This is a genomic window from Paracoccus wurundjeri (assembly GCF_030678915.1).
Taxonomy (GTDB): domain Bacteria; phylum Pseudomonadota; class Alphaproteobacteria; order Rhodobacterales; family Rhodobacteraceae; genus Paracoccus; species Paracoccus onubensis_A.
Genome location: NZ_JAUUTZ010000010.1, coordinates 1 through 55,950, shown reverse-complemented (window position 1 = coordinate 55,950; position 55,950 = coordinate 1). Strand labels below are relative to the sequence as shown.

General features: G+C 62.6%; 55 protein-coding genes and 1 pseudogene (1 of these 56 only partly in view). 21 read left to right on the top strand and 35 right to left on the bottom strand.

The window, feature by feature from the left end; all coding sequences use genetic code 11:
* From Q0601_RS11750 to fepB, 5 genes are all read right to left on the bottom strand, one after another.
* Positions 1-388: the 5' portion of an NtaA/DmoA family FMN-dependent monooxygenase gene (locus tag Q0601_RS11750; protein WP_305290019.1), read on the bottom strand. It extends 902 nt beyond the left edge of the window; only the first 388 of its 1,290 coding nucleotides appear in the window; it begins with the start codon at positions 386-388; its stop codon lies off the left edge, out of view.
* 7 nt (positions 389-395) lie between these two features.
* A complete protein-coding gene (locus Q0601_RS11745; RefSeq protein ID WP_305290018.1) occupies positions 396-2,483 on the bottom strand; it encodes a TonB-dependent receptor in 2,088 nt (695 codons plus the stop codon).
* A gap of 276 nt (positions 2,484-2,759) precedes the next feature.
* Positions 2,760-3,815, bottom strand: coding sequence for a FecCD family ABC transporter permease (locus Q0601_RS11740; protein ID WP_305290017.1), 1,056 nt, complete (start codon positions 3,813-3,815; stop codon positions 2,760-2,762).
* Positions 3,812-4,825, bottom strand: a complete 1,014-nt coding sequence (locus Q0601_RS11735) for a FecCD family ABC transporter permease (protein WP_305290016.1) — start codon at positions 4,823-4,825, stop codon at positions 3,812-3,814. Before Q0601_RS11735 ends, Q0601_RS11740 begins: the two co-directional genes overlap by 4 nt.
* A gap of 8 nt (positions 4,826-4,833) precedes the next feature.
* On the bottom strand, positions 4,834-5,856 hold the full coding sequence (gene fepB / locus Q0601_RS11730) for a Fe2+-enterobactin ABC transporter substrate-binding protein (protein ID WP_305290015.1): 1,023 nt from the start codon (positions 5,854-5,856) through the stop codon (positions 4,834-4,836).
* A gap of 155 nt (positions 5,857-6,011) precedes the next feature.
* Between fepB and Q0601_RS11725 the strand changes: the two genes are divergently transcribed.
* Together Q0601_RS11725 and Q0601_RS11720 are read left to right on the top strand one after the other, a co-directional pair.
* Positions 6,012-6,797 (top strand): ABC transporter ATP-binding protein, encoded by a 786-nt coding sequence (locus Q0601_RS11725; RefSeq protein ID WP_305290014.1) that lies wholly within the window; start codon positions 6,012-6,014, stop codon positions 6,795-6,797.
* A 98-nt stretch (positions 6,798-6,895) separates the two neighbouring features.
* Positions 6,896-8,182: an O-acetylhomoserine aminocarboxypropyltransferase/cysteine synthase family protein gene (locus Q0601_RS11720; protein WP_305290013.1), complete on the top strand. Its 1,287-nt coding sequence runs from the start codon at positions 6,896-6,898 to the stop codon at positions 8,180-8,182.
* 190 nt (positions 8,183-8,372) lie between these two features.
* On the opposite strand, the pseudogene Q0601_RS11715 reads toward Q0601_RS11720, so the two are convergent.
* From Q0601_RS11715 to Q0601_RS11685, 7 genes and pseudogenes are all read right to left on the bottom strand, one after another.
* Positions 8,373-8,786 (bottom strand): annotated as a pseudogene (locus Q0601_RS11715) (SRPBCC family protein); the annotation flags it as partial.
* Between the two features lie 302 nt (positions 8,787-9,088).
* Positions 9,089-9,409: a phage holin family protein gene (locus Q0601_RS11710; RefSeq protein WP_305290012.1), complete on the bottom strand. Its 321-nt coding sequence runs from the start codon at positions 9,407-9,409 to the stop codon at positions 9,089-9,091.
* Positions 9,410-9,439: 30 nt separating this feature from the next.
* Complete coding sequence (locus Q0601_RS11705) at positions 9,440-9,766, bottom strand: ElaB/YgaM/YqjD family protein (RefSeq protein WP_119751762.1); 327 nt, start codon at positions 9,764-9,766, stop codon at positions 9,440-9,442.
* Between the two features lie 155 nt (positions 9,767-9,921).
* Complete coding sequence (locus tag Q0601_RS11700; protein ID WP_305290011.1) at positions 9,922-11,637, bottom strand: OFA family MFS transporter; 1,716 nt, start codon at positions 11,635-11,637, stop codon at positions 9,922-9,924.
* 226 nt (positions 11,638-11,863) lie between these two features.
* Positions 11,864-13,831, bottom strand: a complete 1,968-nt coding sequence (locus Q0601_RS11695; RefSeq protein ID WP_305290010.1) for a sensor histidine kinase — start codon at positions 13,829-13,831, stop codon at positions 11,864-11,866.
* 3 nt (positions 13,832-13,834) lie between these two features.
* Complete coding sequence (locus Q0601_RS11690) at positions 13,835-15,202, bottom strand: sigma-54-dependent transcriptional regulator (RefSeq protein ID WP_370656127.1); 1,368 nt, start codon at positions 15,200-15,202, stop codon at positions 13,835-13,837.
* Positions 15,203-15,310: 108 nt separating this feature from the next.
* Complete coding sequence (locus Q0601_RS11685) at positions 15,311-16,453, bottom strand: alpha-D-ribose 1-methylphosphonate 5-triphosphate diphosphatase (RefSeq protein ID WP_305290009.1); 1,143 nt, start codon at positions 16,451-16,453, stop codon at positions 15,311-15,313.
* Positions 16,454-16,502: 49 nt separating this feature from the next.
* Between Q0601_RS11685 and Q0601_RS11680 the strand changes: the two genes are divergently transcribed.
* Positions 16,503-17,177 (top strand): DUF1045 domain-containing protein, encoded by a 675-nt coding sequence (locus tag Q0601_RS11680; RefSeq protein WP_305290008.1) that lies wholly within the window; start codon positions 16,503-16,505, stop codon positions 17,175-17,177.
* On the opposite strand, the gene phnN is transcribed toward Q0601_RS11680, so the two are convergent.
* Genes phnN through phnG form a run of 7 tightly spaced genes read right to left on the bottom strand, consistent with a single transcriptional unit; the run spans position 17,159 to position 22,128 of the window.
* Positions 17,159-17,701, bottom strand: a complete 543-nt coding sequence (gene phnN / locus Q0601_RS11675) for a phosphonate metabolism protein/1,5-bisphosphokinase (PRPP-forming) PhnN (RefSeq protein WP_305290007.1) — start codon at positions 17,699-17,701, stop codon at positions 17,159-17,161. The genes Q0601_RS11680 and phnN overlap by 19 nt on opposite strands.
* On the bottom strand, positions 17,701-18,384 hold the full coding sequence (gene phnL / locus Q0601_RS11670) for a phosphonate C-P lyase system protein PhnL (protein WP_305290006.1): 684 nt from the start codon (positions 18,382-18,384) through the stop codon (positions 17,701-17,703). The genes phnN and phnL overlap by 1 nt, the downstream gene beginning before the upstream one ends.
* A gap of 1 nt (position 18,385) precedes the next feature.
* Entirely contained in the window at positions 18,386-19,156 is a 771-nt protein-coding gene (gene phnK, locus Q0601_RS11665) for a phosphonate C-P lyase system protein PhnK (protein ID WP_305290005.1), read from the bottom strand.
* A complete protein-coding gene (locus Q0601_RS11660) occupies positions 19,153-20,013 on the bottom strand; it encodes an alpha-D-ribose 1-methylphosphonate 5-phosphate C-P-lyase PhnJ (RefSeq protein WP_305290004.1) in 861 nt (286 codons plus the stop codon). Before Q0601_RS11660 ends, phnK begins: the two co-directional genes overlap by 4 nt.
* Positions 20,010-21,107, bottom strand: a complete 1,098-nt coding sequence (locus Q0601_RS11655) for a carbon-phosphorus lyase complex subunit (RefSeq protein WP_305290003.1) — start codon at positions 21,105-21,107, stop codon at positions 20,010-20,012. Before Q0601_RS11655 ends, Q0601_RS11660 begins: the two co-directional genes overlap by 4 nt.
* Positions 21,107-21,670, bottom strand: coding sequence for a phosphonate C-P lyase system protein PhnH (phnH, locus tag Q0601_RS11650; protein WP_305290002.1), 564 nt, complete (start codon positions 21,668-21,670; stop codon positions 21,107-21,109). The genes Q0601_RS11655 and phnH overlap by 1 nt, the downstream gene beginning before the upstream one ends.
* Before the next feature lie 2 nt (positions 21,671-21,672).
* Positions 21,673-22,128: a phosphonate C-P lyase system protein PhnG gene (gene phnG / locus Q0601_RS11645; protein WP_305290001.1), complete on the bottom strand. Its 456-nt coding sequence runs from the start codon at positions 22,126-22,128 to the stop codon at positions 21,673-21,675.
* Positions 22,129-22,211: 83 nt separating this feature from the next.
* Here phnG and phnF point away from each other — a divergent pair, with 83 nt between their 5' ends.
* The gene (gene phnF, locus Q0601_RS11640; protein WP_305290000.1) at positions 22,212-22,943 is read left to right on the top strand and encodes a phosphonate metabolism transcriptional regulator PhnF; all 732 of its coding nucleotides are present in this window, start codon (positions 22,212-22,214) and stop codon (positions 22,941-22,943) included.
* Between the two features lie 77 nt (positions 22,944-23,020).
* Here phnF and Q0601_RS11635 read toward each other — a convergent pair whose 3' ends face one another.
* Positions 23,021-23,608: a hypothetical protein gene (locus Q0601_RS11635; protein WP_305289999.1), complete on the bottom strand. Its 588-nt coding sequence runs from the start codon at positions 23,606-23,608 to the stop codon at positions 23,021-23,023.
* Between the two features lie 200 nt (positions 23,609-23,808).
* On the opposite strand from Q0601_RS11635, the gene Q0601_RS11630 reads away from it, so the two are divergent.
* The 3 genes from Q0601_RS11630 to Q0601_RS11620 all read left to right on the top strand — a co-directional run bounded on the left by Q0601_RS11630 (position 23,809) and on the right by Q0601_RS11620 (position 26,390).
* Positions 23,809-24,561, top strand: a complete 753-nt coding sequence (locus Q0601_RS11630; protein ID WP_305289998.1) for a response regulator — start codon at positions 23,809-23,811, stop codon at positions 24,559-24,561.
* Entirely contained in the window at positions 24,558-25,919 is a 1,362-nt protein-coding gene (locus Q0601_RS11625; protein ID WP_305289997.1) for an ATP-binding protein, read from the top strand. The genes Q0601_RS11630 and Q0601_RS11625 overlap by 4 nt, the downstream gene beginning before the upstream one ends.
* 84 nt (positions 25,920-26,003) lie before the next feature.
* Entirely contained in the window at positions 26,004-26,390 is a 387-nt protein-coding gene (locus Q0601_RS11620) for a DUF6157 family protein (RefSeq protein WP_305289996.1), read from the top strand.
* A gap of 144 nt (positions 26,391-26,534) precedes the next feature.
* Here the strand turns inward: Q0601_RS11620 and Q0601_RS11615 are convergent, their stop codons facing one another.
* Positions 26,535-27,134, bottom strand: a complete 600-nt coding sequence (locus tag Q0601_RS11615) for a superoxide dismutase (RefSeq protein ID WP_305289995.1) — start codon at positions 27,132-27,134, stop codon at positions 26,535-26,537.
* Positions 27,135-27,663: 529 nt separating this feature from the next.
* Between Q0601_RS11615 and paaI the strand changes: the two genes are divergently transcribed.
* The 3 genes from paaI to Q0601_RS11600 all read left to right on the top strand — a co-directional run bounded on the left by paaI (position 27,664) and on the right by Q0601_RS11600 (position 30,133).
* Positions 27,664-28,104, top strand: a complete 441-nt coding sequence (gene paaI, locus Q0601_RS11610) for a hydroxyphenylacetyl-CoA thioesterase PaaI (protein ID WP_305289994.1) — start codon at positions 27,664-27,666, stop codon at positions 28,102-28,104.
* Positions 28,105-28,128: 24 nt separating this feature from the next.
* Positions 28,129-29,436, top strand: a complete 1,308-nt coding sequence (paaK, locus tag Q0601_RS11605; protein ID WP_305289993.1) for a phenylacetate--CoA ligase PaaK — start codon at positions 28,129-28,131, stop codon at positions 29,434-29,436.
* 97 nt (positions 29,437-29,533) lie between these two features.
* The gene (locus Q0601_RS11600; RefSeq protein WP_305289992.1) at positions 29,534-30,133 is read left to right on the top strand and encodes a TetR/AcrR family transcriptional regulator; all 600 of its coding nucleotides are present in this window, start codon (positions 29,534-29,536) and stop codon (positions 30,131-30,133) included.
* Positions 30,134-30,266: 133 nt separating this feature from the next.
* On the opposite strand, the gene Q0601_RS11595 is transcribed toward Q0601_RS11600, so the two are convergent.
* The 5 genes from Q0601_RS11595 to Q0601_RS11575 all read right to left on the bottom strand — a co-directional run bounded on the left by Q0601_RS11595 (position 30,267) and on the right by Q0601_RS11575 (position 36,018).
* Positions 30,267-32,261 carry a PhoX family protein gene (locus Q0601_RS11595; protein WP_305289991.1) on the bottom strand — a complete coding sequence of 665 codons (1,995 nt, stop codon included), beginning with the start codon at positions 32,259-32,261 and terminating at the stop codon, positions 30,267-30,269.
* A gap of 112 nt (positions 32,262-32,373) precedes the next feature.
* On the bottom strand, positions 32,374-33,300 hold the full coding sequence (argF, locus tag Q0601_RS11590; RefSeq protein WP_305289990.1) for an ornithine carbamoyltransferase: 927 nt from the start codon (positions 33,298-33,300) through the stop codon (positions 32,374-32,376).
* A 125-nt stretch (positions 33,301-33,425) separates the two neighbouring features.
* Positions 33,426-33,902 (bottom strand): GNAT family N-acetyltransferase, encoded by a 477-nt coding sequence (locus tag Q0601_RS11585; protein WP_305289989.1) that lies wholly within the window; start codon positions 33,900-33,902, stop codon positions 33,426-33,428.
* A complete protein-coding gene (locus Q0601_RS11580; protein ID WP_305289988.1) occupies positions 33,895-35,067 on the bottom strand; it encodes an aspartate aminotransferase family protein in 1,173 nt (390 codons plus the stop codon). Before Q0601_RS11580 ends, Q0601_RS11585 begins: the two co-directional genes overlap by 8 nt.
* A 141-nt stretch (positions 35,068-35,208) precedes the next feature.
* A complete protein-coding gene (locus tag Q0601_RS11575; protein WP_305289987.1) occupies positions 35,209-36,018 on the bottom strand; it encodes an ABC transporter permease in 810 nt (269 codons plus the stop codon).
* Between the two features lie 117 nt (positions 36,019-36,135).
* Between Q0601_RS11575 and Q0601_RS11570 the strand changes: the two genes are divergently transcribed.
* From Q0601_RS11570 to Q0601_RS11560, 3 genes are all read left to right on the top strand, one after another.
* Positions 36,136-36,729 carry a GcrA family cell cycle regulator gene (locus Q0601_RS11570; protein ID WP_305289986.1) on the top strand — a complete coding sequence of 198 codons (594 nt, stop codon included), beginning with the start codon at positions 36,136-36,138 and terminating at the stop codon, positions 36,727-36,729.
* Positions 36,729-37,148 (top strand): NUDIX hydrolase, encoded by a 420-nt coding sequence (locus tag Q0601_RS11565; protein WP_305289985.1) that lies wholly within the window; start codon positions 36,729-36,731, stop codon positions 37,146-37,148. Before Q0601_RS11570 ends, Q0601_RS11565 begins: the two co-directional genes overlap by 1 nt.
* Positions 37,149-37,336: 188 nt before the next feature.
* Positions 37,337-37,468: a hypothetical protein gene (locus Q0601_RS11560; RefSeq protein WP_305289984.1), complete on the top strand. Its 132-nt coding sequence runs from the start codon at positions 37,337-37,339 to the stop codon at positions 37,466-37,468.
* A gap of 49 nt (positions 37,469-37,517) precedes the next feature.
* Here the strand turns inward: Q0601_RS11560 and truB are convergent, their stop codons facing one another.
* The 3 genes from truB to rbfA form a co-directional block, all read right to left on the bottom strand.
* Positions 37,518-38,411 (bottom strand): tRNA pseudouridine(55) synthase TruB, encoded by an 894-nt coding sequence (gene truB / locus Q0601_RS11555; protein ID WP_305289983.1) that lies wholly within the window; start codon positions 38,409-38,411, stop codon positions 37,518-37,520.
* Positions 38,412-38,614: 203 nt separating this feature from the next.
* Positions 38,615-39,385 carry a phosphodiester glycosidase family protein gene (locus Q0601_RS11550; protein ID WP_370656126.1) on the bottom strand — a complete coding sequence of 257 codons (771 nt, stop codon included), beginning with the start codon at positions 39,383-39,385 and terminating at the stop codon, positions 38,615-38,617.
* Positions 39,369-39,782: a 30S ribosome-binding factor RbfA gene (rbfA, locus tag Q0601_RS11545; protein ID WP_305290117.1), complete on the bottom strand. Its 414-nt coding sequence runs from the start codon at positions 39,780-39,782 to the stop codon at positions 39,369-39,371. Before rbfA ends, Q0601_RS11550 begins: the two co-directional genes overlap by 17 nt.
* A 70-nt stretch (positions 39,783-39,852) precedes the next feature.
* Here rbfA and dapB point away from each other — a divergent pair, with 70 nt between their 5' ends.
* The 3 genes from dapB to pheS all read left to right on the top strand — a co-directional run bounded on the left by dapB (position 39,853) and on the right by pheS (position 43,349).
* Entirely contained in the window at positions 39,853-40,671 is an 819-nt protein-coding gene (gene dapB / locus Q0601_RS11540; RefSeq protein ID WP_305289982.1) for a 4-hydroxy-tetrahydrodipicolinate reductase, read from the top strand.
* A gap of 101 nt (positions 40,672-40,772) precedes the next feature.
* A complete protein-coding gene (locus Q0601_RS11535; protein WP_370656125.1) occupies positions 40,773-42,083 on the top strand; it encodes a cytochrome P450 in 1,311 nt (436 codons plus the stop codon).
* 186 nt (positions 42,084-42,269) lie between these two features.
* Positions 42,270-43,349 (top strand): phenylalanine--tRNA ligase subunit alpha, encoded by a 1,080-nt coding sequence (gene pheS / locus Q0601_RS11530; RefSeq protein WP_305289980.1) that lies wholly within the window; start codon positions 42,270-42,272, stop codon positions 43,347-43,349.
* Positions 43,350-43,679: 330 nt separating this feature from the next.
* On the opposite strand, the gene Q0601_RS11525 is transcribed toward pheS, so the two are convergent.
* Complete coding sequence (locus Q0601_RS11525) at positions 43,680-44,546, bottom strand: NAD(P)-dependent oxidoreductase (RefSeq protein WP_305289979.1); 867 nt, start codon at positions 44,544-44,546, stop codon at positions 43,680-43,682.
* Between the two features lie 168 nt (positions 44,547-44,714).
* Here Q0601_RS11525 and Q0601_RS11520 point away from each other — a divergent pair, with 168 nt between their 5' ends.
* Entirely contained in the window at positions 44,715-47,129 is a 2,415-nt protein-coding gene (locus tag Q0601_RS11520) for a penicillin acylase family protein (RefSeq protein ID WP_305289978.1), read from the top strand.
* A gap of 220 nt (positions 47,130-47,349) precedes the next feature.
* Here the strand turns inward: Q0601_RS11520 and Q0601_RS11515 are convergent, their stop codons facing one another.
* The 3 genes from Q0601_RS11515 to Q0601_RS11505 are packed head-to-tail and all read right to left on the bottom strand — an operon-like array spanning position 47,350 to position 50,440.
* Positions 47,350-48,180 carry an HTD2 family dehydratase gene (locus tag Q0601_RS11515; protein WP_305289977.1) on the bottom strand — a complete coding sequence of 277 codons (831 nt, stop codon included), beginning with the start codon at positions 48,178-48,180 and terminating at the stop codon, positions 47,350-47,352.
* Entirely contained in the window at positions 48,177-49,277 is a 1,101-nt protein-coding gene (locus Q0601_RS11510) for a CaiB/BaiF CoA transferase family protein (RefSeq protein WP_305289976.1), read from the bottom strand. Before Q0601_RS11510 ends, Q0601_RS11515 begins: the two co-directional genes overlap by 4 nt.
* Complete coding sequence (locus Q0601_RS11505) at positions 49,277-50,440, bottom strand: acyl-CoA dehydrogenase family protein (protein WP_305289975.1); 1,164 nt, start codon at positions 50,438-50,440, stop codon at positions 49,277-49,279. Before Q0601_RS11505 ends, Q0601_RS11510 begins: the two co-directional genes overlap by 1 nt.
* A 105-nt stretch (positions 50,441-50,545) precedes the next feature.
* On the opposite strand from Q0601_RS11505, the gene Q0601_RS11500 reads away from it, so the two are divergent.
* A complete protein-coding gene (locus Q0601_RS11500; protein ID WP_305289974.1) occupies positions 50,546-51,466 on the top strand; it encodes a LysR family transcriptional regulator in 921 nt (306 codons plus the stop codon).
* A gap of 46 nt (positions 51,467-51,512) precedes the next feature.
* On the opposite strand, the gene Q0601_RS11495 is transcribed toward Q0601_RS11500, so the two are convergent.
* Positions 51,513-51,695 carry a hypothetical protein gene (locus Q0601_RS11495; RefSeq protein ID WP_370656124.1) on the bottom strand — a complete coding sequence of 61 codons (183 nt, stop codon included), beginning with the start codon at positions 51,693-51,695 and terminating at the stop codon, positions 51,513-51,515.
* A 46-nt stretch (positions 51,696-51,741) separates the two neighbouring features.
* Positions 51,742-52,620, bottom strand: coding sequence for a LysR family transcriptional regulator (locus Q0601_RS11490; protein WP_305289972.1), 879 nt, complete (start codon positions 52,618-52,620; stop codon positions 51,742-51,744).
* A gap of 98 nt (positions 52,621-52,718) precedes the next feature.
* Here Q0601_RS11490 and Q0601_RS11485 point away from each other — a divergent pair, with 98 nt between their 5' ends.
* From Q0601_RS11485 to Q0601_RS11475, 3 genes are all read left to right on the top strand, one after another.
* Positions 52,719-53,306 (top strand): FMN-dependent NADH-azoreductase, encoded by a 588-nt coding sequence (locus tag Q0601_RS11485; protein WP_305289971.1) that lies wholly within the window; start codon positions 52,719-52,721, stop codon positions 53,304-53,306.
* 424 nt (positions 53,307-53,730) lie between these two features.
* Positions 53,731-55,227 (top strand): signal recognition particle protein, encoded by a 1,497-nt coding sequence (gene ffh, locus Q0601_RS11480; RefSeq protein WP_305289970.1) that lies wholly within the window; start codon positions 53,731-53,733, stop codon positions 55,225-55,227.
* A gap of 97 nt (positions 55,228-55,324) precedes the next feature.
* A complete protein-coding gene (locus Q0601_RS11475) occupies positions 55,325-55,846 on the top strand; it encodes a GNAT family N-acetyltransferase (RefSeq protein ID WP_305289969.1) in 522 nt (173 codons plus the stop codon).
* Positions 55,847-55,950: the final 104 nt, after the last annotated feature.

Below are 55,950 nucleotides of genomic sequence, written 5' to 3'. Positions count from 1 at the left end.
TATTCCAGCCGGCGCGGCCATTGCTGACCCAATGCAACGATTGCAATTGCCTTGCGGTCACAAAAGGCGGATTGAAGCTGGTCGATACTGTCGTCACCAACCCGATCCGTTCGGTTTGCAGCGCGACCGCCGTCAGGGCGATGGTCGGATCAAGCTGGGCCATGCCTCCGGCCTGCGCGCCAGAAGGTACCGACAGCGTATCCGGCTTGAATACGAAATCCAGCCCTGCACGCTCGGCCATCTGCGACAAACCGACATCGAAACTCACCGGGTCCGCCGCGACATCGCGCGCCCGGGGCCTGCCCTTCAGCCATGTCGCCGTCAGGCTGAGCCCGATGACCAGATGACGCTTCGGCGGCGCATCGGCATCTGCTTCTTCCACCGCCATGATCGTCTCAGAACGTCATCTTCATGCCGACGCCGATCTCGCGCGGTTCGACCACGGTGGCTTCATATCCGCCGACCGAGGCCGAGGGCCGTACGAAAGTTACGGAATCGTCGTCGAAGATATTGTTCACATAGGCGAATATCTCCATATCGTCGCGCGGCGCGTAAGCGGCCCGGGCATTCACGATCGTATAGCTGCCCACCCTGCGATCGCCGGAATTCGCATCATCCGAATAATAGCCATCCGTATGACGCACATCACCGCTCAGCCGGAGTTTCGGGGTCACATCCCAATCCGCGCCCAATGTCAGCGTGTGGCTGGGCGCGCGGGCGAAATCGGTGCCTTCATAATCGCCAAGCGCGTCCGAGAATTCGGTGATCTCGGTGCGCAGCAAACCTGCGCCGGCTTTCAACCGCAGATTATCTGTGACGCGATAATCCATCGCCAGTTCCAGCCCATAGGATTTCGCCTTTTCCGCATTGATCGTATAGGATGACCAGTCGCCGCTGCCCGCGATCTCGGCGAAGACATAACGCTGCGCATCGCGGAAATCGCTGTAGAACAGATTGCCCGACAGGAACAGCCGGTCATCCATCAGATGGGTCCGGGCGAACAGCTCGTAATTCCAGACTTTCTCGGCGTCATAGGTCTTGTATTCGCCGGTATTGAGATTCAGGGAAACACCGCCGGGATTATAACCCTTGCTGACCAATGCGCCGATGGTGGTATCCGGCGTGACTTCATAGGCCAGCGACAGCTTGGGCAGCCATTCATCGAATTCCTCGTCGTAATCCAGTGGCGTCGGAGACAGGTTCGACTCGCCCTGCCGCTGAATATGATCACGCTGATAACGCAAACCCGCCGACAGGGTCCAGCGATCCGCGAAACGCCAGTTGACCTCCGAGAAGATGCCAAGGCTGTCCTTCTCGTCGTCATAAGTGGTGATGCCACGCTGATACAGGATCTCGTCGGATTTCGTGTGCGACGCATATATCCCAACGACACCGCTGACCGGGTCGCCCTCTTCGCCGAATGTCGCGCGGGTCTCGTTCGACAGGTTCTCCTGATCCAGTATGGCGGTGCCCAAATCTGCGGGGTTCGTATCGCGGAATGTATGCATGTCGGAATATTGAAGCTGATTGCTCAGCACGACACCATTACCCATGTCATAGCGCAGATCGGCCACCGCGACATTGCTGCGCTGCGACCATGCCGGGTTCGACATCGTCATGCTTTCCATATCGTCGAACGGCTTGGTCGTCGCTTCCCAGGTGGGGCGGTTCGTGTTCAGATGGGAATAGGTCAGCTTGGCCGAAAAACCCGGCAGGTCAGCGGGTTCCCATAACAGCTTGAACCGGGCGTTCCTGCTTTCATAATCCTCGCCGGTCGCGGTCGGGGCGAATGCCGGATTGGTGTAGTCGATGAACGTATCCCGGGCGGAATAATCCAGCGCCACCCGCGCCGCCAGATCCGTGGCCACCGGGCCAGAGGCCATCAGCGAGACCCGCCGTTTCGACCGGCTGCCATATTCAAGCTGCACCGCGCCTTCGGGCTGAAAGGTCGGATCCTTGGTGTTCACGATGATTGCGCCCGCAATCGAATTGGCGCCCTGCGTCACGGTCTGGGGACCGCGGAACACCTCGATACTATCGACATCCCAAAGCGAAGAGGCACTGAAGACCAACTCGTTATAGCTCAGGTAATGGCCATCCAGATTGATCGAGGTTCGCGGTTGCGTGCCGCCGAAAAATGCGGTTGCGCCGGAATTCGGGCCTTCGCTGTCCTGCCCCCGGATCGTCGGCGCGCCGCCCAGCCCGCCCTGATTGGCATAGCTGATATTAGGCACGTTCGAGATGGCTTCCGAAATGGTTTCCGTCTGCGGATTGTCCTCGATATCGCTTGTGGTGACGACCGCGGCGGATGACGCCGTCTGGTCAAGGCTGCGCGCGGTCTTTTCCCCGGTCAGAATGATTTCCTTCAGCAGGGTGGTTTCCTGAGCCCCGGCATCCTGCGCCGCCGCTGGAATGGCCCCGGTGACCGTGAAGGCCGCAAGAGCGACGCCGCCCAGTAGATATCCCTTAAAACGCCCGTTCATATGCATCTTCCTGACCATGCTGATGGTTGGCGCTGGCGGAAGTGCTGGCGGTTGAGATCAATGCTGCATCGCCACGATCCGGATGCAGTCAGTTTGACCCGCTATTACAGCATACGGCTTGTTTTTCAAGGGGCAGGAAGGGGAAACCCGCTTTGTTGCCCAATTGTATTATGAACGAACGACTTAAAAATGATCATACGAACGAACGTAGCCGGGCACTGCCCGGCCGGTCTGTGGTACTTGATTCCGGGTGGGGAGGATAGATGAGAAGGGTGATCAGATTGCAGTCGTTCCACTATGCCGTCTGGTCAGCGGCCACAGCATATACAGCCCGCCCAGCATGCCGGTGGTCAGACCGATGGGCATGTTCAGCCTGAAGGGCGCATTCTGGCTGATCAGGTCGGCGGCCAGCAGCAGCACCCCGCCCATCAGGGCGCCCGACAATAGCGGTAACGCGGGCGCGCGCGTCAGGCGACGCGCCAGTTGCGGCGCGGCCAGGGCGATGAACGCGATCGGACCGGCGGCAGCCGTGGCAATCGAGGTCAGCCCGACGGCTGCCAGAACCGTAAGCAGCCGCGTCATCTCGACCCGGACGCCAAGCTGCCGGGCGATATCGTCGCCCATCTCCATCAGCGAAAGGCGGCGGGCATGCCAGAATGCAACCGGTGCGATCACAGCCAGACCGCAGGCGGCGGGCAGGACGTGCCACCATGTCCTTGTATTCAACGACCCCGCCAGCCAGACCTGCGCCGACATGGCCTGATCCAGATCGCCCTTGACCAGCAGAACGGTGTTTACCCCCGACATGATCGCTCCGAAACCGATCCCCACCAGAATCAGCCGGTATCCCCCTCCGGCCCCGCGTTTGCGCGACAACAGGAACACCGCAGCCGCCGTTCCCATGCCGGCGATCACCGCGCCAAGCGCGGTCTCCAGCGGTCCGGCATTGAACAGCACGATCTGCGCGATCGCCCCGGCCGCGGCGCCGGTGGTGAAGCCGATCACATCGGGCGAGCCAAGCGGATTGCGCGAAATCGACTGGAAGATCGCGCCCGCCATCCCCAGCGACGCGCCTACCAGCAGGGCCGTCAGCACCCTTGGCAAACGTATCCGCCAGATCACCTGACCGGCCGGCGAAGCATCGCCCGTTCCCGCCCGGGTCAACGCGCCCAGAACCTCGGCCGGGGAATAGTGAAGCGTGCCGGTCCCCAGCAGCACGATCCCGAACCCGAAAGCGCATAGCAGCAGGATCACGCAGATCACCGCCTCTCGCGGGCGCCACAGAACCGAGCGGCTGCCGATACGCAGGACCTTGCTGCTGATCGCGCTCATATCCGGGCCAATCGGAAACGCCGGACCAGAAGGATAAAGAATGGCCCGCCCAGAATCGCGGCAACGATCCCGGCGGCCACCTCGTCCGGCGCGATGACGATCCGGCCAAGGATATCCGCAAGCAGCAGCAGGATCGCCGCGAAGACTCCCGACACCGGCAGGATCCAGCGGTAATCCGGCCCGCAGACCATCCGCGCCGCATGAGGAGCGACAAGCCCGACAAAACCGATCGGCCCCGCCCCTGCCGTCGCGCCCCCCGCCAGCAGCATGACCGCGATACAGGTCAGGCCCCAGACCCGGCCCGGCCTGACCCCAAGCGCCTGCCCCATCTCCTGCCCAAGCGACAGGATGTTCAGGCTTCCCGCCAGTGACAGCGCCAATAACCCCGCGGGCAGCAGCACCATCGCCAGAATCACGGCGATCTCTGCCTCCCGGCCCGAAACGGATCCCGCGGACCAGTTCCGGAACGTGTCGAATTCCTGCAAAGGCGCATTCAGGATGACGATCCCGGTCATCGCGCCCAGCACCACGGCGATACCGGCCCCCGCCAGCACAAGGCGCACCGGATCCGTCCCCGTCTCATGCGCGCGCCCCAGCGTAAAGACCGCCACACCGGCCAGACCGGCGCCCAGAAACCCGAACCAGACATATTGCGCCATGCTTGTCAGGCCCAGAACCATGATGGCCAGCACCACGGCCACTGCGGCCCCGGCATTGATCCCCAGAATCCCCGGCTCTGCCAGCGGATTGCGCGTCACCGCCTGCATCATCGCCCCGGCGATTCCCAATGCGGCCCCGGCCATGACGGCCAGCAGGGTCCGGGGAACCCGCAAGACCCGAACGATCAGATGCAAATCATTGCGGGGATCGGGGGCCCATAAGGCCGCCATCGCCTCGGACCACGGGATCGCACGGGATCCGGTGCCAAGGCTCAGCACCATTATCAGGAGCAGCAGGACAAGCGCGCCACACAGAATCCGAAGCCTCTGCCCCCTTCCGTGCAGGTCCATGCCGTCGCTCATGGCGTTCCGAACTGCCCGGCCACCTTGTCGATCATCTGGAGGCCGGAATAATAATCGATCCGGAACGAGCTTTCGCCCAGCGGATAGACCCGCCCGGCCTTCACCGCCGGATGGTTCGCCAGCACCGGGTCATCCATGAATGCCCGCACATCCTCGTCCGAGCCGGACATCAGGAACACCGTCTCGCCGGTGATCGCCGCCGAAAGGTTTTCGCGCGAGACGAAATCGAAATTCGACGACCGCGTGATCTCGCCCTGCATATCGTCGGGTATCGGCACAATGTCGAAGCCAAGCGCGGCCAAGACCTGCGCCTGCGGGCTTTCGGGTCGCCCGACGGAATAGCTTCCGGCGATATTGTAGCCGACGATGGTGGCCTTGCCCTTCGGCAGGGTCATGGTCGCCGCGACCTCGGCGGCATGGCTGTCGAACCGTTTGATCGCAGCCTCTGCCTCGGCTTCATGCCCGGTGGCCCGACCCAGTTGCCGCGCGATGTCCTGCCAGCTGTGGGTTGAATAATCCAAAACCAGCGCAGGAAGCCCCAGCGCCTCGATCTCGGGATAGAATTGCATCACGCTGTCCCCGCCATTCGCGGATGCGATCAACAGGTCCGGCTCAGCGCCGATGATCGCCTCGATATCGAATTGCAGATCCGCATAAAGCGGCTGAACCCCACGCTGATCCGCGACCTCGGCCCATTGCGAAAAGAAGCCCTTGTCATCGGTCAGCGGGCCCTGCGCCGTCGCGGCACTGGCAATCACCGGAGCATCGATGGCCAGAAGAATCCCGGTGACGCTGGGCGTGGTCGAAACGATACGCTCCGGCGCCTGCTCAAGCGTCAGTTCGCCGGCCTCGTGCGGGACAGAGCGTGGCCAGCCGTCGGCCCCTGCCACAAGGGGCAGCGCCGACAGGGCCGCGCAGATCACCGCCCGTTTCCAGACACGCGATATCCCGAAGCTGCGCGAGGTTCCGCGATATTGATCAGGATGGCTTCGGTCTTTTGCCATTTCGGTGACGGTCATGGTCTGCTCGTATCGAAAGCCGTTTCACTTTGCCCGCATCCCTGCGGTTGATATTGGCTTTCGCGCCCGGCATGACCGGGCCGCATGGCTGCGACCATATTGCAGAACACGCCCTGCAATGCAACACAGCGGAAAGAACCAAGCCGGAGAGACCGATGAGGCACCGCCTGAAAGCTGATGCCGTCACGCTGCGCTATGACGACCGGACCATCTCGGAGAACCTGTCGATCGAGATCCCGGACGGCTCTCTGACCGTCATCGTCGGGCCGAACGCATGCGGGAAATCGACGCTGCTCCGGGCGCTGTCCCGGCTGATGACACCTGCCAGGGGGCAGGTCGTGCTGGACGGCAAGCTGATCGGCAGCTACCCCGCGCGCGAAGTCGCCCGCAGGCTTGGCCTGCTGCCGCAAAGCCCGACCACCCCTGACGGGATCACCGTGGCCGATCTTGTCGCGCGGGGCAGATATCCGCATCAATCCTTTCTGCGCCAATGGTCCCCGGAAGACAGGCAGGCGGTGACCCAGGCTTTGACGGCAACGAAAATGCTGCCATATGCGCGGCGTCTGCTTGGCGAATTGTCTGGCGGGCAGCGGCAAAGGGTGTGGATCGCCATGGTGCTGGCGCAGGAAACGCCGCTTCTGCTGCTGGACGAACCGACGACCTTTCTGGATATCGCCCATCAGGTGGAACTGATGGAATTGCTGTCCGAACTGAATGCGCAGGGCCGTACGATCATCGCCGTGCTGCACGATCTCAATCAGGCCAGCCGCTATGCCTCACATCTGATCGCCATGCGCAGCGGCGCGATCGTCGCGAAAGGCGCGCCGGCGCAAATCCTGACGGCAGAACTGGTGCAGGAGGTCTTCGGGCTGAATGCGGTCGTCATCCCCGATCCGGTTTCAGGCACGCCGATGGTCGTGCCCGGAAAGATCACCGCCTGAGCCCGTCAGGGCGGCCGTCCACCGCATGAGACCTATTCGGGATTGCCGTTCTTGCCATGCAACGCTTAGGTTGTATCCGAACCGATCAGGAGGAAACCATGTCCAGGGACCAATCGCTTGATACGCTCGTGATCCATGCCGGCACCGGGCCCGATCCGGCAACCGGCGCGCGGCAGGTGCCGATCTATCAGACGACTTCGTATCAGTTTCGTGATGCCGAACATGCGGCCCGGCTCTTTAATCTGGAAGAGGTGGGCTACATCTATTCGCGCCTGACCAACCCGACCGTAGCCGCCCTGCAGAACCGGGTTGCCGCGCTCGAGGGCGGCGCAGGCGCAGTCTGCTGCTCGTCCGGTCATGCCGCGCAGATCCTCGCGCTGTTTCCGCTGATGGGGCCGGGCAGGAATATCGTCGCCTCGACCCGGCTTTACGGCGGCACCGTCACTCAGTTCACCCATGCGATCAAACGCTTCGGCTGGTCGGCGAAATTCGTCGATCTCGACGATCCGGATGCCCTGCGGGACGCCATCGACGACGATACCCGCGCGATATTCTGCGAATCGATCAGTAATCCGGGGGGTTATGTCACCGATATCCCGTCAGTCGCAGAAGTCGCCGACGCGGCGGGCATTCCGCTGATCGTGGACAACACGCTTGCCACGCCCTGTCTGTGCCGCCCCATCGAGATGGGCGCGACGCTTGTCGTCCACTCACTGACCAAATTCATGACCGGCAATGGCACGGTCACCGGCGGCGTGGTGGTCGACAGCGGCAAGTTCGACTGGTCGGCCAGCGACAAGTTCCCCTCGCTTTCGGAACCCGAGCCCGCCTATCACGGCCTGAAATTCCACGAGACCTTCGGCGCGCTTGCCTTTACCTTCCACGGCATCGCCATCGGCCTGCGCGATCTGGGCATGACCATGAACCCGCAGGGCGCACATTACACGCTGATGGGAATAGAGACGCTGGCGCTGCGCGTGCCGCGCCATGTCGAAAACGCCGTGAAAGTGGCCGAATGGCTGGAAAATGATCCGCGGGTCACCTCGGTCACCTATGCGGGGCTGCCGTCATCGCCGTGGAACAAGACGGCGAAACGGCTTTATCCCAAGGGGGCCGGTTCACTGTTCAACTTCGCGATCAGGGGCGGCTATGACGCGGCGGTCAAGCTGGTCGATGCGCTTGAACTGTTCAGCCATGTCGCCAATCTGGGCGATGCGCGGTCGCTGGTGATCCATTCGGCCTCGACCACCCACCGGCAGCTGACCGAAGAACAGCAGCGCGCCGCAGGTGCCGCGCCCGAACTGGTGCGCCTGTCCATCGGGATCGAGAATCCCGACGATCTGATCGCCGATCTGGATCAGGCACTGGCGAAAGCCACCAGCTAGGAATTTTCACGGCAGGAGGGGCGTCCCCGCGCCCGCCCGGCTCCCCTCCCTTTGCTTCTTCTTTGTCCAAATACCTCGGGGGTCCCGGGGCGGCGCCCCCCGCGGTCGCGGAACGCAAAAAAACCCCCTTTCCAGTTAAACGCCCCACCCCCAGGCGCGGCTTATCGTTGATTTCGGGCTCAACCAGCTTTGCAAGCTTGCGCAGGGATTCCTGCCAGCCCAGATAGCAGGCCTCGGCCGGGATCACATCGGGCACACCGGCCTGTTCTATATTGACCTCAGTGCCGACCGATACCGCCTTCAGCACTATGGTAGTCTTCATCTCGCCGGGCAGGTTCGAATCCTCGAAACTGTCGGAATAGACAATTCGCTTGCCGGGGACGAGTTCCAGATAGGTGCCACCGAATGCATGGCTGCGCCCATTAGTGAAATTGCGGAACGACATCCGGTGCTTTCCCCCCTCTTTCGCGTCCAGTTCATGGACGGTGCAGACGAAGCCGAATGGCGGAAGCCAGCTTGCAACGGCATCCGGCTCAAGGAATGCACGGTAAAGTTTCTCTGGCCGGGTGGCGAATACGCGGTGAAGTCGGATCGTATTAGGCATGTTTTCCTCCCTGAAAACGGATGTCAGCCGGGATGTCCAGCCCTTGGCGGAGAGCAATCGGAATTAAGGCCGGATGGTCGGTGGCGGAATAATCGAAAACGCCTTCGACCTGACCGTTGACCTGTCTTTCCGGGCATGTGACGCCTCCTTGTAAGTACATACCGACCGGTTGGTATTTTATCAAGAAAAAAATTCCCCAAAGAAAAACCGGCGAATGAAGAGCACTTCATTCGCCGGCGTGAAACCTTGGTAACGAATTGGAAAGACGCTTGAATCTTACCTCAATCGTCTTAAAGCGCATGCTATCTCCGGGGGCCTCTTTTGCGCCGCGCGGCCTCGAATCCGCTGAAGAATGCTTCGACCAGCGCCAGCGGATCGCTTGCGGGACGGGGCGGAGGCGCGGGCGGCCGGGATGCAGGACGGCGGCTGCCGCGCATGGCAAGTATGGCCAACAGCACGGCGGACAACGCAACATAGACGCAGCCAAGGACCAATGCCGCGACAAGCGTATCATACCGGTCCGCAAGCGCGATCCATGCCGCGGCTGTCAGAAAGGCAAGCCCGATGATCAGGGAGATTCCCCCGATCATGCCAAGCATTGCCGCCCCGACAATCCTTTTCATTTGTCTTTCAAGAAAACCGGCCATCCCCGATCAGCGCCGCGAACTCACAAGACCGACAAGGAATCCCAGAGCAACCGCCAATCCAATTGTCGTCGCCGGACGCTCATGCATGAAATTTTCCGCATCATGAGCGATGTCACCGGCACGGGCGCGCAGACGCTCTACATCCTGTCCGGCCCGCGCACGCAGTTCCGCAGCGCGTTGCATGGTGCTTTGACCAACCTGCTCTGCCCGGTCGCGACCGTAATCCGCCAATAATTCAGTTAATTGGGACATATCGCCGCGCAGCGTATCAAGCTGGGCTGCCAGATCGTCAACTGTCGGAGTATCTTTTTTGCTGGTTGTAGTCGTCGCCATACCAGTATCTCCTTTAAAGCATATCCAATTACATCATGGTTGATAACAAACGCATTTGACAGAAAATTGTTCCCGTGCCGGGATTCGCAAAAAGGCGGTCACGACCGGATCGTGACCGCCCTGGCTTGAGTTCGGCAAATGTCCCGTGCCGGTAATTATTCGGCGGGTTGCGCCGCTTCGCGGTAATGATGACGCGCATTGACCGGGCGCAGCAACAGATTGGCGAAAAAGGCGATGACCAGAAGTCCGGCCATGGCATACATGGTCGTATTGTAAAGGCTCGGCGTCGGGTCGATCGTGCCTTCCGGCGCGATCTCCATCAACCGCGCCACGGTCACGGTCTTTGCCGCCACCAATTGATCAAGCTGATCCATCGGCGCACCGAATTTCTGCGCGAAAGTCTCGGGATCGACCCTGCCGGCCAGATCGGAGATCGCGCGCCCTACCGACATGTCGCGCAGCGAGGTGATGGCAAGCGGTCCCAGCACGCCCGCCGCCGACCATGCCGTCAGGATCCGGCCATGGATGCCGCCGACATGCATGGTGCCGAACATATCCGCCAAATAGGCGGGAATGGTCGAAAAGCCGCCGCCATACATGGAAAAGATGATCATCGTGGCAAGATAGAACCCGGCCAGATAAATGACGTTGGGGCTTCCTGCCCCGGCCGATGCGAAGAACGGAATGGACAGATACAGCAAGGTGCCCAGCACGAAGAAACAGTGATAGGTGTTCTTGCGCCCGATATAATCCGAGGTCGAGGCCCAGAAGAACCGTCCGCACATGTTGAAAACCGAGATCATCAGCACATAGGTCGAGGCGAAGGCGGCCGTCACAATGGTCGGCATGGTGGTGCCGAAGACGTCGGTCATCATGGTCTTGGCCACCGCAAGCACCCCGATCCCGGCGGTGACGTTCAGGCACAGCATAAGCCACATCTGCCAGAATTGCGGCGTTTTCAAAGCCTGATCGATATCCACATGTTCGCTTGTGACCATGCTTCTGGTCTGCTCTTTCGGCTGCCATCCCTCGGGCTTCCAGACAGCCGGGGGAACACGGTACAGGAAAGCGGCGATAATCATGACGCAGAAATACACGATACCCAGCGTCAGGAAGGTCGCCGACGCCCCGGTATCGCCCGTGCCGACGACATAGACGCCCGCTTCACCGCCATATGAGGCGGCCTGCGAGGCAGAGGCGACGACAACCTCTGCCTTGCCCGTCGCGGTTTCGGCAAAGCGGCGACCGCCTTCGGTGATGATATTGACCGCATTGTCCGCACCCAGATATTCAGGCGCCCTGGCATAGACCGACAGCAGCCAATCCTTGACCGGCGCGGCGATCATTGCGCCGCCGCCGAAGCCCATGATGGCCATGCCCGTCGCCATGCCGCGGCGATCGGGGAACCAGCGGAGCAAGGTCGAGACCGGCGAGACATAGCCAAGGCCAAGCCCACAGCCGCCCAGAACCCCATAGCCCAGATAGATCAGCCAAAGCTGATGCAGCGCGATCCCGGCCGATCCGATGACGAAACCGCCGCCCCACAGAAAGGCGGCGACAACGCCGACCATCCGCGGGCCGACCTCTTCCAGCCATTTCCCGGCGAAAGCCGCCGAAAGGCCAAGGAAGACGATCGCCACCGAGAAGATCCAGACGATTCCGGACAGGCTCCAGTCATCCGCGGCAGCACTGACCACGCCCAGTTCCCGCGAGAGCGCCGGATTGAACACCGACCACGCATAGACCGAGCCGATGCACAGATGGATGGCGATTGACGCTGGCGGCACCAGCCAGCGATTGAAACCGGGCTTGGCGACGATGTTCTCTTTGCGCAGGAATGCGAAAGCGCCGCCGGGCTTGGCGTTATCCATAATTTCTCCTCCCATGGTCGCGGCTGGCACCGAAAACGCTTGACGCCGCCGCATGTTACTGCGGGGATTGTGGTTAGGAGAACCTTATGGGTCAATTGATTTTTTTAATTAATTTCAATATCTTATGCGCATTTTGTCCATCACGAAGGAATAGCTTTCGGATAATCGGGACATTCCGTCCGCAGCCATTGCAGGACGGTCACCAAACCGGGACATTTTGTCCATTTCACTGATCGGAGGCGATAGGCAGAACAATTTCGAAACAGCTTCCCTCACCCGGGCTGGAACTGGCCGAAATGCGCCCACCGATTCGGCTCACAAGCTGCTGACTGATCGACAGACCCAGCCCGGTGCCCTGCGCCAGCTTGGTAGTGAAGAACGGATCGAAGATGCGTTTCAGCGTATCTGCCGGGATACCGGTGCCGGTATCCTCGACACGGATGACGACCTGCTCATCCTCATCCACCACGCTCAGGGTCAGGATTCCGCCCTCGGGCATGGCATGAACCGCATTCAGCAGCAGGTTGACGATCACCTGCTGAAGCTCGGTCCTTTCCATCAGCACCGGGCATAATGACGAAAAATCCGTGCGCACCTCGATCTGCGCGTTCTCGATCTGCCTGCGGGTCAGCACCAGACAGTCGCGCGCGACTTCCGAAGGCAGGATCACATTGGCCGCCCCCGAATACTCGGCCGGGCGGGCAAATTGCAGCAGTTTCGAAACGATCACACCGACGCGGTAAACCTGATCGTCGATCAGCCGGAACTCGGTTTCGACCTTCCTGACATCCTCGCCCAGCAAATCCCGCGCGACGTCCAGATTGCCCTGAATGACCGCGATGGGATTATTGATCTCATGCGCGACCCCGGCGGTGATCTCGCCCACGGCGGCCAGTTTTTCCGACATGATAAGCCGCTCGGTCGCGCGCTCGAGCTTGGTATTGGCCTCTTGCAAATCCCTTGTGCGTTCCTCGACCTTCTGTTCCAGGCTTTCGCCCCAGCCGCGCAATTGCCGATCGCGCTCCTGCACCGCATCCAGCAAACCGTCGAGATGCTGCGCCACCTGCGCAATCTCGCCACTGCCATCTGACAGCCCGTTGCGGGCGTTCAGGTCGCCCTCTTCGACCCGGGTGATGGTCTGGGTCATCCGTTCGAGCGGCAGGAAAATCCGGCCTGCCCAACGCAGGAAGATCGGCACCGAAAGCCCCGCGACCAGCAGGAAAACCAGCGTCAGCACGACAATCGTATTGGTTTTCTGGCGCTGGAAAGGCGCTTCCAGAAAACCGACATACAGCATCCCGACCTTCTGGCCCTTGCTGTCGATGATTGGCTGATAGGCCGAGATATACCAGTCATTGACCACAAAGGCGCTATCGAGCCATGTCGCGCCCTCACCCAGCACCTGTTGGCGCACCTCGGCCGAAACCCGGGTGCCAAGAGCGCGAAGGTTTTCGAACAGGCGCACATTGGTCGAGATACGGACATCGTCCAGAAACAGTGTCGCGGTGCCCTGGCTGCCCTGCGGCAGCGACCGTTCGCGATAAACAAGCGCGTTGATCGTATCGATGAAATCAAGGTTGCGGTTCAGCAGCAGCCCACCGACAAGCGCGCGGCGCGATCCGTCGGGCATGATCACCGGCGCGGCGGAATGAATAACCATGCCGCGATCCTCGGTGCTGCGATCCGTCGGCACGGCGGCACGGGTCGGCACAAGCCGGACAGTAGCGCGTTCCGACAGCCCTTGCGACAATGCATCAAGCTGATCGGGCAGGAATATGTCTATGGCGCTGTGCGGCTCGCCGGCAAGCGCGTCCTGCACAACCGGCCAGTCGCCCGGAACGAAACCGCCGGGCGTCCTGCCGCCATCCGAAAGGTAAAGAAAATCCAGCCCAAGCCGTTTTTGTTGTTCCGCAATGAAATCGTCCTGCTCACCTGAACTCAGTGCTGTCTGAAAGGCAACCGAATGCGCCACGGCATCCAGCCGCTCCCCCGAATTTTCAAGCAGATGCTGCAGATACTGATCCGCAATCGTCAGATCGCTGTTGACCTTGACGATCAGCAGATTGTCCATCTTTCCCGACCAGCGCAGCATCGCGCCGCCAAGAATCACCGGGAACAGCACCAGCATGGGCAGCAACGCGATCACCAGAAGCCGTACCCGGACCGAGCGAAACAGACGGCCAAGCCCCGACATGGGTCACAATCCCCAGGAGGCGCATTTGCGGTCGATGGTCTTGCGGGACACCCCAAGCCGCCGCGCCGCCTCCGAGCGGTTGCCATCGGTCGCATCAAGCGCCCGCAGGATCTCGCGCCGCTCGACCTGTGCCAGCGGCGCGATCGCATCCTGTTCGCCCCCCGGCGACAGGGTTTCCAGCGGGAAGCGCCCGAAAATCAGCGATCTTTCGATGAAATTGCGCAATTCCCGGATATTGCCCGGCCAGTCATGCCTTAGCAGCGCCGCGCGTGTCGCGTGGTCGATCTCTAGCGGCGGCAGCGCCAGCCTCGAGGCAATTTCGCGCAGGAACAGTTCGGCCAGTTCGATGATATCCGTTTCACGTTCGGCCAGAGTTGGCATCCGCAATTCGACGACATTGATGCGGAAGAACAGATCTTCGCGGAAACGGCCTTCGGCGACCTCACGCTCCAATGCCCGGCTGGTGGCAAGCACGAAGCGCAGATCAAGCCTTATCTCGCGCTCTGCCCCGACCGGGCGAACCGTGCCATCCTCGATCACGCGCCGCAGCGCCGATTGCGCCGATGGGCTAAGGCCCGTGACATCATCCAGAAACACCGTGCCGCCCTGCGCCGATGGCAAAAGCCCTTCGCGCGCATGGCTTGCGCCGGGAAACGCCCCCGCGACATGGCCAAACAATTCGCTTTCGATCAGTTCCGCCGGAATGGCCGAGCAGTTGATCGGCACGAATGGCGCCTCGGCCCGCTTCGAGGTGGAATGCATATGCCGCGCCGCCACCTCTTTGCCTGTCCCCGACGCCCCGGTCAGCAGGACCGGAGTAGAGACATCGCGGATCCGGGCCAGCATCGCGCGGGTGGCAGAAACCGCGGCAGAGGATCCGATCAGTTCGCGGCGCTGCTGACCGATATCCTGACCTTCCAGCTCGCGTTTCAGCAACATGTTCTCGCGCCGCAACTGCGCCATCTGGATACAGCGGCCCACGGCGTTCAGAAGCTGGTTCGAGCGGAACGGTTTCAGCACGAAATCCGTGGCCCCCGCCCGCATCGCCTCGATAGCGGTTTCCAGATCGGCATAGGCGGTGACCATGATCGTATCGGTGAAGCCGCCGCTGTCCCGCTGCTCGGCCAACCAGTCGATGCCCTTTTTCCCGGGCATCATGTTGTCCAGGATCATCACGTCGAAATGCCGCTGCGCCAGAAGCGCGGCGGCCTGATCGGCATTCCCGGCCTCGGCCACATGCAGGCAATAGGGCGTCAGCGTCTTGACCAGGAAATTGCGCATTCCCGGCTCATCATCGACGACCAGCACGCTGGCCCGCTCGAGCCGCCGGACGAGTTGTATATTGCCGCTATCCATTTCCGATTCCGTCACTCCGCCCCGGCTCATCGTGGCGCGAGATCGACAGAAATGCCAGAAATTCCCGCATAAGGTCAATGCAGGCCGGGATGGCTACTTGCAATAGCGACGGTTCACGGCAACCTATGCGATCCGTTTCCCCTGACTCCAGCCGGCCCGTACGATCGGGTTGCCGTTATACGTCGCGACCCGCGCAAGATCGGCGCGTTTTCCCTCGGCCAGCGTTCCGCGATCGTCCAGCCCGCTGACCTGCGCCGGCGCCAGCGTGACGGTGCGGATGGCACGGGGCAGATCACCCCATATCTCTGCCAGACGGAAAGCCGCCAGCAACAGCGCGGCAGGCACGTAATCCGATGACAGAATATCCAGCAGATCGTGATCGGCCAGTTCCCGCGCCGAGACATTGCCGGAATGCGACCCGCCGCGCACGATATTCGGGGCGCCCATCATCACGGCGATTCCGGCCTCGCGGCAGGCTTCGGCAGCTTCCAGCGTGGTGGGAAACTCCGCCAGCCGCACGCCATGCCGTGCGGATACCGCGACCTGCGCCGCAGTCGTATCGTCATGGCTGGCCAACAGCACGCCCAGTTTATGCGCAGTCTCGACCGCGGCGGCTTCGTGCCGCGTTCCATTGCGGTCATGCAACTCCTTCAGCATGGCGATATGGTGCTGAAACTCTTCCTCGCTCATGCCGCGTTTGCCCTGCATATATTCGCGCAGCTTGTCGATATCCCGGAACTGCCGCTGTCCTGGCGTGTGATCCATCAGGCTGATCAGGCCGATGCGGTCCTGCGGCGTGAATTCGGCAAGCTCCTCAAGCAGCGTTTCCGAGCAGATCTCGGCCCGCAGATGGATGAAATGCCCGATCCGCAGCGCCCCCGCCTCGCGCAGCGTGATCAGTTCCGAGGCGAGTTGCCTTGCATAACGGCGGTCACGCCCCTTGCCCGATGCGGTCGACCCGATCCGCAGCGCGTCGAACACCGTGGTGATGCCGCAGGATGCAAGTTCGGCGTCATGGGCGATCAGTGCCGCCTCATGCGGCCACGAGACTTCGGGGCGGGGCTCGAGATGCTGTTCAAGGTTGTCGGTATGCAATTCGATCAGGCCGGGGATCAGGTAATCGCCCTCAAGATCGACTGCGCCACGCGGCACGGCGGCGGTTTCAACGATCCGGGCGATATGGTTGCCGCTGATGATCAGCTGCCCGGTAATCTCGCGATCTTCCAGCACGATCCGGGCATTGGCAAGGCAGGTCTCTTCTGTCATGTGATCATCATGCTGAACAGGTAATTCGGGGGAAACAAGGGGCTTGTCCATGTCATCTCATATCCGGTTTGCAATCTATTATCTGCCGCCCGAAGGCGCATTGGCGCAGTTTGGCGCCCAGTGGCTTGGCTGGGATTGTCTGACGGGCGAATCCGCTCTGCAACCCGATCTGCCGAAAATCGCCGATGCGACCGAGGCGCCGCGCAAATATGGCTTCCACGCGACGCTGAAACCGCCCTTCCGGCTGGCGGCAGGGGCGACGACCGACGCATTGCAAAGCGCGCTTGCGCAACTGACCGCCAGCCAATCCCCGGTGGTTCTGGAGGGGTTGACCCTTGATCGGCTGGGCAATTTTCTGGCGCTTCGTCCGGTCGGCGACACGACCGCCCTGAACGCGCTTGCCGGGGAATGCGTGACGGCGCTGGACGGGTTCCGCACCCCACCCGAACCCGCCGAACTGGCGCGCCGCCGCAAATCCGGCCTCAGCCCCCGGCAGGACGAGTTGCTGCGCGACTGGGGTTATCCTTATGTGCTGGAGGAATTCCGCTTTCACATGACCCTGACCGGCAATCTGGACGATGGCGATCTGACCCGGTTCCAGGGTGAAATCGCCCGCCGCCTGCCCGCGCTGCCGCGCCCCTATATCATCGACAATATCGCATTGGTGGGGCAACGTCCGGACGGGATGTTTCAGTTGATCCAACGCTACGCCCTCACCGGATAAAGCGCCAGAAGCGCCTGCTGCACGGCCTCATCAAACGAGCCGTCATTGTCGATCTGCGCCAGTTGCAGCCCCGGCGGAAACGCCCCGGCATCGCGCGACAGGCGAAGCGCGATCTGCGCCTCATCCTCGCGCCCCCGGCCGCGCAGACGCGCCGCCAGCGTCTCGGGGCGGGCGGTGATGTTCAGGACCAGAAGATCGGGGAATTGCGCCTGCGCCGCGTTCAGTACCCCGCGCGACAGGTTCACCAGCATTTCCGCGCCTGCGGCGATCCGCTGCGAAATATCGGCGGGGATGCCGTAATGCAGCCCATGCGCCTGCCATTGCAGGCAGAATTCGCCCGCATCCGCACGGCGACGGAATTCGGCCTCACTGACCGGTTCGTAATCCTCGCCGCCGCTTTCCGGCGCGCGGGTGATTACGCGGCGAACAAGTGCCAATTCGGGTTGCGCCCGCACAAGCGCCCGCATCACGCTGTCCTTGCCCACACCCGAGGGGCCAACAACGCCGATCAGCCGCCCCGCCATCACGCGGCCTTCGCGGGGGTGAAACCCGAAACATCAATCTCGCGGTCGCAAACCCTGTTCCGCGCCGCCTCATCGTGGAAAATTCCGACAATGGCGGCCCCGCGCGCCTTGGCCTCTTCGATCAGCGACAGCACGGTTTCACGATTGGCGGCATCAAGGCTGGCGGTGGGTTCATCCAGCAAAAGGGCCGGATATTCGTGGCAGAAGCCGCGGGCGATATTCACCCGCTGCTGCTCGCCGCCCGAAAAGGTCGTGGGCGACAACGGCCACAGGTTTTCCGGAATACGCAGCCGCCGCAACAGGCTGGCGGCACGGTCGCGGGCCTCATCCGGACCCGCGCCCAGCATCAGCAACGGCTCGGCCACGACATCCAGCGTCGGCACACGGGGCACCACGCGCAGGAACTGACTGACATAGCCCAGCACCTCGCGCCGCATGGCAAGGATCTTGCGCGGTTCGGCCCGTGTCACATCGGTATCGCCGACATGGATCGCCCCGCCAGCCGCCAGATAATTGCCATAGATCATCCGCATCAGCGTGGATTTTCCGGCACCCGAACTGCCGGTCAGTGCAACGCATTCGCCGGGGGCGACCTGCAATGCCGCGCCCGCCATCACGGCGATTTCGGCACCGCCCTGATTATGCAGGGTAAATGTCTTGGAAACGTCTGATATCCGTATCATCTCACACCTGCAAAACCGAAGAGACCAAAAGCTGCGTATAGCCATGCTGCGGATCGTCCAGCACCTGATCGGTCAACCCGCTTTCCACGACATGACCGTCTTTCATCACCATCAGCCGATGCGCCAGCAGACGCACCACCGCCAGATCATGGGTCACGACGATAGCCGACAATCCCATATCCCGCACCAGCCCGCGCAGCAGATCCAGAAGCCGCGCCTGAACCGAAACATCCAGCCCGCCGGTCGGCTCGTCCATGAAGATCAGGCGCGGGCCGGTGACCAGATTGCGGGCAATCTGCAAACGCTGCTGCATTCCCCCGGAAAAGGTCGAGGGGCGGTCATCGATGCGGCTTTCGCTGATCTCGACCCGGCCCAGCCAGTCGCCCGCCGCTGCGCGGATCGTGCCATAGTTGCGCCCACCGACCGCCATCAGCCGCTCTCCGATATTGCCGCCGGCACTGACGCCCATGCGCAACCCGTCGCGGGCATGCTGATGCACAAAGGCCCAGTCGGTGCGCGACAGCATCCGGCGCGCGGCCTCGGGCATCCGCAGCACGTCGCGGGGGCCATCCGCACGGGTATCGAAGATCACCTGACCGCTATCCGCCGGGATATGCGTGGCAAGGCAATTGAGCAGCGTGGATTTCCCCGAACCGGATTCGCCGACGATACCCATCACCTCGCCGGGATACAGATCGAACGAGATATCGCCGCAGCCCAGATGCGGGCCATAGCGCTTCGTGATATTCCTGACACTCAGCAAGGGCGTCATGCCGCATCCTCCGCCAATTCGCCGCGATGTCCCGCCGCGCGGCGGCTTTCGCAGTAATCCGTATCCGAGCAGACGAACATCCGCCCGCCCTGATCGTCGGTGATCACCTCGTCCAGATAGGAATCCGCCGCCCCGCACAGGGCGCACGGATGCTCGGCCTTCGAAGGATCGAAAGGATGATCCTCGAAATCAAGCGAGACAACGCGGGTCCAGGGCGGCAGCGCATAGATTCGCTGTTCCCGTCCGGCGCCGAAAAGCTGGATCGCGGCCATCTCCATCTTGGGATTGTCGAATTTCGGGATGGGGGAAGGATCCATCACGTAACGCCCCTCGACCTTGACCGGATAGGCGTAGGCAGTGGCGATATGACCGTGGCGGGCGATATCCTCGTACAGTTTGACATGCATCAGCCCGTATTCCTCAAGCGCGTGCATCTTGCGCGTCTCACTTTCGCGCGGTTCCAGAAAGCGCAGCGGCTCGGGGATCGGCACCTGATAGACAAGGATCTGATCGTCGCTCAGCGGTTCCTCGGGGATGCGGTGGCGGGTCTGGATGATGCTGGCCTCGCTGGTAGAGGTCACGACCTCGACCCCTGCCGTCCGCTCGAAGAACTTGCGGATCGAGACGGCATTGGTGGTGTCGTCCGCCCCCTGATCGATCACTTTCAGCCGGTCATCGGGCGTCAGGGTTGCGGCAGTGACCTGTACGCCACCAGTGCCCCAGCCATAAGGCATCGGCATCTCGCGACTGGCAAAGGGCACCTGATAGCCGGGAACCGCAAGCGCCTTGAGGATCGCGCGGCGGATCATCCGCTTGGTCTGCTCATCCAGATAGGCGAAATTGTAATCGTCGCTCATTCCGCGGCCTCCATCTGTTCGGGGGTGTCGCCCGCCCCGGCCTCGCGCCGCAGCTTGCGCACCAGTTCCAGTTCGGACTGGAAATCGACGTAATGCGGCAGCTTGATATGTTCGAGAAAGCCGGTCGCCTGAATATTATCGGCGTGATACAGGACGAATTCGGTATCCTGCGCCGGTGCGCCGGTGAAATCCTCGCCCAGTTCCTCCCATCGCAGCGCCCGGTCGACCAGCGCCATCGAGATCGACTTGCGCTCGGACTGGCCAAAGACCAGACCATATCCGCGGGTGAATTGCGGCGGCTCGGTCTTCGAGCCCTTGAACTGGTTCACCGTCTCGCATTCGGTCAGGGTCACCTCGCCGATCTCGATCGCAAAGCCAAGCTCGGGGATATCCATCTCGACGGCGACCGCCCCGATCCGCAACTCGCCCACGAAAGCATGGTTGCGGGCATAGCCGCGTTGCGTCGAATAGGCGAGCGCAAGGGTAAAGCCTTCATCCGCGCGGGTCAGGGATTGCAGGCGCAGCGGGCGGCTGGCGGGCATCTCCAGCGGCTCGCGCGTCAGATCGGGGGGCGGTGTATCATCCGGCGCGGCCTCTTCGATCAGCCCCTCACGGTTAAGGAATCCGGTGACATGGGGAACCGGCTGCGACTCGGCGGGCGGCGCGGGCATCCGGGGCGCTTCGCCGTCGGCGGCCAGTTTGAAGTCAAGCAGCCGATGCGTGTAATCGAAGGTCGGCCCCAGCACCTGTCCGCCCGGCAAATCCTTGAACGTCGCCGAGATCCGCCGCTCGCAGCGCATGGCAGCGGTATCGACGGGCCGGGCATGGCCGAACCGGGGTAACGTCGTGCGATAGGCGCGGATCAGGAAAACCGCCTCGATCAGATCGCCACGCGCCTGCTTGATCGCCAGCGCTGCAAGATCGGGATCGTAAAGCGAGCCCTCGGCCATCACCCGATTGACGGCAAGCGCCAGTTGTTCGCGGATCTGTTCCGTCGAAAGCTCTGTCACCCCGGCATCGCCGCGCCGTTCCTCGGCCAGCCAGGCATGGGCATTGTCGATGGCGCGTTCACCACCCTTGACGGCAACATACATCAGGCAACCTCCGTACTGCGCGGCAGGGCGGCAAGCCGGTCCCCGCAGGTGAAAATGAAATCGAGACCCAAGGGAAAGGCCCGGGCATTCCGCTGGAACGCGACAATCTCGGGCAGCGACAATTCGGCGGTGTCGCGAATGCCGGGACCTCGCAGCGTCGCGCCCCTTGCCTCCAGCAGCGGGGTTTCGACGATCAGGGTGGCCGAACGGTCGGGATATTCCGACGTCCCCTGGGGGAAACGATCCAGCGGCAACAACTCGTCCCAAGGGCCAATCGCAAAGCTGCATTCATCGGCCCCGGCAATCGGCGCACCCGCATGAAAGCCGATCCATTGACGCAGCGATGGCAGATCAAACGAAGGCGTCAGGTGGATCGGCGTCTCGGGATCGCACAGGGTCAGCAGCACCACGCCCGCCGCCGGCGACAGCGGTGCGGGGGGTTCCGCGCCCCGCACCGCCTCGATCCTGCCGGGCCGGGCCAGCGCCGACATCACCGCGCGGAACGCTTGCGCGGATTGCTGGGCCGGATCGGAAAAGCCTCCGGCAAGGGTCAGGTCATCCATGCTCAATCCTCCCCGCGCACCATGGTGAAAAACTCCACTTTCGTCTGCGCCGCCTTCCCGGCCCGCGCCGCGCGACGGGTCTGTTCCTCGGCGTAAAGCGGGTCCAGAACCTTGTGCCGGATCTCGGTCGCCATTCCGGTCTGCATCAGTGCATCGACCAAGGCGGCAGCCTGCGCGTCGTCCCGGCGCCGCCCCTGCACATAGCCATGCCCGACCTCGCCCGTGGCCAGCTTCAGCGAACAGCGCGTCACCGTCATCTCGCCCAGATTGAAGGGGCCACCGCTGCCCCCCATACGCCCGCGCAGCATGACGCTGCCGATCTCGGGCGGGCGCAGATATTCGAATTCAGGCGCAAGACCGGCCGAGGTCAGCAATTGCGCAGCCCGGCCTTCGGGCGCACGGGCAAGGCAACCCAGCCAGTCGCGGCGCGCGCCATTCTCGGGAGTGTTCAGAGGCATCTCGACAACTTCCAGATAATTCTATACAACTATACATATTTTGCCATAACCGCGCCGAAACCGCCACCGGAGTTTTGTGAATTTTGGGTAACAACACAGGAAAAACCCCGCTCTGGCAGGCAATCGCCGCCAGTCTGCGTGACGATATCGCCGAGGGCCGCTATGGCCCCGGCGATAAAATGCCGGGTGAACTGGCGCTGGCCGAGCGGTTCGGGGTCAACCGTCATACGGTCCGCCACGCATTGACCCTGCTGAAGGAAGAAGGGCTGGTGCATAGCAGGCGCGGCTCGGGCGTCTATGTGCTGGCACGGCCGATGGATTATCCGCTGGGACGCCGGGTCCGGTTTCGCCGGAATCTGCTTGCCGCAGGACGCCTGCCCGAACTGCGGATCCTTGGCATTGAAAGCAGGGAAGCAACGGCCGAGGAGGCCGCACCGCTGGCGCTTGCACAAGGCGATATGATCTGTGTTTCCCACGGTTATTCATTGGCCGATGCACAGCCGGTCTCGCTAAGCGAAAGCCTGTTCCCACAAACCCGCCTGCCCGGAATCGCCGAGGCCCTGCGCGAGGGCAAGGGCGTGACCCATGCGTTGCAGCAGGCGGGCGTGGCCGATTACACCCGCGCCTCGACCCGCATCAGTGCAAGACTGGCCACCGCGACCCAGGCGCTGCATCTGCGGCTTCGCGAAGGCGCGCCGCTGATCTATGCGACCTCGATCAATGTCGATCCGGACGGCAAACCGGTGGAATTCGGCCGTACTTGGTTCGCGGGCGACCGCATCACTCTGACATTGGAAAATGACGGCCTCGCATAAGCCGTCATCACCTTTGCGCAAGGAATCGGGGGCAAGGCGTTCCGGGGTCGAAACACCCCGCCCCTCTGCGACCGGGCCTATCTGCCCTTGGGGCCGGGTTTCAGGGACAGCGCGCCGTCGCCGTCATGGTCAAGACGCTCGACCATGCGGTTAACCCGCTTGTCCATTTCCTCGGCACTGATCACGCCATCGCCGTCATGATCCAGCGACTGGAACGCATCGACCATGCGCGAACGGGTAAGTTCACGGTAAAGCGTGTCGAATTCCTCGATCGACAATGCGCCGTCGCCATCCGCATCGACCGCAGAGACACGGTCCGCGCGATAGGCGTCAAGCTCTTCCCGCGTGACCGTGCCGTCCTTGTCGGCATCGGCCGCCTCGAACACGTCGCGGAAGATTTCACCGCCCTTGCCGGGGCCAAACCGGTGGTGTTTCCCGTGATCCGGACGGAAATGCGCCCGGTGAAACCGTTTACCCTCCATCGGTCCATGCGCCTTATCCGCACCGGGCTGGCGCGGGGCAGCTTGTTCAGGGGCCGATTGCTCTGGTGCGGCCTGATCCGGGGCCGGCTGGTCCGGGGCCGATTGCGCAGTGGCGACCATTGCCCCTGCACCGATCATGACAAGCGCAGCGAAACCGGCAGGGAGAAATTTCGAGGTTTTCATGTAATCATCCTTTGATCTTGAATTTCCGAAGGCCGCGCCTCCGATATCCCTGATCTAGCCGGATCGTGGCCGAAATGTTTGTCAGCCCCGGCGCTGTATTGTCGTGGATTGTCGCAATGCGCCGCACTGATACAAATTGCGACAAAAAACGCCGGCCACGGCTTGGCCTGCTATGGGAATTGCGGCGAAACTGGCAATAAATGAACCCATCCGACCCCAGAACCGAAAGGCCCGGAAAATTGGAGGCTGCCGAACCCCAGATCCTGATCGTCGACGACGCCCGCGATATCCGGGAATCGCTGGGCCAGTATCTGCGCAAGCAGGGATATCGCACACAGTTGGCCGCGAATGGCATCGAGGCGCGGCGCATCATCGAGGAAGCCAGTCTCGCATTGATCGTGCTGGATGTGATGATGCCGGGGGAGGACGGGCTGAGCATCTGCCGGTGGCTGACGGCACGCGGCGGCCCTCCGGTCATCCTGCTGACGGCGATGGCGGATGAAACCGACCGGATCGTCGGGCTGGAGCTTGGCGCCGACGATTACGTGGTCAAGCCCTTCAACCCGCGCGAATTGCTGGCCCGGATCCGTGCCGTGCTGCGCCGCGCGCCGATGCCTGCACCCACCATAACCGCGGCGCGGCGCCGCTTTGCCGGATGGGAGCACGCGCCCGCCACGCAAGAGCTGCGCCACGCGGATGGGCGGCATGTGGTACTGACCTCGGGCGAGAACCGGCTGCTGACGGTTTTGCTGGACCACGCGCAGACGGTTCTTTCGCGGGACCGCCTGCTTGACCTGACCGCCGGGCGGGATGCCAAAGCCTATGACCGCGCCATCGACAACACCGTCAGCCGCCTGCGCCGCAAGATCGAGGACGATCCCAAATCCCCCCGCCTGATCGTCACGGAATGGGGCGGCGGCTATATGCTTGCCGCTCCGGTGGAAACGCTGTGAGAACCGTACCGCGCATCCTGCCCGACGGTCTGGCGGGTCGTTTCGCGGTGCTGCTGATTACTGTCCTGCTGGCGGCAGGCATCGTGGCCAGCGCGCTTCTGTTTGTCCAGCGCGGACAATCCGAGCGAAACCTTCGCGAGGCGCGCGAGATCGAACGGATCGCCTCGATCGTTCCCGCGCTTGAATCCGCCGCGCCGCCGCTTCGCAGGCAAATCGCCCATGACGCATCCAACAGGCTCACGCGATACGTGATCGGCCCCCGGCCGATCGTTCAGGACAGACGGGAGGCACCGCGCCCTTTGCGCAATCTGACCGCATCCCTTGCCGAAGCCCTGCCCGGCCGCGAAATCCGCGGCGCCGTCCTGTCGCATCGCATGAGCGGGCCACCTCCGATGGGGCCGCGTTTCGAAACACTTGCCGTCTCGGTCCAGCTTGCACATGCCGATGGACAGCCGCCGCTATGGCTCAACGTGATTTCACGTGGAAACTGGTTTCGTCCGCCCGGCGCGCGCGGCACGGTTCTACCGGTTTTCCTTGGCCTGTCGCTTTTATCCGTGCTGGGCGTGGGGCTGATCTTCGTCAGGCGCCTGACCCGGCCACTGACCGAACTGGCCCGGGCCGCGCGTGCTGCCGGGCATGGGAACCGCGAAATCCGGGTCAGCGAATCCGGCGCAGGTGAGTTGCGCGAGGCCGCGCGAGCCTTCAACGAGATGCAGGACCGCATCGGCCGTTTCGACGCCGATCGCATGCGCATGCTTGCCGCGGTCGGGCACGATCTTCGCACGCCGATCACCTCCTTGCGGATTCGCGCGGAAATGCTGGACGAAGAAGAGGCCATCCCGATGATCCGGACACTTGAGGATATGACGGTCATGGTGAACGGCCTCGTCGCCTATGCCCGTGGCGCGGGAGACGGCGAGGAAAGCGAAATGCTTGACCTTGGCGCCCTCCTTTCCCGGCTGTGCGATGAGCGCGGCGTGAGTTTCCTGTGCCGGCGAAACGCATATGTCACGGGCCGCCCGGTCGCGCTGGGCCGGGCCATCGGGAATGTGGTGGATAATGCGCGGCGTTTCGGCACATCGGCGCAGGTCGCGCTTTTGCGCGATGCGGAGGCAGCGATCATCACGGTCGAGGATGACGGACCCGGAATACCGCCCGACCGGCTGGACGCGATGTTCGAGCCCTTCGTGCGCGGCGACGAAAGCAGGAATCAGGAAACCGGAGGCGCGGGGCTGGGCCTTGCCATCGCCAGAAACATCATCGCGGCCCATGGTGGCATGATCACGCTTGAGAACATGCCGGAATGCGGATTGCGGGCGACGATCAGGCTGCCGCTATCCACCAGGCCGCATAACTGAGACAGTGGTACGCGCGAAACCAACGATATATCTGCCCGCCAGCGGCATCCCGTGTTACCTTCTTTCTCGCAGAGGAAAGAAAGCATGATGCATACTACAAATTACCACAATACGCTGATCACCGTCTCACCCGATTGCCCGGCCGCAACCGCAGCCCCACCGGCCAGACAGGACACGATCGCGGGGCGGCAATATGCGATGCTGAATGACAGCCCCTATGGGCTGACTTCGGACGAGTTGCTTCTTGCCGTCGAGAATGAACGCAAAGGGCCGATCGATGCTGTCAGCTTCTTCTCGACACCCAAAGCCTGCTTGCGCGCCTCGCCCCTGGTGAAAAGGCATGGTTATGGGCTGTATCACGATGCCAGGGGCAAGATCGCCCTGATTCCCGTGGAAAGCGTGGAATACGCGCGACTTCTGGCCGCGCCCGATGTGGAAAAACGCCCCGGCATGCGCAATTCACGTCGTTGATGCGCATCCACGCGATATGGAATGGCAAACGGTTTATCGTTCCCCAAGACCCGCAGGATTGCCATGAAAAAGGGCCGGATCGGCATCCGGCCCCTGATCTTGCTGATACCTGGCGGTTTCACATGGAAGCCGCGCGGATCCGGGTTACAGACGCGATGCGACGTTTTCCCAGTTCACCAGATTGTCGAGGAAGTTCGACAGGTATTTCGGGCGCGCATTGCGGAAATCGATGTAATAGGAATGTTCCCAGACATCGCAGCCCAGCAGCGCAATCTGATCGAAGCATAGCGGGTTGACGCCGTTCTCGGTCTTGGTCACGGCAAGCGAGCCGTCGGCATTCTTGACCAGCCAGACCCAGCCCGAGCCGAACTGACCCACACCGTTTTCGCTGAACGATTTCTTGAACTCATCGACCGAGCCGAAGGATTCGGTCAACGCCTTTTCGAGTTCCGAAGGAATGGCACCCGGATTCGGAGCCATCATTTCCCAGAACTGGGTGTGGTTCCAGTGCTGGCTGGCATTATTGAAGATACCGTTCTGAGCCACGGCGCCCTTGCTGTAGGTGCCCTTGACGATGTCTTCCAGCGACTTGCCTTCCCACTCGGTGCCGGCGACCAGTTCGTTCAGCTTGTCGACATAGGCGTTGTGGTGCTTGTCGTGGTGAAATTCCAGCGTCTCTTTCGACATGCCCGCACCGGCCAGCGCATCATGGGCATAGGGAAGATCGGGAAGGGTGAAAGCCATAGTCCTCTCCTTTTCATACAAGGCCGAAGCCGTCGTTCCGGACGCACAGTCACGTATTTGAATGGTTAACGCAAGGGGCTGCCGCTGCAATCTGCCGGTCTGCGGCCAGTTCATGCTTGCAATCATGGAGATGTGAGATCGGGCCCGTTCACGGCTCATTGCCGGGTGCCATTCCCGCGATCATGTTGGCGTCCCACCGCATCAGGCCCGGCGTGGCCGCTGCGCCCAGGGTTTCGTCCGGCTGGTGCATCGCCGCCTTCAGCCGGACAATGCATCCATGCCGGACAGCATTGCGAATGCGGTCATTGTCGCGGTCTTCATTGTTTTCTTCTCTCTCAGGAGCGTTTCCCTCCGCTCTCTTTCTGTATCATTGACCGACCGGACGGTTTATGCAAAAAATAACCTCATCGCCCGGCGGAGGAGGGCGCGGAGGAGCGGATGACATTACCAGATATAGTCGAATTTCCGAGAATTGATCGCACTATCTACCCGGCTGGCCTGCGGTCATTGATTCCGGACGGGGGCTGACATGACACCGCAGGAACTGGCCGAAGCCTGCGCCCGCCAGATGTGGTCCGATGACTGCGCTTCGCAGCAAATGGGCATGGAAATCACCCATATCGCCCCCGGCGAGGCCACCCTCCAGATGACCCTGACCGAGCGGATGACCAATGGCCACGGCAATGCGCATGGTGGTTTCCTGTTCACGCTGGCGGATAGTGCCTTCGCATTCGCCTGCAACAGCTATAATCAGGTCACCGTCGCGCAGCATTGCACGATCACCTATATCGCGCCCGGCATGCTTGGCGACCGGCTAACGGCCACGGCGCAGGAGGTATCACGCAGGGGCCGCTCTGGCATCTACGATATCCGGATCACACGCGAAGACGGCACCGTGATCGCCGAATTTCGCGGCCATTCGCGCAGTCTCGGCAAGGCAATGCTGCCGAATGACAACGCTGCCGGTTAACCGGTATCCCGAGGGAGAAACCCGATGAACGACCTGAGGCCCAGCCCCGACATCCTCGACCCGATCGAGATGGCCAGCCGAGACGAGATCACCGCCCTGCAGGAAAAGCGGATGGCCTGGTCGCTGCGACATGCCTATGAAAACTCGCCCTTCTATCGCAAGCGCTTCGACGATCACGGCGCGCATCCCGGTGATTTCACGACATTGGCCGATCTTGCCCGTTTCCCCTTCACCCTGAAGCAGGATCTGCGCGATACCTATCCTTTCGGCATGTTCGCGGTCCCGCGCGAAAAACTGGTGCGCATCCATGCGTCATCGGGCACGACCGGCAAGCCGACCGTGGTCGGATACACGAAGAACGATATCGACATCTGGGCCGACATGATGGCCCGCTCGATCCGGGCCAGCGGCGGCCGTAGCGGCGATATCGCGCATATCGCCTATGGCTACGGTCTGTTCACCGGCGGGCTTGGCGCGCATTACGGCGCCGAACGGCTGGGCTGCACCGTGGTCCCGATCTCGGGCGGCATGACCGCGCGGCAGGTCACGCTGATACAGGATTTCAAACCGCGCATCATCATGGTGACGCCATCCTACATGCTGTCTATCCTTGACGAATTTCACCGTCAGGGGCTGGACCCGCGTGAAAGCTCACTTGAGGTCGGCATCTTCGGGGCGGAGCCCTGGACCAATGCCATGCGCCAAGAGATCGAACGGGCCTTCAACATGCATGCGGTCGATATCTACGGCCTCAGCGAGGTGATGGGGCCGGGCGTGGCGAATGAATGCGTAGAGTCCAAGGACGGGCTGCATGTCTGGGAGGATCATTTCTATCCCGAGATCATCGACCCGCAGACCGGCACGGTGCTGCCCGATGGTGAAATGGGCGAACTGGTTTTCACCACACTGACCAAGGAAGGTCTGCCGATCATCCGCTACCGCACCCGCGATCTGACACGGATATTGCCGGGCACCGCGCGCTCGATGCGGCGGGTCGAGAAGATTACCGGCCGTAGCGACGACATGATCATCCTGCGCGGCGTGAATGTCTTTCCGACCCAGATCGAAGAGCAGATCCTGAAATGCAGGGGTCTTGCCCCGCATTTCCAGATCGAACTGACCCGCAAGGATCGGATGGACGTCATGACGGTTCATGTGGAATGCACCGCCAACCGGGGCACCGGCGAAGCGCGGCAGGCATCCGCGCATGAGCTTACGCATCACATCAAATCGGTCATAGGGATCTCGACGAAGATCGAGGTCCATGATCCCGACGGCGTCGCCCGTTCCGAAGGCAAGGCCAGGCGGGTGGTGGACAACCGGCCAGATTAGGCACAGGCCCCCTGCGCGCTGGCAAAATCCGTAACCCGGGGGTATGGGTGCTCATTTTCCCGCCCCGGACCCGACATGTGAAGGAGCCCTGTCGCCGATGGCACGGACGCGAGCAGAGGATTTCGAGGAAAAGCAGCATCAATTGCTGCTGACCGCCGCGCATGTCTTTGCGACACAGGGCATGGACAAGGCATCGATGTCGCAGATCGCCTTGGAAGCGGGCGTCTCGAAGTCATTGCTGTATCATTATTATCCGTCCAAGGACGCGTTGATATTCGCAATCATCCACACCCATCTGAAAGAGCTGGAGACGGCCTTGCAGCAGGCAACGGATCCCGATCTTCCGCCCGGTCAAAGGCTGGAGAAACTGGTTCTGACGATGCTCGAGGAATATCGGGGCGCGGATGACCAGCATATCGTGCAGCTGAATGCCGGATCGGCCCTATCCGACGATCAGCGGGCCCGGCTTTTGCAACTGGAGCGGCGGATCGTCAGGCATTTCTCGGCCGTCATCTGCGAGATCCATCCCATACTCGACCGGCCCGAACGCCCGCTTTTGATGCCGGTCACCATGTCGCTTTTCGGTATGCTGAACTGGGTCTATATGTGGTTCCGCGACGAAGGTCCGGTCAGCCGCGAGGATTACGCCAAACTTGCGACGACATTGATTCTGGAAGGCGTCAAGGCGGTTCGCTGAAAGGACTGCGTCCCGCGACGGCAGGGGGCTTCCCGCCCCCCGCGCCCCCGCAGGATATTTGAGTGAAGAAGACGCAACCGGCGATTCCGCGTTTTTCGGGCAGAGCCGGCGCTGTTTCCCCGGCATCGTCCCCTCAAGCGCCGATCTTGCCGCCATCCTGTTTCGTGATTGCGACGACCGCGGGACGCACCGGCATATCGTCGCTGAAATCCGGCCAGCGGGTCGAAAGATCTTCGTAATAGGACGGGCGGCCATGGCCTTCCCAGTCATCACCCCCGTCGCCCGGATGCTGGACCGCGACGAAGAAGGTCGTCAGGTCGGGGGTCGGACATGGGCCGCACATTTCGGCGCCGACCGGCACCCGGTAGAAAAGCCGCGAGGTGCCGCGCGCCGATCCTTCGGTATCCAAAGCCCAAAGGCCGTCGGTACGGCCGGTATCGGCCGGCGTATTGCCGTCGGTCGTAACCCACAGCCGGCCATCGCTGTCGACCGCGCAATTATCGGGCATGCCGAACCAGCCATCCTCGGTGGTCGCGGTCGAGAATGTGGCGCCGACCTCGGCGATCGAGGGATCGCCGCATTGCACCAGAATTTCCCAGCGTCCGCTGGTCGCAGCCAGATCGCCGCCGTCTTCGGAAATCTCGATGATGTGACCGAAAGCGTTTTCGACCCGCGGGTTGGCGGCATTCGCTTCTTCCCGATTGGTGTTGTTGGTCAGCATGACATAGGCCTTGCCCTTCGCGGCATCGGGCTCGATATCTTCCGGGCGGTCCATCGGCGTGGCTTCCAGCAGATCGGCGGCGCGGCGTGTCTCGATCAGAATATCGGCCTGCGATTCAAAGCCGTTTTCGGCAGTCAGCACGCCTTCGCCATGGGTCATCGGCAGCCATTCCATCGTTCCGTCCTCGTCGAAACGGGCGACGTAAAGCGTGCCGGCATCCAGCAGATCCATATTCGCGGCGCGATCGTCGGGATTATATTTGCCCGCGGTCACGAATTTGTAGACGTAATCGAAACGCTCGTCATCGCCCAGGTAGAAGACAACACGGCCATCGGCCGCAACCGCGCTTTCCGCGCCTTCATGCTTGAAGCGGCCCAGAGCCGTGCGTTTCTTCGGCCTGGATTCCGGATCCATCACATCGACCTCGACGACCCAGCCGAAACGGTTCGGCTCGTTGGGTTCCTTCGAGATATCGAAGCGGTCCTCGAATTCGCCCCAGGCATAGCTTTCTTCGGGAATGCCCATCCGCTCGTAATTCGCGGTCTCGGGATGGTCTTCGGGCAATGTGCCCATGAAATAACCGTGGATATTTTCCTCGGCCATGATGTAGGTGCCCCAGGGCGTCACACCACCGGCACAGTTATTGATCGTACCCAGCACTTCCTTGCCGGTCGGATCGGCATTGGTTTGCAGACGGGCATGGCCAGCAGCCGGACCGCTGATCTCCATCGGGGTCCTGGCGGTGATGCGGCGGTTCAGCTTGCCATCCAGAACCGGCTGCCATTTGCCGTCCGTCTTGCGGATCTCGATCACCGTGCCGCCATGTGCCGCCATTTCGATATTCACCCGATCCTCGGTCGCGGCGGCAAGCTCGATCTCGCCATCCTTGATCGTGACGATTCCGGGAAACATCAAATGCTCATTGGTATATTCGTGGTTCACCACCAGCAATCCGTGATCATCGGCCCCTTCCAGCGGGATGAAACCGACGAAATCGTTATTATAGCCGAACTGACGCTCTTGCGCGGCCTGGGATTGGTTCGCCGGATCGAATTCCGGCGCATCTGCGAAAACCTTGTCACCCCAGCGAAGCAGCACATCGGCGTCATAGCCTTCGGCCACGTGATGATCGGCATCGACGCCCGCCTTGACCTCGGGGAAATTGAAGGCCGAGCCTTCGACTGCCTCTTGCGCATGTGCATCATCCGCCGCCAGCAGCGCGATCGGGCTGACCGTGGCCGAGATCGCCGTGGCCGCCATCGAGCCACGAAGAAAGCCCCGGCGCGAGAAACGGGCGGCAATGATCTCGCCCATGGTACGGTTATTCGTGGGGTTCAGACCGGGACCGTCGGCATTTTCAAGCTGGCTGGTCCGGAAGACATGACGCGAATGGTTCTGATCGTTCATGGCGCTCTCCTGGCGAATGCTGGGAAGGCCCGGAAACGAGCCTTTCGCCGAAGAGTTAAGAGCGCCGTGTAACGCGACCGCAACGATTATGCGAAGGGTTTATGACAGCGGGTTACACACCCAGACAATAACGCAGAACCGCCTTCTGGGCATGCAGCCGGTTCTCTGCCTCGTCCCAGATAACGGAATGCGGGCCGTCCATGACGGCGCTGGTCACCTCGTCCTCGCGATGGGCGGGCAGGCAATGCATGAACAGCGAATCGGGCTTTGCCTTCGCCATCAGTTCTTCATTCACCTGATAGCCGCGCAGCTGATTATGCCGCCGTTCCTTGGCCGATTGCGGATCATGCATGCTGACCCATGTATCGGCAAAGACCAGATCGGCGCCCTCGACCGCCTTGTGGGGGTCGCGCTCGATGGTGACACCGACACCCTGCGAACGGGCGAAATCAAGCGCCTCGGCCTCGGGATCGAGCGGCGGAGGCCCGGTAAAGGTGAAATCGAAGCCGAACTGCCCGGCGGCATGGATCACGCTGGCGCAGACATTGTTGCCGTCACCCACCCAGACCGCCTTCTTGCCCCGGATCGGGCCGCGATGTTCCTCGAAGGTCATCACATCGGCCATGATCTGGCAGGGATGGGTGCGGTTGGTCAGCCCGTTGATGACTGGCACGCTGGCATATTCGGCCATTTCCTGAAGCGTGGCTTCCTCGAATGTGCGGATCATGATCAGATCGACATAGCGCGACAGAACCCGCGCGGTATCGGCAATCGTCTCGCCATGGCCAAGCTGCATTTCACTGCCCGACAGCACCATGGTCTGCCCGCCCATCTGCCGCACACCGACATCAAAGCTGACGCGGGTACGGGTCGAGGGCTTTTCGAAGATCAATGCGACCATATGGCCGGCGAGCGGCTGTTCATCGTCAAAGCTGCCCTTGGGGCGGCCATTGCGGGCCGATTTCATCGCCAGAGCCTGATCGATGATCAGGCGCAGGTCGCTTTTCGAGGTCGTGTGGATGTCTAGAAAATGTTTCATCTGGATGTCTTTCACGTATTTGGGTCAGCAAGCCCGCTTGCGACGGCGGGGTCAAGGGGGCGCTGCCCCCGCCCGGCCTCAAAATTGAGGCCGGACTCCCCCGAGGTATTTCGGCAAAGAAGAAGTCATCGGAGGCGGGTCATGATCCGGGCGAGTTGCCCCTCGCCGTCCTTGCGGATCGTTTCGCCGTGGAATCCGGCCTTTTCATAGGCGCGAATGGCGCGGGCGTTTTCAGGCGCGGGGTCAATGACCAGAGCCGATACTTCGCGCAGAAGCAGATCGCCAAGCGCGCGCAACCAGGCGCCGCCGTAGCCCCAGCCTTCCGGCGCGTTGAAGACATCGATCGCAATGGCGTCTTGCGGAAGATCGTAAAGATGCGGGGCGTCCCATTCATGCGCCGGGAAGTGCTGCGCGTATCCGACAGGGGTTTCGCCATGCAGAGCAATCAGCTGTCGCATGGCGGGCTGGTCGAGGTCCTCGGTAATCAGTGCCAGTTGATGCTTCGGATCCGGCCACCATTCCGCGACCGCCGGAGCCTTCAGCCATTCGGCCAGCATCGGCAGGTCGTCCCGGGTGACCGGTCTGAAGCTGTAGTCAGGCATCCAGACTTTCAGCGGCGCGGTCCAGCCTTGCCACCGCCTCGGCGATCTCTTCCTCGGTGATGTTCAGCGGCGGCAGCAGGCGCAGGGTGTTGTCGGCGGCGGGCACGGTCAGGATTTGCTGCTCGTAACCGGCCTTGACCAGATCGGCGGGCGGCAATTTGCATTTCAACCCCAGCATCAGCCCCTGCCCGCGCACGCCCTCGAATACCGAAGGATGCGCGGCGACCAGACCTTCCAGCTTTTGCCGGAACAGCGAGGATTTGCGGTTCACCTCGGCAAGGAAGGCGTCATCGGCGACGATCTCCATCACCTTCGCCCCCACCGCGCAGGCCAATGGATTGCCGCCATAGGTAGAACCATGGGTGCCCGCGACCATGCCCGCCGCCGCCTTTTCCGTGGCCAGCACCGCGCCCAGTGGGAAACCGCCGCCGATACCCTTGGCGACCATCATTATATCGGGCGCAATCCCGGCATATTCATGCGCGAACAGCCGACCGGTCCGGCCCATACCGCATTGCACCTCATCCAGGATCAGCAACGCGCCGGTTTCGTCGCAAAGCGCCCGGATCTCGCGCAGATCGGCATCCTCCAGCGGGCGGATGCCGCCCTCGCCCTGAATCGGTTCCAGCATGACGGCGGCAGTGCGGTCGGTAATCGCGGCCTTCAACGCCTCGATATCGTCCCAGGGCAGTTGCCGGAAGCCGGGCAGAAGCGGGCCGAACCCCTTGACCATCTTTTCCGAACCGGCGGCGGCGATGGCCCCGGTCGAGCGGCCATGAAAAGCGCCTTCGAAGGTCAGGATTTCGATGCGCTCGGGATCACCCGCATCGCTCCAGTATTTCCGGGCCATCTTGATGGCAAGCTCGGCCGCCTCGGTACCGGAATTGGTGAAGAAAACCGTATCGGCGAAGGTCTTTTCGACCAGCATCCCGGCCAGTTTTTCCTGTTCGGGGATCTGGTACAGGTTGGACACATGCCAGATTTTCCCGGCCTGCCCGGTCAATGCCGCCACCAGATCGGGATTGGCATGACCCAGCACATTCACCGCGATCCCCGCGCCCAGATCCAGATATCGGGTACCATCCGTGGCGATGGCCCAGACACCCTCTCCCCGCTCGAACGCGACAGGAGCACGGTTATAAGTCGGCAGAACATGCGAAATCATGGCGGATTCCCCAAATGGAATGATAAATTGTGAAGGCAGGCGTGATCGGACGGTGACGAAGCGTCAACGTCGGGAGCGGGCGATTATGGCGGTCCAGGCGATCATGACATCGCCCATAGCGCGGTTTTGCGAGACGCGCAATCACGGTTTCATCCGATAGCCCGTTTTCAGCCAGTGACGGCACAGATACAACACCGCCGCGACCACCGCGATACAGATCAGCAACCCGCGCCAGACCGGAGCATCGCTGACCCCGGTGATCCCGAATCGCGCACCGTCGATCAGGTAGAAGATCGGGTTCCAGTGCGACAGGCTGCGAAACGGCTCGGGCAATGCCTCGACCGAATAGAAGGTACCGGACAGAAAGGACAGCGGCGTGATCACGAAATTGGTGATCGCCGCCATCTGGTCGAATTTCTGTGCCATGATCCCGGCAAGGATTCCCAGCCCGCCAAGCAGCAGCGCCGCCAGCAGGATGAAGACCGCCGCCCAGAAAGGATGCGCGATACCCGCGCCCGTGACGATGACCATCCCCGTCCCGATCACCGCCGCGACCAGAGCCGCGCGGGCGACCGAACCGGCAAGATAACCGCTTAGCAGCTCGCCCGCGGAAAGCGGCGGCATCAGCGTATCGACGATATTTCCCTGAACCTTGGCCGAGGTGATCGAGGACGAGGTATTGGCGAAGGCGTTCTGGATCACCGTCATCATCAGGATGCCGGGGCCAAGGAATTCGAGATAGGGCAGACCCATCACTTCCCCCCGGTTCCGTCCCAAAGCAAGCGCGAAGACCAGAACGAACAGCCCCGCCGTCATCAGCGGCGCAAAGACCGTCTGCTGCCAGACCGCAAGGAAGCGCATCACCTCGCGCCGGGCCAGGGTCTGCAGCCCCAGCCAATTGACCCGACCGAAGCGGCGCACGCCCATTGCCGTCTGATTCTCTGGAGTCATCTCGCTGTCCTTGAATTTTCCTCGCACGAGGGCTAAATCTCGGCATCCCGTTTGTGACGGGGTCAATCGCGGGTTTCAAGATGGGGCGGCGGACAAATCCCGCCCGGAAAGGCAGTCATGTCCTGGACGGACGAACGAGTCGAGACGCTGAAACGTATGTGGGCCGAGGGTCAGTCGGCCAGCGCCATCGCCAAGGAATTGGGCGGGGTGACGCGCAATGCCGTGATCGGCAAGGTGCATCGGCTTGGCTTGTCCAATCGCAATGACGAAGCCGAACCCGCGCCCGCCCCCGCCCCGGCAGCTGAAAAGAAGGCCGGGAAGAAGCCGCCCAAACCCGCAGCTTCGTCTGCGCCAGAGCCCGCGGCAGTCAAGCCGGCGCCCGCTCCGGCCCAGGAGACCGCAGCGCAACCGTCTTTCGTCCCCGTTCCGCGCCGCCCCATCGTTCCCGCTGGTCAGCCATTGCCGCCGCAGCCTTCGGCCAATGAGATCAGCCCCGAGGCGCTGGCGACCGTGCGCGAGGTCGAGAAGAAGGCGCGCAAACTGTCTCTGATGGAATTGACCGAACGGACCTGCAAATGGCCGATCGGCGACCCGGCGACCGACAAGTTCTGGTTCTGCGGCCTGCCCAGCCAGCCCGGCAAACCCTATTGCGAAGCCCATGTCGGAGTGGCCTTCCAGCCGATGAGCTCGCGCCGCGACCGCCGCCGGTAATGCCTCTCTGTCCCCGGTTGGCTGCCCTTGCCGTCACGATTCGGGACGGTGAGGTTCTTCTTGTGCGCCGCCGCAACCCACCCGATGCCGGTCTTTGGGGATTTCCCGGCGGTCATGTGGAACTGGGGGAAACGGCATTGCAGGCCGCCGCCCGCGAACTGGCCGAGGAAACCGGCGTGATCGCCGCGCCGCGCCGTTATATCGAGAATGTCGACATGATCCGGCACGGCTCCGATGGCGTGTTACAGCATCATTTCCTGCTGGCCGCGGTTCTGTGCGATTATCTTGACGGGAAGCCTGCGGCCGCCGATGACGCGCTTGAGGCTGGCTGGTACCCGATTGAACATGTCCTTGCCGGAAATCTGCCGCTCAGCGATCAGGTTACGGCGGTTCTGCGGCGCGCTCTTGAAGTGATTTAGCAGGAGGCATGACCTCCTCTCCGAAGGATCGCGCCTGTGGCAGGCCATAAAATGGCGGCAAGCCTAGCGCTACAGCGTTCCGGCATTTCATCAAAGCGTTTCACGATCCGACGAGCCGCCTCCGACCTTACCTGCCCCGGCCTCCGTCCCTTCTTCTTTGCTCAAATACCTTGCCGGGGGTCCGGGGGATGCCAAAACCCCCCCCCCCCCCCCGCCCCCCCCCCCCCCCCCCCCCCCCCCCCCCCCCCCCCCCCCCCCCCCCCCCCATCGCGGGACGCAAAAGGCACCTCACCCATAATCGAATGAAACCATCATGCTGATGCTGTTTCTGCTGAACCTGCTGACGCAAGCCCGGCATCCTGAGATGTCTTACAGGTTGAACACCCGCTCGGGCTGGACGGTGCCGCCCTGATAGCGGCCGATGCAGACCGGGCCTTCACCATCGCTGACCCAGACGGCCTCGCCCCATTCCGCCGTGCCGGTCACCTCGCCCGGATTTCCGTTGCGGATCCGCTGCGCGCCCTGCGGCGTGGCCCGCAGCACCGGCATATCCTCCAGCGCGGCCTCAAGCGGCAGAAGCTGTTCTTCCAGCCAGCCCTGCGTCTCGCGGTCGATCTTTTCGAACCCCACGCCGTCCTTGGCGTCGAACGGCCCGGACCAGATCCGGCGCAGCCCGGCCACATGGCCAAGGCATCCCAAATCCCGCCCCAGATCCCGCGCGATAGAGCGGACATAACCGCCCTTGCCGCAAACCATCTCGAACCGCGCCGAATCCCGGTCCGTCGCGATCAGTGTCAGGCTTTCGACCCAAAGCGGACGGGCGGCGAGTTCGACCGCCTCCCCTTCGCGGGCCAGATCATAGGCGCGTTCGCCCTGCACCTTGACCGCCGAATAAGCCGGGGGAACCTGCATGATCTCGCCCAGATATCCGGGAATGACCTTTTCGATGGTATCGCCATCCGGGCGGATATCGGAACGCCGCAGCACCTCACCCGAAGCGTCGTCGGTGCTGGTTTCGGCGCCCCAGTTCACAGTGAAATCATAGCATTTCAACGCATCTGTGATATAGCTGACGGTCTTGGTCGCCTCGCCCAGCGCCACGGCCAGAACCCCGGTCGCGTCCGGATCCAGAGTGCCCGCGTGGCCCGCCTTCTTCGCGTCAAGCGCCCAGCGGACCTTGTTCACCACCGAGGTCGAGGTCATGCCCGCGGGCTTGTCCACGATCAGCCAGCCATTGATATCCCGGCCCTTCTTGCGTGCCATCCGTTACCCCTGAGTTTCCGGAAGATCGGCGGAATAGCGGCAGCGGCACGGGGCGTCAAGCCGCGACAGCATGGGCTCTGCCCGTCGCCGGCTTGTTCTCGAACCGGTGGCACGACCCGCCGGCCACCCCCGGGGTATTTGGACAAAGAAGAAGCAAAGGGCGTGGCCCGGTAGCCGGGCCGGATCGATCCGGGCTTCGCCCTTCAGCCTGTCTGATCCACCAGCCCGATCATCGGCCCAAGGCTTCGCCCGAAATCGGCGCGGTTCACGCCGGGCGCGTAGAGCCGCGAGATCGAGCCGTCGAAATACAGCGCATCGCGGACGCCCAGCCCGTCGCGGAACAGCCGTCCGAATTCGTGGAACGTCACGGGCCGGTCGGAAATGGCGAACCATGCCTGTTGCCCATCGGGTGAAACGCCCACGCCATTGCGGATATAACGGCTGTCCGAATCGACCAGAAAGCGCGGGTGCAGATCGCCATCGATCACCAGCATCGGCCCGGATTGCGTGGCCAACCGGCATTCGGGCCGGACATTGGCGAAGGCACGGCTTTCGATCACCTGAAAGGGCCGCTGGCCGCCGGTGCAGAATACCCCGTTCGGCAGCATCCCGAAATTCCCGCCGCCCGCCGCCGTGGTCAGCGGCGACAATTCCTCGCCATCGACGATCAGCAACCCTACGGGCCGGTAATCGGAATGGAACATCCCGGCATTCATGGCGAAATTCAGGCTTTGGCCCTGATCCAGCAATTTGCGGACATTCGCGAAATTCCGCAGCGGTTTTCCATCCGCGCCGTCCTGCCACAGCCGCAGCGCGGGCTCTTGCGCGGCATCGACCTGACAGATGACATAGCCCTGCCCGTCATGGCTCATCTTGCCACAGCCGCCCGCACCCGCAACTGCGGGCACCGTCATCGCCAGAATCATCCCCGCCGCAACGCCAAGCCGGCGGCGCAGATCAAGCCTCGTCTTCATCCGGAGCCTCGACATCCCGGCGCACCTGTTCATCCAGAAACATCCGCCGGGTATCGTCCATCCTGTCGAAAGTCTCGTCCAGCCGGAAACGCAGTTCAGGGGCGTATTTCAGCGACATCCCCCTGGCCACCAGATGCCGCAGCTCCGACGCGTTCTGGCGCAGGGCGGCAAGCGCCTCTTGCGCCTCTCGTCCGCCAAGTGGCAGCACATAGGCCGTCGCCACCTTGAGATCGGGCGAGCAGCTTACCTCGCCGACCGTGATCGAATGCCGGTTCAGGGCCGGGTCATGCACATCCCCGCGCAAAAGCACGTCGGAAAGTGTGCGGCGGATCAACTCGCCCACGCGCAGCTGCCGCTGCGAGGGGCCGTTGCCATGAGAAAAGCGGTTCTGTGCCATGCGTTCCGACATAGGGGCTCGCGGCGCGCATCGCAACGGGATAAAAGGGCCGAAATCATGGGGGTGACAGATGAGTGATCGGGAATTGCCGGGAATCGTGGTGACGGGCGCATCGGGCCGGATGGGACAGATGCTGGCCCGGCTGCTGCTGGAAAGCGAAACCGCCCGGCTGGTCGGCGTATTGGAACGCCCCGGCCATGACTGGATCGGGAAGGATATCGGCGAGGCCATGGGCGGCACGGCGGTCGGCGTGACGGTCAGCGACGACGCCGTGACCACGATCGCGCAGGCGCAGGCGGTGATCGATTTCACCACTCCGGCCGCCTCGGTCGCCTTCGCGGAACTGACCGCGCAGGCCCGCGCCGTGCATGTGATCGGCACGACCGGTTTCGAGGACGCCGATCTGGTGCCGCTGAAGGCCGCCGCCCGCCACGCGCCGATCATCCGGGCAGGGAACATGAGCCTTGGGGTCAATCTGCTGCTGGGGCTGACCCGCAAGGTCGCCGCCGCACTGGGCGAGGACTGGGATATCGAGGTGGTCGAGGCCCATCACCGCCATAAGGTCGACGCCCCGTCCGGCACCGCCCTGATGCTGGGTGAAGCCGCCGCCGAGGGTCGCGGCGCTTCGCTGGCCGACCTTCGCACCCCTGCCCGCGAGGGAATCACCGGCCCCCGCGAAACGGGCAGCATCGGCTTTTCCGCCATTCGCGGCGGCAATGTCGTTGGCGAGCATGACGTGATCTTCGCCGCCGATGGCGAACGCATCGTCCTGCGTCATCTGGCGACCGACCGGGCCATCTTCGCCCGGGGCGCGATTCGCGCCGCGCTTTGGGGGCAGGACAAGGGGCCGGGCGAATATGACATGGCGGATGTGCTGGGACTTGGCTGAACCCGGGGTAGCCCGGACAGAAAACCGCACTCCACTTTTCCCGAGAATGCTTTAATCTTGCACGCATGGCCCCGCGTGAACCCGTCAAAGTCCCCCTCTCCATGCGTCCGACGGGAATCCTTGGCACCGTTGCGATCGCGCGGCGCAATGTGCTGGAACTGATTCCCGGCATCGCGCTGCGCCAGCCCATCGTCTCGGGCCGCACGGGTCTGCGCTGGCATATGGTCATGGATCCGGACAGCCTGCGCCATATCCTCAAGGACCGGGTCGAGGATTACCCGAAATCCACCACCACCAAACTGATCCTCGAACCCGCCATCGGCAACAGCCTGTTCATCGCCGAGGGCGCGGAATGGCGCTGGCAGCGCCGCGCAGCCGCGCCCGCTTTTGCGCATCGTCATGTCGCGGCACTGGGCCCGGTGATGACGGCAGCGGCCGAGGCGTCATGCAGGCGGCTTGAGAATGCGTATCAGCCGGCCGATCTGTTCGCCGAAACCGTCGCCGCGACATTCGAGGTAATCTCGGACGTGACCTTCTCGGGCGGCGGCGGTTTCGACCGCGATGCCGTGCATCAGGCGATCGACGGCTATATCGCGCAAACGGCAAAGGTCTCGCTTCTGGATGTGCTGGGCCTGCCAGCATGGCTGCCGCGCCCGGGGCGGCTGATGTCCGGCGCGGGGCTGCAGCGGATGAAACAGATCGCGGATCAGGCCATCGCCCGCCGCGCGGAGGCCGCCGGAACCGATGGCCCGCCCGATCTGCTGGATCTGCTGCTGGACGCATCCGACCCGGAAACCGGGCGCAGCATGAGTCGTGGGGAATTGCGCGACAACCTGCTGACCTTCATCGTCGCCGGGCATGAAACCACGGCGCTTACGCTGGCATGGGCGCTGTATCTCTGCGCCTTCGACGCATCGGTGCAGGACCGCGCCGCGGCCGAGGCCCGCGCGGTGCTGAACGGCCGCGCCGCCGAGGCCGGGGATATCGCTGCGCTTCCCTATATCGGGCAGGTGGTGAACGAGGCGCTGCGCCTTTATCCCCCCGCCGCCTTCCTTGCCCGGACAGCGCGCGCGCCCGACCGGCTTTGCGGGCGTGAAATCCGGCCCGGCGATACGATCGTGCTGCCGATCTACGCCCTGCACCGGCATCATCTGCTCTGGCAGCGCCCCGACGCTTTTGATCCCGACCGTTTCGAAACCCCACCGGACCGCTTCGCCTTTCTGCCATTCGGCGCCGGCCCCCGCATCTGCATCGGCGCCAGCTTCGCCATTCAGGAAGCCGTAATCATCTTGGCCACGCTGCTCGACCGGTTCCGTTTCACCCCGGTTCCGGGCAGCAATCCGCAACCTCGCATGATCCTGACCCTGCGCCCGCATGGCGGTGTCTGGCTGAATGTCGCGCCACGGAACTGAAGGCCATCACCCTGGGCCGGAACATCGCGCCCCTTCTTCTTTGCTCAAATACCTGCGACATTTGCCACAGGCACATCCCTGCACGCCTGCCATTCTCCGGGTACTGGGGGAAAACCAAGCAGAAGGCTTTCCCCCCGCCGCATCTGGTGCTAGTTCATGCCCCGACATGACGCCGAGGCTAACCAAATGGATGATCTGACCCCGCTGCGCCAGCAATGGCTGGACCGTATCAAATCCGCCGCCGACCCCGCCTCTATCGAAGAGGTCAGGCTGGCGGCGCTTGGCAAAAAGGGCGAGATCAGCCTGAAAATGCGCGAACTGGGCAGGATGACCCCGGAAGAGCGTCAGACCAAGGGCCGCGCCCTGAACGAATTGCGCGACGAGATCGACACCGCTCTGCGCGCCCGCAAGGCCGCGCTGGAAGATGCCGCGCTGGAAGCTCGTCTGGCAGAGGAATGGCTGGACGTGACATTGCCCGGCCGCCCGCGTGCGCAGGGCACGATCCATCCGATTTCGCAGGTCATGGACGAAATCGCGGCGATCTTCGCCGATATGGGCTTTGCCGTGGCCGAGGGGCCGCAGGTGGAATCCGACTGGTACAATTTCGACGCCCTGAACATCGCCCCCGAACATCCCGCCCGGCAAGAGCATGACACGTTCTTCATGCACCGCGCCGAGGGTGACGACCGCCCGCCGCATGTGCTGCGCACCCATACCTCGCCCGTGCAGATCCGCGCGATGGAGGAACATGGCACACCCATCCGGGTGATCGCGCCGGGGCGCACCTATCGGATGGATATGGACCAGACCCATACGCCGATGTTCCATCAGCTCGAAGGGCTGGCCATCGACCGGGATATTTCCATGGCACATCTGAAATGGGTGCTGGAAGAATTCTATTCCGCGTTTTTTGGCACCCGCGTGAAAACCCGCTTCCGCGCCTCGCATTTCCCCTTTACCGAACCTTCGGCAGAGGTCGATATCCAATGCTCATGGGAAGGCGGCCAGCTTCGCGTCGGCGAAGGCGACGGATGGCTGGAGGTGACCGGTTCGGGCATGGTGCATCCGCATGTGCTGCGCTCTGCCGGGGTGGATCCGGATCAGTGGCAGGGCTTTGCCTTCGGTATGGGGATCGACCGGCTGGCGATGCTGAAATACGGCATCCCCGACCTGCGCGCCTTCTTCGAATCGGATCTGCGCTGGCTGCGCCATTACGGCTTTGCGGCGGGGAACGTCCCCAGCCTTAGCGGCGGGCTGTCGCGTTAAACGCCGTTCGCTGCACTGCGACAGATGTTCACAACCCGTCAGATCTTGACTGAAACATTGCTTCCCCACCCCTTCGAAGCCGGGTAGCGCCCAACCGCGGGTGGGCGCCCCGGCACCTGTAGTCAGCACTTTATGGCGCAACCCCGATTGACGCCGCCCTCACAGGATAACATCACCAAAGCGCCCGCCCGTTCGGGCGGCCGGGCGCTGCCCGGCGGGCCTGTGGCCCTTGATTCCGGGCGGGGACATAGAGGCTCTTTTTAGCGTGTCGATTCGCTCTAACGCGGTGCTATCGCCGGGCGGCAGGCAAACATCGCCTCTCGCCCATCGCTATTTCACCAGCCGCGCAATCAAGGACGAGGTATCCCAGCGGCCACCGCCCATAGTCTGAACCTCTTTGTAGAATTGATCGACCAAGGCAGTCACCGGCAGCAAGGCACCGATTTCATCCCCTGCAGCCAGACAGATCGCCAGATCCTTGCGCATCCAGTCCACCGCGAAACCGTGATCGAACTCGCCCGCCGCCATCGTTTCGTGGCGGTTCGCCATCTGCCAGCTTCCGGCGGCGCCTTGGCTGATGACCTCAACCACCTGCGCGGTATCCAGCCCCGCCTTTTGCGCGAAGGCCAGCGATTCCGACAGGCCCTGTACCAGTCCGGCGATTGCGATCTGATTGCACATCTTGGTGATCTGGCCCGCGCCCACATCGCCCAGCCGGCGGCAAATCTTGGCATAGGCACCGATCACCGGCGCGGCACGGTCGAAATCGTCCTGATCACCGCCACACATCACGGAAAGCTGTCCGTTCTCGGCCCCTGCCTGCCCGCCCGAGATCGGCGCATCGACATAGCCCAGCCCGGCCTTGCGCGCCGCCTCGGCCAGCTCACGGGTGACAGCGGCGGAAACCGTGGTGTGATCGACAAAAATCGCGCCCTTTTCCATGCCAGCAAATGCGCCATCCTCACCCAGGCAGACCGAGCGCAGATCGTCGTCATTGCCGACACAGGACATGACGAAGGCCGCGCCGGCCGCCGCCTCGCGCGGGGTCGAGGCGGATCCGCCGCCATGCTGTCCGGCCCATTTCCGCGCCTTCTCGGCAGTCCGGTTATAGACGGTGACGTCGTGCCCGGCCGATTGCAGATGCCCCGCCATCGGATAGCCCATCACGCCCATTCCCAGAAATGCCAGTTTCGCCATTGTCCCCTCCTTCAGGTGATAGATGCGTCAATATCGCCTCCGCCACTCGTTGAAATGCGTGCGCGGCTGCCTTATGCAGCACCCCACCACCCCGGCGCATCAGGGTCAAGCGCCAAAGAAACGCCGAGGCCAAGCTGACGGATCGCCATTCATGGAACATCCCTTCTGATGCTGAAACTTTTCCGCTGGCTTCTCTGGCTGACAGTGACATTGATTCTGCTGCTGGTGGCGGGGGCGGTGCTGATCTGGTATTTCGCCATACGCTCGCTGCCTGACTACAATGGCAGCTATGAGATGGCGGGCATTTCCGCACCGGTCGAAATCGTCCGCTCGACCGAGAATGTGCCGCATATCTTCGGGGAAACGGACGAGGACGTCTTTTTTGCGCTGGGCGTGGCCCATGCGCAGGACCGGCTGTTCCAGCTGACCGTCCTGCGCCGCGCCGCACAGGGGCGGTTGTCCGAGATTTACGGCGCGACGGCCTTTCCGCTGGACAATCTTGCCCGGCGGCTGGGGCTGCAGGAACGCGCCGAGGCGTCGGTCGCGGCGCAAGACAGCGAAACCCTGTCCGCGCTCGAGGCATATTCTGCCGGGATCAACGAATGGATCAGGCAGGTCAACGAAAACGCCATGGGCAAGGGCGCGCCCGAATTCTTTCTGTTTCCCGATCAGATCACCTATTGGCAGCCCGCCGATTCGCTGGCCATCCTCAAGCTGCTTGCCGCAAGCAGCAGCCGCGCGGTGGGCGACGAAATCCTGCGCGCCCGGCTGTCGCTGGCATGGCCCGAACAGGGCCCCGCGTTCCTTTCGCCGAATGATCCCGTTCCGGCGCCATATGCCTCGTTGTTTCCGGGCGCCAGAATGGCCCCGCCCCGGCGCAGCCTTCCCGAAAACGCATATCCGGATCTGCGCGGGTTCCTGCATCCGGGGATCGGCCTTGGCGCGAATGGCTTTGCGGCGTCAAGCGACCGGACGGCGGCGGATGGCTCGTTGCTGGCCAATGACCCGCAGACGCCGCTGACCGTGCCCGGCCTGTTCTATCTGGCACGGCTGGAACTGACATCGGGCGGCGCGATCGGGGCGACAATTCCGGGAATTCCCGCGATCTGGTCTGGCAGGAATCAAGATCTGGCATGGGGGCTGACCCCCGCAGCCGTCGATGATGCCGATATTCACATCGAGGAAGTCCAGCCCGGCGCCTCGGATCGCTATCTGGGCCTGAGAGGATGGACCCAATTCAAGACCGACAGCGCGGTGATCAGGATACTGGACGGTCAGAGCCAAAGGATCACCCTGCGGGAAACCGAAAACGGCCCCCTTGTTCCCGGCATCGATCCCGGTCTGGACGATGTTATTCCGTCCGGACATGTCGCTTCGCTAAGCTGGACCGGGCTTTCGCGCGAGGATCGGACCATGTCGGCCCTGATCGGCCTGATGCGCTCGGACAGCCGCGAAACGGCAGCGAAAGCAATGGAAATGACGGTTGCTCCTGCGTTGTCGGCGACGCTCGCGGATAAGGCTGGCGTCACGCAGATCATCGCAGGCGCCCGGCCCATGCGCCCCGACGGTAACCCCACGGGCGGCATGATGCCCAGCCCCGGATGGCTTCCCGAAGCACGGTGGACGGGGATTTCATCCATTGCCGATGAAGCCGATCAGGGACAGCTTGCGCCCGGCATGGTGCTGGCGACGGAAGAGGGGCCGGACGGGCTGCGGCGGAGACGGCTTGCCTATCTGCTGATGGACCGCGAGGTGCATTCGCGCGACAGTTTCATCGCCACCCAGCTTGATGTCGTCAGCCCCGCCGCGCGGGCCCTGCTGCCCCTTGTCGGGGCCAATCTCTGGTTCAGCGGCGAACCCACCGAGGCCGGCTCGCCAGAGCGTCAGCGACAGGATGCCCTGAACCTGCTGGCCGAATGGGACGGCGAAATGAGCGAGCATCTGCCCGAACCGCTGATCTATGCCGCATGGATGCGCGAGTTGCAGAAACGCCTGATTCAGGACGAGTTGGGCCCGCCGGCAGAGGATATCACCCAGCTTCATCCCGCCTTTATCGAGGCGGTATTCCGGAACCGCAACGGCGCGTCGCGCTGGTGCAATATCATTCAAAGCGCCCCTGATGAGGATTGCACCACCATCGCGCGGCAAGCGCTGGACCGGGCCATTATAGACCTGACAGAGCGTTTCGGCCCCGAGGTCGCAAGCTGGCGATGGGGCGACGTGCATTATGTGCGCCAGAACCATCCGGCATTGGGCGGCATCTCGGGGCTGGGCTGGATCATGAACCTGACGCAGACGGTTTCGGGCGGCGAATACACCCTTGCGCGCAGCGGCCTGCTTGGCAGCGGGAACAATCCCTATCAGGCGATCAACGGAGCGGGCTATCGCGGCGTTTACGATCTGGCCGATCCGGACAGTTCGGTTTTCATAATCTCGACCGGCCAAAGCGGCCACCCGTTTTCAAGCCATTATGACGATCTGGCCGAATTATGGCGGCGCGGCGAATATATCGGCATGTCGCTTGACCCCGGGCTGGCCCGCGCCGCCGCTGTCGGCGTGACAAGGCTTGAACCGGCGCAATAAGGCGTTTCGGGTTTATCCGGATCAGACGGTCCTTCGTCAACCAAACATCATTGGTCTGCGTCCTGCGATAGCTTGAGGCGCTGCCCGTCGCCGGCAGGTCTCCTGGACCGATGGCGCGACCCGCCGGCACCCCAGAGGTATTTGGACAAAGAAGAAGCAGCGGTGAATTCGCTGTTTTTCGGAATTGGGCGGTCGGTAATCCGGCACGATCGCCTCGTCTTCACTCTGCCTGCGCCGTCATCGCGACGGGGCCATCGGCATAGCTGGTCCACAGCGTCAGCCGCCCTTCCTCTTCGGTTGCGTTCAGCGTGAAATTCGCGTTGTCGAACAGCGGCGACAGGCTGCGGAACTCGAAGCTTGCGGGACGGCGGCCCATGATATCGGCGGCAAGCTGCGCCAGCATCGTCGCCTGCATCGGGCCATGGACGATCAGCCCCGGATAGCCCTCCTCCTTGCGGGTATAAGGTGCGTCATAATGGATCCGGTGACCGTTGAAAGTAAGCGCCGAATAGCGGAACAGCAGCGGAGCAGATGGCACGATCTCGATGCGATGCGCGCCATGCGGTGCCGGGGGCAGCGCTTTCTTGGTCGCGCCGGGGCGGTCGGCTTCGCGGTAGACGATATCCTGCCGCTCGGTCAGCACCAGCCGCCCGTCGCTTTCGATCCGGTGTCTGACGACGACGAAGCATAACGGGCCGCCGCGCCCCTGTTTCAGCGAGACATCGCGAATCTCGGAATGTCGCGTGACGGTTTCGCCGATGCGGATATCGTCATGGAAGGCGAATGCGCCGCCCGCCCACATCCGCCGGGGCAGGGGCACCGGGGGCAGGAATCCGCCCCGCGCCGGATGCCCGTCCGGGCCAAGCTCCTGAGTGGAAACCACCGCCGGGGCAAGGCAAAGGTGGATCAGCAGCGGCGCGATATCACCGTCTTGCGTGCCGCCCGCAAGCCCGAATGTGGCATTGAACCGTTCCGCGGCGGCGGGTGTCAGCAATTCGGACCTGACCTCTTCCCTGCCGATCCATTGGCGCAGATGATCGATATCGGTCATGTCCTGCTCTTTCCGTCAGGCAGCGCGGGAACCGGGCCATAGCGCCGGGGTTCGCCATCGAAGATTGCCGCGGGCGCGGGGATCGAAACCGGCCCGTTCGGTGTCTCGACGGTGACCCGGCGCAGATGCGGATGAGCCGACAGCCCCGCCATGTCATTGACCACGGCAAGGGCCAGATCGGCCTTCAGCAATACCTCCACCGCGTCTTCCATGTCTCGCCTTGCAAAGCCTTCGCCCACGATTGCATCGGTTTCGGCACGGTTGGCGACACGGGAGACATTGTCGGCGAAACGCGGATCGGCGGCCAGATCCGGCCTGTCCAGAAAGATTTCGGCCAGCTTGCGCCATTCCCGGTCGCTTTGCACCGAGATCAGGATCGCCTGATCGTCCCGGGTCCGGAAAACCCCGTAGGGCGCGATAGACGGATGGGCCATGCCGATCCGCCGGGGCGGTTTCCCGCCTTCGTGCATCAGCAGCGGCACTGTCAGCCAATCGGCCATCACGTCAAACATCGAAACCGAGATATGCCCGCCCCTGCCCGTGATCCCCCGCCGGATCAGGGCTTCCAATATGGCGGCATGGGCGCTTGCCCCGGTGGCGATATCGACGATGGATATCCCCACGCGCGCGGGTTCATCCGGACCGCCGGTGATCGAGCAAAGCCCGGACTCGGCCTGTATCAGCAGGTCGTAAGCCTTGCGGTCTGCCATTGGGCCTTCCTCGCCATAGCCGGTGATGGAACAGGCGATCAGGCGCGGATAATCCCGCGCCAGCCGTTCCGGGCCGAATCCCAGACGCGCCAATGCGCCCCGCTTGAGGTTCTGCACCAGCACATCCGCATCTTCCAGCAACCGCGCCAATCCGGCTTTGCCCTCTGCCGAGCGCAAATCCAGCACCACGGATTCCTTGCCGCGATTCAGCCAGACGAAATAGCTGGACTGACCCTGCGCCACATCGTCGTAACCGCGGGCGAAATCGCCCTCGGGCCGCTCGATCTTGACTACCCGCGCCCCGGCATCCGCCAGACGCGAACTCGTGAAGGGCGCGGCGACCGCCTGTTCGATCGCGATGACGGTCAGACCTTCAAGCGGCAGCATCAGAAAGACCTTGGCAGGCCAAGCACATGCTCGGCGACATAGGACAGGATCAGATTGGTCGAGATCGGCGCAACCTGATACAGGCGGGTTTCGCGGAACTTGCGCTCGACATCGTATTCGCAGGCGAAACCGAAACCGCCATGGAACTGAAGGCAGGCATTCGCGGCCTCCCAGCTTGCCTTGGCGGCCAGATATTTGGCCATATTGGCCTGCGCTCCGCAGGGCTGATGCGCATCGTAAAGCCGCGCCGCCTCGTAACGCATCAGATTGGCGGCCTCGACCTCGATGAAACTTTCGGCGATCGGGAATTGCACGCCCTGATTCTGGCCGATGGGACGACCGAAGACATTACGCTCGCTGACATATTTCGAAACCCGGTCGATGAACCAGTAGCCGTCCCCGATACATTCCGCCGCGATCAGCGTGCGTTCGGCATTCAGCCCGGTCAGGATGTATTTGAACCCCTGCCCCTCTTCCCCGATCAGATTCCCGGCCGGGATTTCAAGGTTGTCAAAGAACAGCTCGTTCGTTTCGTGGTTCACCATATTCGGGATCGGGCGGACGGTCATGCCGGATTTCATCGCCTCCCTGATATCGACGATAAAGATCGAAAGCCCTTCGGATTTCTTCTTCACCTCGGCCAGCGGGGTCGTCCGCGCCAGAAGGATCATCAGATCCGAATGCTGTACGCGGCTGATCCAGACCTTCTGACCGTTGATCACATAACGGTCGCCCTTCCTGATGGCGGTGGTCTTGATCTTTGTCGTATCGGTGCCGGTGGTCGGTTCCGTCACGCCCATGCTTTGCAGGCGTAATTCGCCGGTGGCAATCCGCGGCAGATATGTCTGCCGCTGCTCTGCCGAACCGTGACGGATCAGCGTGTTCATATTGTACATCTGGCCGTGACAGGCGCCCGAATTGCCCCCGGCCCGGTTGATTTCCTCCATGATGACCGTCGCCTCGGTCAGGCCAAGGCCCGATCCGCCATATTCCTCGGGGATAAGCGCCGCCATCCAGCCCGCACGCGTCAATGCCTCGACGAATTCCTCGGGATACCCGCGCTGCTCGTCGATCTTGCGGTGATATTCGTCGGGAAATTCCGCACAAAGCGCGCGAACCGCGTCGCGGATATCCTGAAACCTGTCATATCCAATAGTTTGCATGTCAATCCTCATCAGATCGCGCTCATGACTGGCGCGATCCATATTATAATGCAAATATATATTGTATCTTACATCCATATAAAAACGGTATATCAAGGTTCCACCATGGATATCAGGCAGTTGCGCTACTTCGTGGCGATTACCGACGAAGGCTCGTTCTCGCGCGCGGCCGAGAGGCTGCATATCGCCCAGCCCGCGCTGTCCCTGCATGTGCGCAAGATGGAAGAGGCGCTGGGCACGCGGCTTCTGCTGCGCCACTCCAGTGGCGTCACGCCGACCGAGGCCGGTTTGCGCCTGATCGAACGCGCAAGGCGGCTGTTGTCGGAATTCGATCAGATGCACGAAGACATGCGCCAGATCGGTAAGGAACCGGGCGGCACGGTCAGGATCGGCCTTCCGGGAACCATCAGCGATATCCTTTCGGTCCCGCTGATCGCGCATCTGCACGAACGCCATCCCGGCATCAAGCTGATCGTCGCCGAGGCCATGAGCGGATTCGTCGGCGAATGGCTGGAAGAGGGCAGGATCGATCTGGGAGTCCTATATGGGACGGGAAATCGCAAACATATCCGGCTGACACCGCTACTGCGGGAGGAACTGGTGATTCTGCTGCCGCCAAAGGTCACGCCTCCTGCGCCTGTCACGCTGGCGGCGCTGGCCGATATGCCGCTGATCCTTCCCAGTTCATCCCACGGACTGCGCCGCATGATCGAACAGCATCTGCTGGACAATGGGCTATCTGCCAGCCCGGCAATCGAGGTGGACAGCTACAACTGCATCAAGCGGCTGGTTCAGGATGGTTTCGGCTGCTCGATCCTGCCTGTCCACGCAGTTGCCGAAGCATCCCGCAACGGGCTTTTGCAGGCCCTGCCCTTCACCGATCAACCGATCTGGCGCGGCGCTTATCTGGCCCGGCATCCGACCCGGATCCTGTCGCGGGCGGCATCGCTCGCCAGCCGATCATTGCAGGAGATCACCGCTGGCCTGATCTCTGACGGTATCTGGCTGGGCGCAAGCGACGCATAAGCGGCAATCTCTGCGATCATATCCCGCAGAAAGGAAACCCAGGTGGTTACTTGTCGTTCCGGCGGATGAACAGCTCGAATCCCAGATAAAGCCCCGCCGCCGCGAACAGGATTGCCCAGAACGGGTTGCCGTTCGCCAACTCTACCCCGGCCCAGATCAGCGGCAATACCACGCAGAGGATCCGCACCCACAAGGGCCGGAAGAACGGAGCATTCGGATCTACCAGCATCATATCTCCTGTTGTCAGTCAGCCCGACGAATCTGCGTCGTCCGTATCAATCCCGGCCGGTGTCTTTTGGCATCTCTTCCCGCAGGGCTTCAAGTGCCGCCTGCACCTTCGGAGCGCGATGCATATCCACATGCGTGACCAGCCACAGGCGCGTTTCCCATTCCGGCGGGCTCATGACATTGACCAGACCGCCTGCCCGAAAACCGGGCAGAACGCCAAGCGCTTCTCCCCCTTTCACGACCGCGCCAAGCGCGTCGCCGTCATTACTGACGAATACGAAATTGGCTGCCGGAACCCGCTCTTCCAGCCAGCGCATGAATGGCGCCCGCTGCCCGTCCGCTCCGGGCAGGGGCATGGCGAAACGATGGGCGGCCAGATCCCCCTCGACGGGACCGTAGCTATCCAGATATGCGGGCGCGGCATACAGGACCGGGCGGATCGCCAGCAAAGGACGGACGACATAATCCGGCTGGGTCGGCTGCGCCCCGGCGCGGATCGCAAGATGGGCTTCGCCCACCGCCAGCCGATACATCCTTGCATCGGTCATATAACGAAGCCGCAATCCGGGGTGACGTTTCAGCAACCGCATCAGGCGCGGCATCACCTCATCCGCCAGATCGGGCAGCGAGGTCACGACCAGCTCGCCCTCGATCCGGTCGCCGGCCCCGGCAATCCGCGAGGCCATCTGCGCGATACGCTCATCCGCCTCGCCACCCATGCGCAGCAGCAATTGCCCCGCCTCGGTCATGGCATAGCCGCGCGCGTGACGCTGGAACAACCGCGTGCCCAGCTGCGCCTCCAACGCATCCACGCGGCGGATCACCGTCGCATGATGCACGCCAAGCATTTCCGCGGCGCCGCTGACCGTTCCGGTACGGGCCACGGCCAATGCCGTGCGGATATCGTCCCAGCTTTCGATATTCATGTGCATCCTCGCACAGAGGCTGCGCATTTATCGCCATTTTGTTCGGGTTTGCAAAGGTATATCTGACAGCCAAGAACAAATCCGAAGGAACGAGACAGATGCATATTCTTCATATCGACAGCGCCGTCACGGGCGAGGATTCGGTTTCCCGCAAACTGACCGCCGATATCGTGGCCAGGCTGACATCGAAAAATCCCGGCGCCACGGTGACCTATCGCGACCTGAACGAGGGCGTTCCGGCCATCGATACCGAATGGTATCGCGGCGTCCGCCTTGCCCCCGAGAATCCGACAGCCGAACAGCAGAAGCGTATCGACGCCTCGGACGCCTATCTGAAAGAGCTGCAGGATGCCGATGTGCTGGTCCTTGCCTCGCCGATCTATAATTTCGGCATCACCGCGCAGGTGAAGAACTGGATCGACCAGATTACCCGCGCAGGCATCACCTTCCGTTATTCCGAAGCGGGGCCGGAAGGTCTGCTGAAAGGCAAACGCGCCATCATCGTCTATAGCGCGGCCGGAACGCCGAAAGGATCCGAACTCGACTTCGCCTCGGGTTATCTGCGCCACATCCTGGGCTTCAACGGCATCACCGATGTGGAATTCGTCGTTGCCGACCGTCTGGCCATGGACCGCGATGCCGGGCTGGCACGGGCGAAAGAGGCGCTGGACAACCTGGCCGCCTGAAATTTACCTGCTTGCCTATCGAATTAGGGGGCTGCGACTGCCGCAGCCCCTTTTTCATGTTCGGGATATGGTCCCGGAGCAGGCATCCATTTTCCGGCTATGGTTGAAGAACCACGGTTTTCACCGGCTCGGACAACACGAGTTCAGGCGGTTCCGCAGCCGGACCGAAGTTGCAGGTCACGGTATCCTTGTCAAAACATATCGCAAGCTGCGCATCCCGATTCCCAAGATCGCCGGAACCGAAAAGCGCATTTGTTGACTCACCCCCGGTTTTCGCATATCAGACAGCGAATTCCCGGAAGGTTTGTCCTTCCGGTCCCCGTTTACCGCGGGGATCGCCCCCCGTCAGCGCGTTGCGCCCACGGGGGCATTCGTGCTTTGAACCGGCCTTCCGGGGCCACCGATGAACCGCAGGAGGCCCGCGATGTTCGAGAACCTGTCCGACCGGCTTGGCGGCGTCTTCGACCGGCTGACCAAGCAAGGTGCGCTGTCCGAAGACGATGTCAGGACCGCCATGCGCGAGGTTCGCGTGGCGCTGCTGGAAGCCGATGTCTCGCTGCCCGTGGCCCGCAGCTTCGTCAAGGCCGTCACCGCAAAGGCCACCGGCTCCGCCGTCACGAAATCCGTGACGCCCGGCCAGCAGGTCGTCAAGATCGTCCATGACGAACTGATCAAGGTCCTGCAGGGCGAGGACGAGCCCGAAGCCCTGCGCATCGACAACCCGCCCGCGCCCATCCTGATGGTGGGCCTGCAGGGTTCGGGAAAAACCACCACGACCGCGAAACTGGCCCGCCGCCTGCAAGAGCGCGAGAAGAAGCGCGTGCTGATGGCCAGCCTCGACACCAACCGCCCGGCCGCGATGGAGCAATTGGCCGTGCTGGGTCAGCAGATCGGCGTTGATACCCTGCCCATCGTCAAGGGCGAATCCGCGACCCAGATCGCCAAACGCGCCAAACAGCAGGCATCGCTTGGCGGCTATGACGTGTTTATCCTCGATACCGCAGGCCGGCTGCATATCGATCAGGTGCTGATGGACGAGGTGCAGGCCGTCCGCGATATCGCCCAGCCGCGCGAAACCCTGCTGGTCGTCGATGGCCTCACCGGTCAAGACGCGGTGAATGTCGCCACCGAATTCGACGGCAAGGTCGGCGTCTCGGGCGTGATCCTGACCCGGATGGATGGCGATGGTCGCGGCGGCGCCGCACTGTCCATGCGCCAGATCACCGGCAAGCCGATCCGCTTCGTGGGCCTTGGCGAAAAGATGGACGCGCTGGAAAGCTTCGACGCGCAGCGTATCGCCGGCCGCATTCTCGGCATGGGCGATATCGTCGCGCTTGTCGAAAAGGCGCAAGAGGTGCTGGAGGTCGAACAGGCCGAACGCATGATGAAGCGGTTCCAGAAGGGCTTGTTCAACATGAACGACCTGAAGGGCCAGCTTGAGCAGATGCAGAAGATGGGCGGCATGCAGTCGATCATGGGCATGATGCCCGGCATGCAGAAAATGGCCAAGCAGGCCGAGGCCGCAGGCATGGACGACACCGCCGTGCGCCGCCAGATCGCCCTGATCAGTGCCATGACAAAGAAAGAGCGGGCCAATCCGGCACTTCTTCAGGCCAGCCGCAAGAAACGCATCGCGACCGGTGCCGGGCTGGATGTGGCCGAACTGAACCGGCTGCTGAAGATGCAGCGCCAGATGGCCGATACGATGAAGAAGATGGGCAAGATGGGCAAGGGCGGCATAATGAAACAGGCCATGCGCGCCATGACCGGAAAGGGCGGCGGATTGCCCGATATGGCCAGTGCCGATCCCGCGAAAATGGCCGAGGCCACAAAGATGCTTCAGGATCCCAAAGGGTTGGGCGGCCAGCTTGGCAAGGCCGGATTGCCCGGCGGGCTCAGCGGATTGTTTCCGAAGAAATAACCGCAATGCAGCCTCAACCGATCAGTTTGCCCAGACCGCACCCTTTTGAACGCGATGGCGGAAATGCTCTGGCGAACGGTTTCCGGGTGTCGTCGTCATGACCCTGATTTCCGCCGAGATCCCGGTTATCGAGACCGGGCGCCTGATCCTGCGTGAACCGCGTATGGCGGATTTCGAGGCGCATGCCGCCTTCCTCACATCCGGGCGCGCGCAATTCGTCGGCGGGCCCCTTGATCGCGCGCAGGCATGGCGCGGCTTTTCCTCGGGCTTTGGGCATTGGATATTGCTGGGCTTCGGAATGTGGACGATCGAGGAAAAGGCAACCCGTCAGCCCGCCGGGCGTGTCGGCATCCTGAATCCCGAAGGCTGGCCGGAACCCGAACTCGGCTGGCATGTCTATGACGGCTTCGAAGGCAGGGGCATCGCGCATGAAGCCGCCCTCGCTGCCCGCCGCGCCGCCGGAACGCATTTCGGCATATTCGCCCCGATCTCGTTCATCGTACCCGAAAACACCCGCTCGCGCCGCCTCGCGGAACGGCTTGGCGCCACCGTCGAGCGCGAGGGCGAGGTGCTCGGCCATCCCTGCCTCGTCTACCGCCATCCAAGGGAGGCAAGCTGATGTCCTTCTTCTTTGTCCAAATACCTTCCGAGGACGCAGTTTGGCACGCCACCGCTTCGGGAACCATCCGGCGACGGGGACAGACGCCCCCCGCCCCACAGACG

Excerpts from the sequence above, each read along its gene's own strand:
- Q0601_RS11745 (WP_305290018.1), bottom strand. The coding sequence starts at position 2,483 with ATGAACGGGCGTTTTAAGGGATATCTACTGGGCGGCGTCGCTCTTGCG.
- Q0601_RS11740 (WP_305290017.1), bottom strand. The coding sequence starts at position 3,815 with ATGAGCGCGATCAGCAGCAAGGTCCTGCGTATCGGCAGCCGCTCGGTT.
- Q0601_RS11735 (WP_305290016.1), bottom strand. The coding sequence starts at position 4,825 with ATGGACCTGCACGGAAGGGGGCAGAGGCTTCGGATTCTGTGTGGCGCG.
- fepB (WP_305290015.1), bottom strand. The coding sequence starts at position 5,856 with ATGACCGTCACCGAAATGGCAAAAGACCGAAGCCATCCTGATCAATAT.
- Q0601_RS11725 (WP_305290014.1), top strand. The coding sequence starts at position 6,012 with ATGAGGCACCGCCTGAAAGCTGATGCCGTCACGCTGCGCTATGACGAC.
- Q0601_RS11720 (WP_305290013.1), top strand. The coding sequence starts at position 6,896 with ATGTCCAGGGACCAATCGCTTGATACGCTCGTGATCCATGCCGGCACC.
- Q0601_RS11710 (WP_305290012.1), bottom strand. The coding sequence starts at position 9,409 with ATGAAAAGGATTGTCGGGGCGGCAATGCTTGGCATGATCGGGGGAATC.
- Q0601_RS11705 (WP_119751762.1), bottom strand. The coding sequence starts at position 9,766 with ATGGCGACGACTACAACCAGCAAAAAAGATACTCCGACAGTTGACGAT.
- Q0601_RS11700 (WP_305290011.1), bottom strand. The coding sequence starts at position 11,637 with ATGGATAACGCCAAGCCCGGCGGCGCTTTCGCATTCCTGCGCAAAGAG.
- Q0601_RS11695 (WP_305290010.1), bottom strand. The coding sequence starts at position 13,831 with ATGTCGGGGCTTGGCCGTCTGTTTCGCTCGGTCCGGGTACGGCTTCTG.
- Q0601_RS11685 (WP_305290009.1), bottom strand. The coding sequence starts at position 16,453 with ATGACAGAAGAGACCTGCCTTGCCAATGCCCGGATCGTGCTGGAAGAT.
- Q0601_RS11680 (WP_305290008.1), top strand. The coding sequence starts at position 16,503 with ATGTCATCTCATATCCGGTTTGCAATCTATTATCTGCCGCCCGAAGGC.
- phnN (WP_305290007.1), bottom strand. The coding sequence starts at position 17,701 with ATGGCGGGGCGGCTGATCGGCGTTGTTGGCCCCTCGGGTGTGGGCAAG.
- phnL (WP_305290006.1), bottom strand. The coding sequence starts at position 18,384 with ATGATACGGATATCAGACGTTTCCAAGACATTTACCCTGCATAATCAG.
- phnK (WP_305290005.1), bottom strand. The coding sequence starts at position 19,156 with ATGACGCCCTTGCTGAGTGTCAGGAATATCACGAAGCGCTATGGCCCG.
- Q0601_RS11660 (WP_305290004.1), bottom strand. The coding sequence starts at position 20,013 with ATGAGCGACGATTACAATTTCGCCTATCTGGATGAGCAGACCAAGCGG.
- Q0601_RS11655 (WP_305290003.1), bottom strand. The coding sequence starts at position 21,107 with ATGTATGTTGCCGTCAAGGGTGGTGAACGCGCCATCGACAATGCCCAT.
- phnH (WP_305290002.1), bottom strand. The coding sequence starts at position 21,670 with ATGGATGACCTGACCCTTGCCGGAGGCTTTTCCGATCCGGCCCAGCAA.
- phnG (WP_305290001.1), bottom strand. The coding sequence starts at position 22,128 with ATGCCTCTGAACACTCCCGAGAATGGCGCGCGCCGCGACTGGCTGGGT.
- Q0601_RS11635 (WP_305289999.1), bottom strand. The coding sequence starts at position 23,608 with ATGAAAACCTCGAAATTTCTCCCTGCCGGTTTCGCTGCGCTTGTCATG.
- Q0601_RS11630 (WP_305289998.1), top strand. The coding sequence starts at position 23,809 with ATGAACCCATCCGACCCCAGAACCGAAAGGCCCGGAAAATTGGAGGCT.
- Q0601_RS11620 (WP_305289996.1), top strand. The coding sequence starts at position 26,004 with ATGATGCATACTACAAATTACCACAATACGCTGATCACCGTCTCACCC.
- Q0601_RS11615 (WP_305289995.1), bottom strand. The coding sequence starts at position 27,134 with ATGGCTTTCACCCTTCCCGATCTTCCCTATGCCCATGATGCGCTGGCC.
- paaI (WP_305289994.1), top strand. The coding sequence starts at position 27,664 with ATGACACCGCAGGAACTGGCCGAAGCCTGCGCCCGCCAGATGTGGTCC.
- paaK (WP_305289993.1), top strand. The coding sequence starts at position 28,129 with ATGAACGACCTGAGGCCCAGCCCCGACATCCTCGACCCGATCGAGATG.
- Q0601_RS11600 (WP_305289992.1), top strand. The coding sequence starts at position 29,534 with ATGGCACGGACGCGAGCAGAGGATTTCGAGGAAAAGCAGCATCAATTG.
- Q0601_RS11595 (WP_305289991.1), bottom strand. The coding sequence starts at position 32,261 with ATGAACGATCAGAACCATTCGCGTCATGTCTTCCGGACCAGCCAGCTT.
- argF (WP_305289990.1), bottom strand. The coding sequence starts at position 33,300 with ATGAAACATTTTCTAGACATCCACACGACCTCGAAAAGCGACCTGCGC.
- Q0601_RS11585 (WP_305289989.1), bottom strand. The coding sequence starts at position 33,902 with ATGCCTGACTACAGCTTCAGACCGGTCACCCGGGACGACCTGCCGATG.
- Q0601_RS11580 (WP_305289988.1), bottom strand. The coding sequence starts at position 35,067 with ATGATTTCGCATGTTCTGCCGACTTATAACCGTGCTCCTGTCGCGTTC.
- Q0601_RS11575 (WP_305289987.1), bottom strand. The coding sequence starts at position 36,018 with ATGACTCCAGAGAATCAGACGGCAATGGGCGTGCGCCGCTTCGGTCGG.
- Q0601_RS11570 (WP_305289986.1), top strand. The coding sequence starts at position 36,136 with ATGTCCTGGACGGACGAACGAGTCGAGACGCTGAAACGTATGTGGGCC.
- Q0601_RS11565 (WP_305289985.1), top strand. The coding sequence starts at position 36,729 with ATGCCTCTCTGTCCCCGGTTGGCTGCCCTTGCCGTCACGATTCGGGAC.
- Q0601_RS11560 (WP_305289984.1), top strand. The coding sequence starts at position 37,337 with ATGCCAAAACCCCCCCCCCCCCCCCGCCCCCCCCCCCCCCCCCCCCCC.
- truB (WP_305289983.1), bottom strand. The coding sequence starts at position 38,411 with ATGGCACGCAAGAAGGGCCGGGATATCAATGGCTGGCTGATCGTGGAC.
- Q0601_RS11550 (WP_370656126.1), bottom strand. The coding sequence starts at position 39,385 with ATGAAGACGAGGCTTGATCTGCGCCGCCGGCTTGGCGTTGCGGCGGGG.
- rbfA (WP_305290117.1), bottom strand. The coding sequence starts at position 39,782 with ATGGCACAGAACCGCTTTTCTCATGGCAACGGCCCCTCGCAGCGGCAG.
- dapB (WP_305289982.1), top strand. The coding sequence starts at position 39,853 with ATGAGTGATCGGGAATTGCCGGGAATCGTGGTGACGGGCGCATCGGGC.
- Q0601_RS11535 (WP_370656125.1), top strand. The coding sequence starts at position 40,773 with ATGCGTCCGACGGGAATCCTTGGCACCGTTGCGATCGCGCGGCGCAAT.
- pheS (WP_305289980.1), top strand. The coding sequence starts at position 42,270 with ATGGATGATCTGACCCCGCTGCGCCAGCAATGGCTGGACCGTATCAAA.
- Q0601_RS11525 (WP_305289979.1), bottom strand. The coding sequence starts at position 44,546 with ATGGCGAAACTGGCATTTCTGGGAATGGGCGTGATGGGCTATCCGATG.
- Q0601_RS11520 (WP_305289978.1), top strand. The coding sequence starts at position 44,715 with ATGCTGAAACTTTTCCGCTGGCTTCTCTGGCTGACAGTGACATTGATT.
- Q0601_RS11515 (WP_305289977.1), bottom strand. The coding sequence starts at position 48,180 with ATGACCGATATCGATCATCTGCGCCAATGGATCGGCAGGGAAGAGGTC.
- Q0601_RS11510 (WP_305289976.1), bottom strand. The coding sequence starts at position 49,277 with ATGCTGCCGCTTGAAGGTCTGACCGTCATCGCGATCGAACAGGCGGTC.
- Q0601_RS11505 (WP_305289975.1), bottom strand. The coding sequence starts at position 50,440 with ATGCAAACTATTGGATATGACAGGTTTCAGGATATCCGCGACGCGGTT.
- Q0601_RS11500 (WP_305289974.1), top strand. The coding sequence starts at position 50,546 with ATGGATATCAGGCAGTTGCGCTACTTCGTGGCGATTACCGACGAAGGC.
- Q0601_RS11495 (WP_370656124.1), bottom strand. The coding sequence starts at position 51,695 with ATGCTGGTAGATCCGAATGCTCCGTTCTTCCGGCCCTTGTGGGTGCGG.
- Q0601_RS11490 (WP_305289972.1), bottom strand. The coding sequence starts at position 52,620 with ATGAATATCGAAAGCTGGGACGATATCCGCACGGCATTGGCCGTGGCC.
- Q0601_RS11485 (WP_305289971.1), top strand. The coding sequence starts at position 52,719 with ATGCATATTCTTCATATCGACAGCGCCGTCACGGGCGAGGATTCGGTT.
- ffh (WP_305289970.1), top strand. The coding sequence starts at position 53,731 with ATGTTCGAGAACCTGTCCGACCGGCTTGGCGGCGTCTTCGACCGGCTG.
- Q0601_RS11475 (WP_305289969.1), top strand. The coding sequence starts at position 55,325 with ATGACCCTGATTTCCGCCGAGATCCCGGTTATCGAGACCGGGCGCCTG.